46 protein-coding genes and 1 pseudogene are annotated in these 57,671 nt (G+C 56.5%); 23 read left to right on the top strand and 24 right to left on the bottom strand.

The annotated features are described in order from the left end of the window. Nucleotides 1–264 precede the first annotated feature (264 nt). The 3 genes from HB393_RS07675 to HB393_RS07665 all read left to right on the top strand — a co-directional run bounded on the left by HB393_RS07675 (nt 265) and on the right by HB393_RS07665 (nt 3,331). Nucleotides 265–600 carry a hypothetical protein gene (locus tag HB393_RS07675; RefSeq protein WP_213804589.1) on the top strand — a complete coding sequence of 112 codons (336 nt, stop codon included), beginning with the start codon at nt 265–267 and terminating at the stop codon, nt 598–600. 162 nt (nt 601–762) lie between these two features. After that, entirely contained in the window at nt 763–1,857 is a 1,095-nt protein-coding gene (locus HB393_RS07670) for a hypothetical protein (protein WP_213804588.1), read from the top strand. Between the two features lie 94 nt (nt 1,858–1,951). After that, entirely contained in the window at nt 1,952–3,331 is a 1,380-nt protein-coding gene (locus HB393_RS07665) for an MATE family efflux transporter (RefSeq protein WP_255550904.1), read from the top strand. A 135-nt stretch (nt 3,332–3,466) separates the two neighbouring features. Here the strand turns inward: HB393_RS07665 and HB393_RS07660 are convergent, their stop codons facing one another. The 5 genes from HB393_RS07660 to HB393_RS07640 form a co-directional block, all read right to left on the bottom strand. Further along, nucleotides 3,467–4,771, bottom strand: a complete 1,305-nt coding sequence (locus HB393_RS07660; protein ID WP_213804586.1) for a nucleotide disphospho-sugar-binding domain-containing protein — start codon at nt 4,769–4,771, stop codon at nt 3,467–3,469. Nucleotides 4,772–5,644: 873 nt separating this feature from the next. Then, on the bottom strand, nt 5,645–6,985 hold the full coding sequence (locus HB393_RS07655) for a M20/M25/M40 family metallo-hydrolase (protein WP_255550903.1): 1,341 nt from the start codon (nt 6,983–6,985) through the stop codon (nt 5,645–5,647). A 48-nt stretch (nt 6,986–7,033) separates the two neighbouring features. Then, complete coding sequence (locus HB393_RS07650; protein ID WP_213804584.1) at nt 7,034–9,190, bottom strand: FUSC family protein; 2,157 nt, start codon at nt 9,188–9,190, stop codon at nt 7,034–7,036. Nucleotides 9,191–9,255: 65 nt separating this feature from the next. Next, nucleotides 9,256–10,191, bottom strand: coding sequence for an EamA family transporter (locus tag HB393_RS07645; protein ID WP_213804583.1), 936 nt, complete (start codon nt 10,189–10,191; stop codon nt 9,256–9,258). Nucleotides 10,192–10,287: 96 nt separating this feature from the next. Next, nucleotides 10,288–12,396, bottom strand: a complete 2,109-nt coding sequence (locus HB393_RS07640) for a M13 family metallopeptidase (protein ID WP_255550902.1) — start codon at nt 12,394–12,396, stop codon at nt 10,288–10,290. A gap of 255 nt (nt 12,397–12,651) precedes the next feature. On the opposite strand from HB393_RS07640, the gene HB393_RS07635 reads away from it, so the two are divergent. Next, complete coding sequence (locus tag HB393_RS07635) at nt 12,652–14,178, top strand: hypothetical protein (protein ID WP_213804582.1); 1,527 nt, start codon at nt 12,652–12,654, stop codon at nt 14,176–14,178. Nucleotides 14,179–14,328: 150 nt separating this feature from the next. Continuing rightward, the gene (locus tag HB393_RS07630; protein ID WP_213804581.1) at nt 14,329–14,934 is read left to right on the top strand and encodes a PEP-CTERM sorting domain-containing protein; all 606 of its coding nucleotides are present in this window, start codon (nt 14,329–14,331) and stop codon (nt 14,932–14,934) included. A 67-nt stretch (nt 14,935–15,001) separates the two neighbouring features. Here HB393_RS07630 and rpsT read toward each other — a convergent pair whose 3' ends face one another. Beyond that, on the bottom strand, nt 15,002–15,280 hold the full coding sequence (gene rpsT, locus HB393_RS07625; protein WP_213804580.1) for a 30S ribosomal protein S20: 279 nt from the start codon (nt 15,278–15,280) through the stop codon (nt 15,002–15,004). 280 nt (nt 15,281–15,560) lie between these two features. Here rpsT and HB393_RS07620 point away from each other — a divergent pair, with 280 nt between their 5' ends. Then, nucleotides 15,561–16,091, top strand: a complete 531-nt coding sequence (locus tag HB393_RS07620; protein WP_213804579.1) for a DinB family protein — start codon at nt 15,561–15,563, stop codon at nt 16,089–16,091. Between the two features lie 23 nt (nt 16,092–16,114). Here HB393_RS07620 and HB393_RS07615 read toward each other — a convergent pair whose 3' ends face one another. Both HB393_RS07615 and HB393_RS07610 read right to left on the bottom strand, forming a co-directional pair. Next, entirely contained in the window at nt 16,115–16,480 is a 366-nt protein-coding gene (locus HB393_RS07615) for a PIN domain-containing protein (protein ID WP_213804578.1), read from the bottom strand. Continuing rightward, nucleotides 16,477–16,671, bottom strand: a complete 195-nt coding sequence (locus tag HB393_RS07610) for a type II toxin-antitoxin system VapB family antitoxin (RefSeq protein WP_213804577.1) — start codon at nt 16,669–16,671, stop codon at nt 16,477–16,479. Before HB393_RS07610 ends, HB393_RS07615 begins: the two co-directional genes overlap by 4 nt. 308 nt (nt 16,672–16,979) lie before the next feature. On the opposite strand from HB393_RS07610, the gene HB393_RS07605 reads away from it, so the two are divergent. The 5 genes from HB393_RS07605 (at nt 16,980) to HB393_RS07585 (ending at nt 21,547) form a co-directional block, all read left to right on the top strand. Beyond that, the gene (locus HB393_RS07605) at nt 16,980–18,017 is read left to right on the top strand and encodes a PhoH family protein (RefSeq protein WP_213804576.1); all 1,038 of its coding nucleotides are present in this window, start codon (nt 16,980–16,982) and stop codon (nt 18,015–18,017) included. 115 nt (nt 18,018–18,132) lie between these two features. After that, nucleotides 18,133–18,720: a TetR/AcrR family transcriptional regulator gene (locus tag HB393_RS07600; RefSeq protein WP_213804575.1), complete on the top strand. Its 588-nt coding sequence runs from the start codon at nt 18,133–18,135 to the stop codon at nt 18,718–18,720. A gap of 75 nt (nt 18,721–18,795) precedes the next feature. Then, nucleotides 18,796–19,374, top strand: coding sequence for a hypothetical protein (locus tag HB393_RS07595; protein WP_213804574.1), 579 nt, complete (start codon nt 18,796–18,798; stop codon nt 19,372–19,374). 206 nt (nt 19,375–19,580) lie between these two features. Beyond that, complete coding sequence (ybeY, locus tag HB393_RS07590; RefSeq protein ID WP_213804573.1) at nt 19,581–20,081, top strand: rRNA maturation RNase YbeY; 501 nt, start codon at nt 19,581–19,583, stop codon at nt 20,079–20,081. Then, on the top strand, nt 20,078–21,547 hold the full coding sequence (locus HB393_RS07585; protein WP_213804572.1) for a hemolysin family protein: 1,470 nt from the start codon (nt 20,078–20,080) through the stop codon (nt 21,545–21,547). The genes ybeY and HB393_RS07585 overlap by 4 nt, the downstream gene beginning before the upstream one ends. 156 nt (nt 21,548–21,703) lie before the next feature. On the opposite strand, the gene HB393_RS07580 is transcribed toward HB393_RS07585, so the two are convergent. From HB393_RS07580 to HB393_RS07520, 12 genes are all read right to left on the bottom strand, one after another. Next, complete coding sequence (locus HB393_RS07580; protein ID WP_213804571.1) at nt 21,704–22,039, bottom strand: zinc ribbon domain-containing protein; 336 nt, start codon at nt 22,037–22,039, stop codon at nt 21,704–21,706. A gap of 386 nt (nt 22,040–22,425) precedes the next feature. Then, the gene (locus tag HB393_RS07570; protein WP_213804570.1) at nt 22,426–22,689 is read right to left on the bottom strand and encodes a type II toxin-antitoxin system ParD family antitoxin; all 264 of its coding nucleotides are present in this window, start codon (nt 22,687–22,689) and stop codon (nt 22,426–22,428) included. Between the two features lie 76 nt (nt 22,690–22,765). Beyond that, a complete protein-coding gene (gene serA / locus HB393_RS07565) occupies nt 22,766–24,373 on the bottom strand; it encodes a phosphoglycerate dehydrogenase (RefSeq protein WP_213804569.1) in 1,608 nt (535 codons plus the stop codon). A gap of 103 nt (nt 24,374–24,476) precedes the next feature. After that, nucleotides 24,477–25,673: a glutathionylspermidine synthase family protein gene (locus HB393_RS07560; protein ID WP_213804568.1), complete on the bottom strand. Its 1,197-nt coding sequence runs from the start codon at nt 25,671–25,673 to the stop codon at nt 24,477–24,479. After that, nucleotides 25,673–26,059 carry a hypothetical protein gene (locus tag HB393_RS07555; protein ID WP_213804567.1) on the bottom strand — a complete coding sequence of 129 codons (387 nt, stop codon included), beginning with the start codon at nt 26,057–26,059 and terminating at the stop codon, nt 25,673–25,675. Before HB393_RS07555 ends, HB393_RS07560 begins: the two co-directional genes overlap by 1 nt. Before the next feature lie 445 nt (nt 26,060–26,504). Further along, complete coding sequence (locus HB393_RS07550) at nt 26,505–29,801, bottom strand: TonB-dependent receptor (RefSeq protein WP_255550900.1); 3,297 nt, start codon at nt 29,799–29,801, stop codon at nt 26,505–26,507. A gap of 369 nt (nt 29,802–30,170) precedes the next feature. Next, nucleotides 30,171–31,625, bottom strand: a complete 1,455-nt coding sequence (locus HB393_RS07545) for an NCS1 family nucleobase:cation symporter-1 (protein WP_213804565.1) — start codon at nt 31,623–31,625, stop codon at nt 30,171–30,173. Beyond that, on the bottom strand, nt 31,622–33,013 hold the full coding sequence (hydA, locus tag HB393_RS07540) for a dihydropyrimidinase (RefSeq protein WP_213804564.1): 1,392 nt from the start codon (nt 33,011–33,013) through the stop codon (nt 31,622–31,624). Before hydA ends, HB393_RS07545 begins: the two co-directional genes overlap by 4 nt. Continuing rightward, entirely contained in the window at nt 33,013–34,431 is a 1,419-nt protein-coding gene (gene preA / locus HB393_RS07535) for an NAD-dependent dihydropyrimidine dehydrogenase subunit PreA (protein WP_213804563.1), read from the bottom strand. Before preA ends, hydA begins: the two co-directional genes overlap by 1 nt. Then, nucleotides 34,424–35,770 carry an NAD(P)-dependent oxidoreductase gene (locus tag HB393_RS07530; protein WP_255550899.1) on the bottom strand — a complete coding sequence of 449 codons (1,347 nt, stop codon included), beginning with the start codon at nt 35,768–35,770 and terminating at the stop codon, nt 34,424–34,426. The genes preA and HB393_RS07530 overlap by 8 nt, the downstream gene beginning before the upstream one ends. Before the next feature lie 57 nt (nt 35,771–35,827). After that, nucleotides 35,828–36,697, bottom strand: coding sequence for a nitrilase-related carbon-nitrogen hydrolase (locus HB393_RS07525; RefSeq protein WP_213804561.1), 870 nt, complete (start codon nt 36,695–36,697; stop codon nt 35,828–35,830). A 105-nt stretch (nt 36,698–36,802) separates the two neighbouring features. Then, complete coding sequence (locus tag HB393_RS07520) at nt 36,803–37,150, bottom strand: cupin domain-containing protein (RefSeq protein WP_213804560.1); 348 nt, start codon at nt 37,148–37,150, stop codon at nt 36,803–36,805. A gap of 328 nt (nt 37,151–37,478) precedes the next feature. On the opposite strand from HB393_RS07520, the gene HB393_RS07515 reads away from it, so the two are divergent. Beyond that, complete coding sequence (locus HB393_RS07515) at nt 37,479–39,104, top strand: carboxylesterase family protein (protein WP_213804559.1); 1,626 nt, start codon at nt 37,479–37,481, stop codon at nt 39,102–39,104. Between the two features lie 39 nt (nt 39,105–39,143). Here the strand turns inward: HB393_RS07515 and HB393_RS07510 are convergent, their stop codons facing one another. Together HB393_RS07510 and HB393_RS07505 are read right to left on the bottom strand one after the other, a co-directional pair. Further along, nucleotides 39,144–39,350: a TOBE domain-containing protein gene (locus HB393_RS07510; protein WP_213804558.1), complete on the bottom strand. Its 207-nt coding sequence runs from the start codon at nt 39,348–39,350 to the stop codon at nt 39,144–39,146. A gap of 60 nt (nt 39,351–39,410) precedes the next feature. After that, nucleotides 39,411–39,758, bottom strand: a complete 348-nt coding sequence (locus tag HB393_RS07505) for an acyloxyacyl hydrolase (protein WP_213804557.1) — start codon at nt 39,756–39,758, stop codon at nt 39,411–39,413. A 1,124-nt stretch (nt 39,759–40,882) separates the two neighbouring features. Between HB393_RS07505 and HB393_RS07500 the strand changes: the two are divergent. From HB393_RS07500 to HB393_RS07445, 11 genes and pseudogenes are all read left to right on the top strand, one after another. Further along, nucleotides 40,883–41,848 (top strand): annotated as a pseudogene (locus HB393_RS07500) (IS481 family transposase). A 198-nt stretch (nt 41,849–42,046) separates the two neighbouring features. Further along, a complete protein-coding gene (locus HB393_RS07495) occupies nt 42,047–42,877 on the top strand; it encodes a class I SAM-dependent methyltransferase (RefSeq protein ID WP_213804556.1) in 831 nt (276 codons plus the stop codon). A gap of 684 nt (nt 42,878–43,561) precedes the next feature. After that, nucleotides 43,562–44,980, top strand: coding sequence for an oligosaccharide flippase family protein (locus HB393_RS07490; protein WP_213804555.1), 1,419 nt, complete (start codon nt 43,562–43,564; stop codon nt 44,978–44,980). Between the two features lie 19 nt (nt 44,981–44,999). Next, nucleotides 45,000–46,124, top strand: coding sequence for a DegT/DnrJ/EryC1/StrS aminotransferase family protein (locus tag HB393_RS07485; RefSeq protein ID WP_218623918.1), 1,125 nt, complete (start codon nt 45,000–45,002; stop codon nt 46,122–46,124). 4 nt (nt 46,125–46,128) lie between these two features. After that, on the top strand, nt 46,129–47,391 hold the full coding sequence (locus HB393_RS07480) for a glycosyltransferase (RefSeq protein WP_213804554.1): 1,263 nt from the start codon (nt 46,129–46,131) through the stop codon (nt 47,389–47,391). Between the two features lie 978 nt (nt 47,392–48,369). After that, nucleotides 48,370–49,347, top strand: coding sequence for a glycosyltransferase (locus HB393_RS07470; RefSeq protein WP_213804552.1), 978 nt, complete (start codon nt 48,370–48,372; stop codon nt 49,345–49,347). A gap of 275 nt (nt 49,348–49,622) precedes the next feature. Then, nucleotides 49,623–50,324, top strand: coding sequence for an FkbM family methyltransferase (locus HB393_RS07465; RefSeq protein WP_213804551.1), 702 nt, complete (start codon nt 49,623–49,625; stop codon nt 50,322–50,324). A gap of 142 nt (nt 50,325–50,466) precedes the next feature. Next, nucleotides 50,467–51,282: a class I SAM-dependent methyltransferase gene (locus HB393_RS07460; RefSeq protein WP_213804550.1), complete on the top strand. Its 816-nt coding sequence runs from the start codon at nt 50,467–50,469 to the stop codon at nt 51,280–51,282. 140 nt (nt 51,283–51,422) lie between these two features. Then, nucleotides 51,423–52,442 (top strand): glycosyltransferase family 4 protein, encoded by a 1,020-nt coding sequence (locus HB393_RS07455; protein WP_345945077.1) that lies wholly within the window; start codon nt 51,423–51,425, stop codon nt 52,440–52,442. A gap of 79 nt (nt 52,443–52,521) precedes the next feature. After that, nucleotides 52,522–53,784: a hypothetical protein gene (locus HB393_RS07450; RefSeq protein WP_213804548.1), complete on the top strand. Its 1,263-nt coding sequence runs from the start codon at nt 52,522–52,524 to the stop codon at nt 53,782–53,784. 139 nt (nt 53,785–53,923) lie between these two features. After that, nucleotides 53,924–54,841, top strand: coding sequence for a glycosyltransferase (locus HB393_RS07445; protein WP_213804547.1), 918 nt, complete (start codon nt 53,924–53,926; stop codon nt 54,839–54,841). A 51-nt stretch (nt 54,842–54,892) separates the two neighbouring features. On the opposite strand, the gene HB393_RS07440 is transcribed toward HB393_RS07445, so the two are convergent. Beyond that, nucleotides 54,893–55,651 (bottom strand): glycosyltransferase family 2 protein, encoded by a 759-nt coding sequence (locus tag HB393_RS07440; protein ID WP_213804546.1) that lies wholly within the window; start codon nt 55,649–55,651, stop codon nt 54,893–54,895. 157 nt (nt 55,652–55,808) lie between these two features. Then, on the bottom strand, nt 55,809–57,035 hold the full coding sequence (locus tag HB393_RS07435) for a Wzz/FepE/Etk N-terminal domain-containing protein (RefSeq protein ID WP_213804545.1): 1,227 nt from the start codon (nt 57,033–57,035) through the stop codon (nt 55,809–55,811). Nucleotides 57,036–57,671 lie beyond the last annotated feature (636 nt).

Genomic DNA, 57,671 nt, shown 5'->3' with positions numbered 1-57,671 from the left:
TCGAGAGTAGCTGGGTTTCCTATTCGAGCCTCCTGCGGTGCACCTTGCACCGTGCATTGCAGGAAAAATATGTGATCTTCAATCCCGGGCCGCTTCCTATTCAGATGCCGATCCCTCGGCCATGCAGAGATTCCCGCGCCGATTTCACTCCAGAGCCGCTAAAGCGTTCAATTTGGTCATCCTGGACCTCCTCCATGAAGATGGATCTACACTGCAACGGATCGGAAATCTCGGCTTCGGTCGTCAATTCAATCAAGGTGCCTCATGAAAAGTGACACGCTCAAGAACCTCCTCCTGCTCATCATCGCGATAGCGCTGATCGCCATCGCCGTCAGACCATACGCCCAACCTCCTGCCGCGCAGGCCCAATCCGTCGCTCCCTATTCCTTCTTCATCGAACCGGGAGTTCAGATGCTGCGCCAGCCCGACGGTACCGGCCAACTCTATGGGAGAGTCATAGTAGACCTTCGTAACGGAAAAGTCTGGGGCTTCCCGACATATGGCCTCGATACCTACCCCACCAATCCCCTCGAAGGCAAACCCACCACCTCGCACCCCTTCCAGCTCGGCAAGTTCGCCTTCGAGGACACCTCCAAATAACCCCGCAAACATCGCACCTGCCCGGCTCCGATTCGCAGGTAAGAACGCCACCAAGGACGTTCCCGCATTTTCAGCATCCAAGAAGACAAGTCACACGATGCGCCTGCTTCCTTAACAACCCGGGTGGAGCATCCCTCCACCCCAACGCGACCTGAGCCAACCATGCCAATCCGCAGCAAAATCTCGACCCGGCTCCTCCTCGCCCTCGCTGCCGTCCTCCTGGTGGTGGCTCTGCTCTGGCTTCGCTGGCCGGCATTCCACAAGGGAACGCCGCCCTCGCTCGACCAATCCGCCCCCCTTGGCTCCCCTCCCGCGGCCACCGCGGAAGACCCCACCGCCGTCTACGCGCACAATCTCCTCCTCCGCAAAGGCTCCACCTTCCGCGTCTACATCCGTTGGATCCGCGGTCAGATGCTCCCCACGCACCCCGGCGTCAACCCGTCCCTGGACGACCCCAAGTCCTTCATCTTCGTCATCCAGAAGGGCGTCGTCCACGCCAACCTCGGCGATATCGGCAACTACCTCAACTCCGCCGTCCCGGCCAAATTCCCCCTGCAGAAGATCAACATCACCGGCGAGGGGGATCAGCTCAAGATCTCCGGCATTCTTCACAAGCTCATGCTGCCGCTCCCCGTCGAGATGGCCAGTACCGTCTCCTCGACGTCCGACGGACGCATCCACCTTCACGTCACCAAAATCAACGTCCTCAAAGTCCCCGTCAAAGCTCTCCTCGGCGGCCTGCATGTTCAGATCGATGACGTCATGGGCTCCACTCCACTTGCGGGCGTCCAGGTCTCCGGCAACGACCTCTTCTTCGACACCCCCAAGCTCCTTCCGCCGCCCTACATCCGCGGCCAGCTCACCGGCGTCAGCGTGGACCGCCCCGACCTCGTCCTCATCTACGGCAACTCCCGCAACGACGAAGCCCGCCTCGCACAGTGGCACAACTTCCTAAAGCTCACCGGCGGCACCCTGGACTTCGGCAAACTCACCATGCACAACGCCGACCTCACCCTCGTCGACGCCTCCGACGATGCCTGGTTCGACCTCGATCTCGTCAACTATCAAGCCCAGCTCGTCGACGGCATCAGCCGCATGACGCCCCAGGCCGGGCTCGAGATGTTCATGCCCGACGTCGATCAACAACGCCAGAACAAATCCGGCAAGAGCATCACCCTCGAGTGGCTCAGGAATCGCAATCAGTCCCTTCCGCCTGACATTCCCGTGAAGAAGCCCGACACGCCAGTAAAAAAATAGAGAATCCATACGTTCTGCAAATCCCGGCCACGCAGTGAGATATCTTGGATATCTCCTTCCATCTGCCATGTCGATCCGTCGTGAAATCCCGCCTATGCTTCATCTCGCCCTTCCGCTCGTCCTCGCCGAAATCGGCTGGATGGTCATGGGCATCGTCGACACCATCATGGTCGGGCACCTGCCCAACTCCGCCGTAGCGCTCGGCGCGGCAGCCCTCGGTCAGGTCATGTACCATACCCTCGCCTTCGGAATCGGTGGCGTCCTCCTCGGCCTCGATACCGTCCTCTCTCAGGCCTTCGGCGCAAAGCGCATCGACGACGCCAACCGCTCGCTGCAACACGGCCTTGTGCTCGGAGCCGTCCTCACCGTCATCCTCATGGGCATCGTCGCGCTCATGCCCATCGGCTTCTCGCGCCTCCATACCGATCCTCAGATCCTCGCCGGCAGCGTTCCCTTCCTCAACGCCCTCAACTGGGGCACACCCGCGCTCATTCTCTGGCTCGTCCTGCGCCGCTACCTGCAGGCCTTCAACCACGTTCGCGCCATCGCCTTCACCCTCATCTCGGCCAACATCATCAACGTCGCCTTCAACTGGTTCCTGATCTACGGCCACCAGTGGGGTCCCATCCACATCCCCGCCTACGGAGTCGTCGGCTCCGGCTGGTCCACCATGCTCTCCCGCTGCTATCAGGCCATCGTCATGCTCGCCGCGATCTTCTACTACGACCGCCGCCACAGCTACGGCCTCTTCAAGACCAAATGGCGCTGGGAGCCCGCCCGCCTCCGCGAGCTCCTCTCCCTCGGCGGTCCCATCGGCGCGCAGATCTTCGTAGAGATCGCCATCTTCGGCGCCGTCACCGCCATCATCTCCACCTTCGGCGCACTCCCCCTCGCCGGACACCAGATCGCGCTCGACTGCGCCAGCTTCACCTTCATGGTCCCCATGGGCATCAGCACCGCCACCAGCGTCCGCGTAGGACAGGCCATCGGCCGTGGCGACGCCGCAGGCGCAAAAGCCGCTGGCTGGACCGGCATTCTCCTCTCCAGCATCTTCATGCTCACCGCCTCGTGCGTCTTCATCGCCATCCCCTCCACCATCGCCCGCGGCTTCACGCCATCCCCGCAGGTCATCGCGGCAGCCGTCCCGCTCATGTTCATCGTCGCCATCTTCCAGCTCTTCGACGGCCTCCAGATGACCGCCACCGGAGCCCTGCGCGGCGCAGGCAACACCAGCATCGGCTTCTACGTCCACCTCTGCGCCTACTGGGTCGTCGGCCTTCCCGTCGGCCTCTACTTCGGCATGCGGCATCACCTCGGGGCGGCCGGCCTCTGGTCAGGACTCTGCCTCGGCCTCATCCTCGCCGGAATCGCCCTCACCTCTATCTGGCATCGCACCACCGCCCAGCTCGAGACCATCATCGCCAGCCACAAGGCCCGCCCATCCCTGGCAAACCCCGCCCCCATCCCTAACTAAAATGCTGACTGGTGCACAAGCAGAATCGACAAGAATGCAAACGACGGCTGGAAGCAATCCCAGCCGTCGTTGCCGTGCATCAACAGATTCTGACCGCTAAGCTGGAGAAGGTCTTCGTCTAAGGAAGAGCGCCTCTTACGCACGCGAGAGCTCAATAGTACGGTTCTCGATGGCTTGTTCAAAGGCGCGTTCAATCGCTTCCGCTGCGACGTCCAGCCCGCGGCGCTTCGCGATCACGTTTCTGAAGTACCGCGCCTTCTCGCGATAAGCGGGAGTGTACAGAACCTTCTCAATCAACTCGTGAAGGCCCTCGACAGTCAGGTCGTCGATCTCAAGGACCTCCCCAACTCCGTGGTAGGCGATGCGGAGAGCGACGCCGAACTGGTCATAGCCGATCGGAATAGCCACCATCGGCACGCCCTGCGCCAGCGACTCAAGCGCCGTATTGAGTCCGGCGTGAGTAATGCACAAAACGGAAGCCTTGAGCAGTTCGAGCTGAGGAGCCTTGTCGACGACGATCACGTTGGGCGGGATGGGGCCAAGCTCGGCGAGCCCGATATGGTCCCCCTTGGCGAGGACCACCTGGACCTCAGGAACCTCTGCCACTGCGGGCAGTATCGTCTTGTAGATGCTAGCGAGGCCGTTGACCAGGGTTCCCAGGGAGGCATAGACCAGCGGCCTGTCATCCAGCTTCTCCCACGGAAACGGTATGTGCTCGCGTGCTGCCTCGTCAAAGAACGGCCCGGCATAGTGGAACTCCGGAGGCCAGGGAATCCCGGGAAGATCGAACTCCTTGGGCGTCTGCGACACGACCGCCGCGGCCTGTCTGGAGATGGTTGCAGCAGGATCGCTCCAGTCCAACTGCAGACCGGTCCGCTCCGCATAAGCTTCGGCGAGATCCTGCGCGATTCCGTAAAATGCGTTGTCGTTCTTCTTGAGCGCCTCGAGATTGCGTGCGCGCCCCTCGGAGGTATCCTCGTACCTCCCCGGCACGACAGAAGGAGGCGTGGTGCCGGAAAAGTCGATATTCAAAATGGCCCACACATGCGCATACGGAATGCCCATGCTGATGGGAACGAGTTCGAGGTACATATGGACGGTGTCGATCACCAGCGCCTCAACGCCTGCGCTGGCGAGTACGCGCGGCAGGTGCTGCGCCGCCAACTGGAACAGGGCTCTGCCCGCCCCCTGAATCGTCCAGTGGGTTACCTCCGGGCCATGAAGTTTGGCAGCAGGAGCGAGAATGCCCGCGGAAGATCCTGCAGGCAGCTCCTCGTCGCAGTAGGAGACGAAGTTTAGTCCGGCGGCGCGGGCGTAGGGGCCGACATCGGGAATCCCGATGAAGACGATATCGTGTCCCCGGGACTGCAATTTGCGGGCCAGCGCGATCATCGGATTAAGATGACCGGTGAGCGGCATACTAACAAAACCAATCTTCATTTTAAGGTGCTCTCCATTTCGTGGTGTCCCGCATCCGGCAGAAGTACTGCGGCCAAACCCCAGAGGCGCCGGCGAACGCGTTCCATGTACTGAGAGAGACAAACATCAAACGAAAATATTCCGACTGGTCGGAAATTTACAACCAGTCGGTCGAAAAACATCTATTATTGGTTGTATCAATCCGGGGGGCGAAGCCCAAGCCGTCGGAAGCACGGTAAGCTTGGGGCAATCAAGTTTATTGTCATCCTGCACCATACGATGAGCAAGATCCCAATCAAGGCTTAAGCTCAAAGGAGACCCACATAAGGTCTCCTTTGAGAACATCTAATTGGGGCCTCTTTGAATCCCTGCACTCGGGCGGGGGCCGGTTTTCCGGCGGGGTCAACGCATGGCACTTTAGCCATCCCATTCGGACACTGACTTGTTTAGTATGCTCCTTTATTGAGCGTCAATAATAAACTCGTTGTGCGTCTTCTAAGGCTGATGCCTATTTTTGCATTTGACGTCTGTTGTTTTGAGACCTGACCATCTGCGCTGGCGATCCCGATCCCAACCTCGGCCCTCACTTAGAAAATTTCCCGTCAAAAACACCAGCAAAACGCAATGTCAAGCCCCAAAACCACTTAACCCATTCCAGATCAGTCAGATCGAAGTGGCACTGGAGTTATGCTCCAACCAATAAAATAGAAGTAGAAGTAATAAACATCCGCTCAGTGCGGACGCACTCAGGTTCTTTATCAACTCAAAGACTTCGCGCTCACCAGCAACGAGCCGCCGCCTTAAAAAGTCCAAAAGCAACCCGTCTGAATCGAAGAATTTGCGCAAAAGGACGGGGGGAGGGGGTGTCAGACCGGAGCCCACCCGCCGGGGGGCCTAGCTCTTCCCCAGCCGGTACATCAGCAGCGCCATCCGCTTCGACTGCCGTGGCAGAGAGTCCAGCGCCACCGTCTCGCCCTCAGCATGGGCCCCGTCGCCGATCGCTCCCGTTCCCACCAGCCCCGGAACATACGGCGCCACAAAGGCAATATCGCCCGCGCCGCCCAGCATCGGATCCATCACCTCTTGCGGATCCAGCGCCAGCGTAGCGTTCACCTCGTTCAACTGCTTCACCAGCGCGCGGCTGCCGTCCGTCTCCGCCATCGCCGGATAGCCCTCCTGAAACTCGATCGTCGCGCCCGCCTTCGCCAGATGGTCCGCAACGATCGCCTTCATCTTGGCCTCGACCCGCTCCGTCTGCTCATTGCTCAACGTCCGCAGATCCCCCAGCGCCAACGCCGTAGGCGGAATCACATTGCTCTTACCCGTAGCCGTGCCACCGGTACCAGTCTCATTCAACTTCGCCGTCGCGCCGCCCAGCACCAGCCCGACGTTGAACGTCAGACCCTTCTCCGGTAACTGCGTCCGAAACTGGTCCAGAATCCGCGTAAGCTCATAGATCGCCCCGTACCCCATCGTGTCGCGGAAGATCTGCGACGAGTGACCAGTCCGCCCCGTCGTCTCCAGCTTCCAGCTCAGAGAACTCCGCCGCGAGATCCGGATCATGTCCTTCCCATCGATCCGCGAGTCGTTCTCGAACTCCAGAGCCACATCGCTATGCTTCGCCGCATCGATCATGTCCTTCCGGCTGATGCTCACCGGCTCGCCATGACGCTCCTCGTCGCCGCTCAGCACAATCGTGATCTCCGCCTTGTCCAGCGCGCCCGCGGTCTTCATCGCCTTCAGCGCCGAGAGCATCACCACCAGCCCGCCCTTCATATCGTTCACGCCCGGTCCGGTCGCGACCTTGCCATCCGTCCCAGGAACGATCGTGTACTTCTGAAAGCTACTGCTCGGCTCGAACACCGTATCCATATGCCCGATCAACAGCAGCCGCTTGCCGCACTTGCCCGCTCCCGCCGCGCAAGGATGCTCCGCGACCAGATCTCCGGCCCGCTTGTCGAACGCCTCCATCGGCACCCAGCGCACCTTGAACCCCAGCGCCTCGATCTGCGGCATCACCACGTCCTTCACCGCGATCACGCCCGGCAGATTCATCGTGCCGCTGTTGATGTTAACCAGTCTCTCCAGCAAAGCCACCGCAGCCGGACTCTCCGCATCGATGGCCTTCACCATCGCCGTCTCCACCGTAGAAGGAGCAGCACTCTGAGCCTGAGCAAGGAATCCAGAAGACAAGCCAGCCACAGCCAGCAGGGAAGCACTAAAGATACTGTTCATATGGGCGGAGAATATCACGCACCGCATCGCCGGCAAACTCGCCTGCTCTCAGGCAGTCTCCTGCAGCATCTCCGCCGCGGCTCTCTCCATCACACCTGTCTGCCGCTCCATCCGCAGGATCTGCTGCTCCGCGACTCCGCCTCGCGCCGCCTCAACAGCCTCCTTTGGAGCAACAACGATCGCCGCAGAGCCATGACCAACAAGGACTCCGCTCACCGCCTCCAGACGCGCCGCAACCGCCTCGAGACGTCGAACCGCCGCTGCATCGCGCATCCCCACGCCCTGCAACGTAGTCACACTCCGCGTCAGCCTCCGCAGATAGGTCACAAAGGTCAGCGCCGTCATCTTCACATCCTTGCCGTTGGCACTCTTCCGCCCGAACGAAGGCTCCAGCATCAGCCTGTCCAGCGCCTCCTCCGCATCGTTGATCGCCAATCCGCACAGCCTCCGCGCTGGAGCCATCACCTCGCGGTCCGCGACCGTCCGCTGTCCATCCGCCACCGTCCAGAACCGCAGCATCGCCCGCACGTACGCTGCATCCGCCGCTGCTCCGCGCCCCAGCAGCAGACCCAACTGCGTCTGCTCCCGCTCCGGCCAAAGCAGCCACATCGCCGCCAGCGACACCATCGCGCCCAACACCGTCGTCGCCATCCGCACTTCGGCAAAGTGCCAGTCCTGCAGATGCGGCAGACTCATCAGCACAAACGTCGGAGTCAGGAAGAAGCTGTACCATCCATAGTCCACCGCGTACGTCGCCAGCGTCAGCACCGATGTCACCGTAATCACCGCGATAATCCCCGTCTGGCTATGGATCGAAGCCGCCAGCAGCGCCGCGAGCACGCCTCCTGCGATCGTCCCTCCAACCCGCTGCAGACTCTTCCGCAGCGTCCCCGATCCATACGGCTGCAGCACGATGATCGAAGTCATACCCAGCCACGAGCCATGGCTCACATGCGCCATCCGCATCAGCAGAACGTCCGCTCCGCCGACCACCGCGATGCGCAGCGCATGACGCATCATCAGCGACTCGCCCGTCCAGTTCGCCCGAATCGCATCCATCCAGCCCGATCCCGCCTCCACGCCCGCGTTGCGCCTCGCCAATCCCTCCCATCGCGCCGCCGCTCCTCCAGCCCGCACCTCGGCTCCGCTCCACACTGCTCGAACGGCCTCGAACGCAATCTCGATATTCTGCAGCGCATCCCGCTCTTCGACCAGCAGATGTCCCAGCATCGCAGCCTCTTTCGCGCCATGTGGTTCAATCGCCTCCGCTCGCCGCCGCACATGCTGGATCGAGTGCGAACCCTCCGGAGCAAACGACGTTCCGCCATCCTCCGGACGATGCTCCAATCCACGGCTCACCGCATGCTCCGCGGCACTCAGCCAGCGGAAGGCATCCATCAGCACCGCCTCTGCACCGTCGTCTTCGATGCCCTCCAGCAGCTCCGTCCAGCGGATCGTCTCGGAGAACAGGATGTCCGCGGTCTCCAGCAGCACCGTCAGATTGCGCGCCCGAACTGTCCTCGCCGTGGTCCGCGCCGCGGTCGTCTCCAGCGCTCCGCGTGCCGTCTCCATCGCGATCCGCATGTTCCTCTGGAACTCATGCGTCCGCACCCTCGCGGCCTCTCGCTCCGGGCTGTGCGAAGCCGTCCTCCTCACCGTCGCGGCAAAGTTCGCTAGCACCTGATAGCAATCTGCCACGCCGCGCCGCGCAGGGCGGAACGGATCCACTGGCCAAAGCCCGAGGCTCAACACCGCAGCCCAAGCTCCTCCCAGCACAAACGCCAGCGCATTCCCCAGCGCCTCGCTCAGGACGTGGGTTCCACCGCCATACCCCGCAAAGTACAGCACCAGAATGATCACACTCGTCGAAGCCACCGGCTGCGCAATCACACGCGCAAACGTCGCCACAAAGCAGAACGCCGCTGTCACCACGCACGCCAGCGCCAGAGGGGTGTTGGAGATCGCCCCAACGACGCACGCCACGGACCCACCTGCCAACAGCGTCGCAATCGTCCGCAGACGGCTCCTGTAAGGACCGCCATTGTCCACCAGAATTGCCTCGAACCCACCCAGCGCCGCCCAACCCATCGGCTTGTGCAGCATGCTGCACACGGTCATTGCCGCCGCCACCGCGACACCCGCGCGCAGCCCCCGTGTCCACTGCAGCCTCCGCACCACCCCGCCGAAGCTCGTCCACACTCCCATTCCCCTAAGTCTATCCGTAGCGCTGTTCGCCGCCGATCAACTCAAGGACAATGGATACAAATCGTCTAAACCAGCATCTCCGGCAGTGCCGCGCTCTCGCCGCCTACATGCGTCTTCGAGTGCGTCGTCAGCGTAATCGCCGCTGTCAGGATCAACCCGCCTCCGACCCAGGCGCTCGGCCCCAGATGTTCATGCAGCACCAGCACTCCCAGCAGGCTTCCGATCAGTGGTTCCATGTTCAGCAGCACGCCCGCCTGCGAGGCCGGAACCTGCGTCATTCCCCAGTTCCATAAGAGCGTCGTCGAGGCCGTACACAGCACGCCGCTGGCCGCCAACGCCATCCACGCCTTGCCCGAGACCCCCGTCACCGGTGGCAATCCATATCGCAGTGGAACCCACACCGACAGCATCAGCAGACCCAGGACCAGCCCATACACCGTCACCACCACATGGCTGTGCCGGGTCATCAACCGCTTGTTCAACAAGACCCAGAACAGCGAGATCCCCACCGATGCGACCACTAACAGATCTCCCGCCAGCGAAGCCTCTCCTTTGCCCACACGATGCGCTCCCCCCAACGCAATCAACGCCGCTCCGCACGTCGAGCCCGCCAGCGCGATCCATCCCACACGGTCCATCCGTTCGTGCGCGAAGACCATCGCTCCCAACGCCAGGATCACCGGCATCGTCCCTACCATCAGGGCGGCATGGCTCACCGTCGTCATCGACAGCCCATAGAACTGCAACAGAAACTGCAGCGGCACTCCTAGAAACGAAGCCACCGCCAGCAAACCCCACTCCCGCCCCTTCAACTGCGGACGATGCGTCACCAGCAGAGGCAAAAACGCTACGAAGCCAAACAGAAAGCGGTACAACACCATATGGGCGAAGCTCATCTCCGCCAGCGCAATCTTTCCAAAGAAAAATCCGCAGCCCCACAACGAACTCGCCAGCGCACACGCCCCAAACCCCAGCGCCCGATGCCTTTGCAACTCAGCCATACTTCCACTTTCGCACAACCATCACAAGCACGAGCGCGGATCAAGAACGAAGCAATGTTCTTAATCCGCGCTTACCCGGGAAGATCCGCGCTCGCCTTACCAGACCCTACAGCTATTGGCCGGAACCATCGGTGTGCCCTTCTTGCATCCAAACGCGTCCGCAAACCCTGGTTGGTTCACAATCGCGCCATTCGCACGGAAGTGGTCCGGAGAGTGAGGATCGGTCAGCACCTGGTTCCGCACCTGCTCCGGCCGCGCGTTTTCGCACCAGTTCTGTGCATAGCCGATGTACAGCCGCTGTGGCGCGGTGTATCCGTTCACCTTGGCATTCAGGTCGACGCCATTCACCTTCGCCCGCTCCAGGTATGCCATGTACGCGAGCAGCAGGCCACCGTTGTCCGCGGTATTCTCGCCCAACGTCAGCTTGCCGTTCACCTTCACATCGTCGACTGCTGTGAAGCCGCCATACTCATTCACCAGGCAGTCCGTCCGCGCTTCGAACTTCTTCGTATCCTCCGGCGTCCACCAGTCGGACATGTTGCCCTTGGCGTCGAACTTCTTGCCCTCATCGTCGAAGCCATGGGTCAGTTCATGCCCGATCACCGCGCCGATGTGACCATAGTTGGTCGCGTCGTCTGCGCTCTTGTCATAGAAAGAAGGTTGCAGAATCCCCGCCGGGAAGTTGATGTCGTTCATGCTCGGATCGTAGTAAGCGTTCACCGTCGGCGGAGTCATCCCCCACTCGCTGTGATCCACCGGCTTGCCGATCTTGCCCAACTGGCGGTCGTTCTCGAACGCGGTCGCCCGCAGCGTATTGCCCAGCGCGTCGTCCGGCTTTACCTCCAGTTTGGTATAGTCGCGCCACTTGTCCGGATAGCCGATCTTGTTGGCTACCGCATGCAGCTTCTCCTTCGCCCGCAGCTTCGTCGGGGCGGACATCCAGTCCACCTGGTCGATATCGCGGCCCATTGCCGCCTCGATGTCATGCACCATCTCCAGCATCTTGGCCTTGCTGTCTCCGGCAAAATACTGCTCTACGTACACCTTGCCCAGCGCCTCGCCGAGCGCGCCGTTTACTGCATTCGAGCAGCGCTTCCAACGAGCTGCCTGCTCCGGCTGGCCGGTCAACTTGCGCCCATAGAAGTCGAAGTTCTCTTCATCGAAGACCTTCGGCAGCCGCCCCGCCGCTGTCGTCAACAGGTGATAGCGCATGTAAGCCTTCAGCGTATCCAGGTCGGTCACTCGGATGGTCGTCAGCAGGGCAGGGAAGAACTGCGGAGTCGCGTTGTTGATCTCGCTCACCTTCGGCGACGCGACCCCCTCTTCGAACGCATTAAAGTTCACCCCCGGCAGGCTCTTCTCGAAGGTCGCAATCGGCTGCAGGTGGTAGACCTTCTCCGGGTCGCGCAGATCGACCACGCCCATGGAGGCCTTTGCCAGAGAGGTCTCCATCGCCACAATCGCGGTCGCATCCTTCAGCGCCTGCTGAGGCGAGCTTCCCGCCAGCGTCAGCATCTTCGTCACATGCTCGAGATACTGCTTGCGAATCTGTTCGTCCTTCGCCCCCGCGCGCAGGTAGTAGTCCTTCTCCGGCAGCCCCAGTCCACCCTGCTGGATGGAGGCGATCTGCTTGGAGGCATCCTTGAAGTCCTGCTGCTCCCCATAGCTGAAGAACACATCCACGCCCATCCGCTGCATCCTGCCGATCAGTCCGGCCAGTTGCAGCTTGTTCTTCAAGCCGTCGATCTCGTCCAGCATCGGCTGCAGAGGCGCCAATCCCTTCTGGTTGATGGCGTCGGTATCCATGCACGCCTTGTAGTAGTCGCCGATCTTCTGCGCATCGGGCGAACGCCCCGCCCCGCCCACGGCCGCTTTATCCAGAATTCCGCGGAGGGACTGTGTGTTGACGTTATATAACTCATAGAACTGATCCACCCCGGACTGATCCGCCGGAATCGGATGATTCGCTGCGAACTTGCCGCAGGCGAACTTGTAGAAGTCATTGCACGGATCGGCCGCCGTATCCATCGACGTCGCATCGAAGCCCGGGACCGGTAGGTACACCTGCGTCGGCTTGTCCGATGTACCTGTAGCCGCTGTGCCACTCTGTGCGACCGCCGTCGCCGCCCCAGCCGCCATCGCGGCCGCCAGACCTATCGCGTGCAGGTCTTTCGACCACCTCGACATCTTCCGCCCCTTCGCCATGCAATCCTCCTCGAAACGATATTCACTGCAATAGCCCTTTGTATCACTGCACACGATGTCTCCGCGAGGCTCATCCACCGCCCACGCCGAAGACCCTCCGTTGTGGCATCCATTGTCTCCTCTCTTCCGTCTGTGAAAGAGTAGGACTACGCACGTTCAGTAAGGGACCAGTACGCACACAACGCCATGCCAGTTCCCATCTCATCCACCGTGCATCCTGGGTGTCCTCCTCGTAGGACTCTCCCGACTTTTCTTTTGTCACTCCTGACGCTGCTCGCTCCAGCCCCGATCCTCGCCAAAAATCCCCAGCCCGCGAACCGGATCCCGCTCGAAACTCTGGGCTTTCAGCCGATCTCCTCCCGCTATCTCCTCGCCGGCAGCTCCATGCTCACGGTCCACTATGTGGATGACACCCACCTCCTCGTCACCTTCGCGGCCCGCCGCCTCATTCGCCGCATCCCCGGCGACCCGCCGACCGACCAGGACCACAACACCGACGCCCTCCTCCTCGAGCTCCCCAGCGGACGCATCCTCGCCCGCACCGAGTGGCTCTTCCACGACCACGGCCAGTACCTCTGGAACCTCGGTCACGGACAGTTCCTCCTTCGCAACCGCGACACCTTCACCACCTTGTCGCCCCTGGTCAACCTCGCCCGCGGCCACGCCTTCGATCAGCGCGCCTTCATCAACAGCAGCCGCCACATCGTCGCCGTCATCCTCTCCCACGACAACAGCCTCCTCACCATCGAGAGCACGGACCCGCTCCCCGTCGTCGATCCCACACCCACCTCGATCTCCACCGCGCCTCCGCCCTTCGTGGAAGATCCTCCCCCTCCCTCGAAGGTTCAACTCAACTTCTACCGCATCCTGCCGCCGGCCAGCCCCGACGGACAGGTCATCGCCACCTCCGCCGGTGGTGTCATCTCCCGCAACATCGTCGAACTACCCGTTAACTCCTCCGGAATGCTCAACGTTCTCGATCAGGGACACCAGCGCTGGGCCTTCGACTTCCACGACCACACCGGCAAGCTCACGGAGCTCAGCCTCTACGACTCCACCTGCCGCCCGCTGCCCGTCTTCGTCAGCGCCAGCGAGTTCGTCAGCTTCGGCTGCCACGGCGGCACCGCCCGCCAGCAGATCGCCGGATTCAACCTCCGCGGCGAAGAGATGTGGGAGCAGACCCTCTACGGTAGCTACGTCGCCCCCCACCTCGAGTACGCTCCCGCCGCCGGCCGCTTTGCCCTCAGCCGCGTCCTCATGAACGCCGCCGCCATCCCGACCGACTTCCTCGTCCCGTCCATGCTCAACGGCCAAACCATCGACGTCTATCAAAATGACAGCGGAAAACCTCTGCTCCATCTCGACTGCAACCCCATCGTCCGCGCCAACCAGAACTTCGCCTTCTCCCCCGACGGTATGGAGCTGGCCATCGTCCGCGAGGGCGCCATCGAGATCTACCGCCTTCCTCCACTCGGTGCGGCGGACAAAAAAGCCCTCAAGCTCGCCGAGGCATCCGCCCCTCCGCCCAATAACGCCATGATCGATCTCTCGTTCCTCTCCCGCTCCCGCGACTCGGACAAGGCGGCCGTCCAGCAGGTCTCCCAGGACACCGTCGAGAACGCCGGCCAGGCCATCACTCCCCCCTCCGACCCAACGCCACCCACATCTCCCGCGGACTCCCCGGTGACGGCCACAGAGACCTCCGACGAACCCCAAAAGCCCCGCAAGCCCCCCACCCTCTACAACCCACCCGCCCCCAGCGCCGACGAACCACCCCATTAGCCCAAAACAAGGGTCCGGGAAAACGGACGATTACTTTGCTCATATCATGTGGTTTAACTTGTGATGAACGTACCCGTGCGCCTAATGTCTGATCCACATGGGCCCAGCAGAGAAATCGTTCGATGGATCTTCAAAGGAAGAGTAAATTCCATGAAAAAATTTAAACTGTCGTCAGCCGCTGTCATCTTTGCAGTAGTGGCTACGTTATTCACCTTTTCCGGTTCAGCCGCTGCCGATACCTATCAGATATTCGATTTGAGTGGACCGGATAATCTATTTGGCTCTCTCCTCGGCATTACCGCAGCAGGCGACGTCGTTGTTTACCGGAGTAGTTTCAGTGACTATCTCACCTTCAGTAACGGCGCGCTTGTAAGCACGACGAATACATCTCCATTTGACGTCTTCGACAATGGCACTCCCTGCTCTGTTCCCGCTGGGTTCCTAATTGCTGGTGCTTCCGTCTGCAATAACGGGCGTACCTTCTTCGGAAGCATCGGCAATCCCAACGGAGAGCCGACGGGAGCCTATGCAGGGCCTCCTTCTGGCCTCACTTTTATAACTGCCAACTTCGATATCGCTACCCCACTCTTGAACTCTTCCGGGGATATTGTTTGGTTGGATTTCCAACGTGAACGCATGTATCAAGCGATCAACGTCACCAGTCAGGTGCCCGAACCAGCCAGCCTCCTGCTTGTAGGCACAGGCTGCGCTTCGTTCCTCTACGGAATACGAAGTAAATTCAGCCAGCCAGCATGACAAAAAAGCCCAGATCGGCATCCGCCAATCTGGGCTCTTCTACTCTTACGAATTCAACCTCTAAATCTTAAGCAGCCTTCGCAGTCGCAACAGCCTTCACACGAGCATTCAGACGGCTCTTATAGCGGCTGGCAGTGTTCTTATGCAGAACACCCTTCTGCACGCTCTTATCGAGCACGGAGACCGTCTCGCGATAGACCTCGCCCAGCTTCTTCGCGTCGCCACCGGCGATCGCCTCGCGCAGTGTACGCAGCGTGCCGCGCAGCTTGCTCTTGTTGGCGCGGTTCACCGCGGTCTTGGTGATGGTCTGACGCGTGCGCTTCAACGACGAAACATGATTTGCCATAAACTCTCTTCTCTAAGCCCGGATCGATAGCTCGATGTCTGGGGAATTTGGGTTGCAGGCCAGAAAGCTGGTTACGGTCACAGCCTTGGTCCAATTCAGTCTTTAGTTCTGAATTCAGTCCGCCGCACACCCTGCAATCACTAAGTCTACGGAAAGGCTGTCCGCAGGTCAACCGCGAAACATAGCCGAAACTCCTCATTGACACTCACACCGCCGAATCCTATGGTTAGGCGAAGGCTGGGGCAATCCAACCTATTCCAAACATAGAGAAAGAACCTACATGAAGATCCTGATTCATCTGACCCTGATCGGTCTGTCCCTCTCCCCGGTTTTGCATGCTCAATCCGTAGCAAATCCCGTCGTCTCCAGCGCCCGCGAGATCTACGATCGCCAGTCCAAATTCATCACCGCCGCCGCCGAGCAGATGCCTGCCGACAAATACGGCTACCACCCCACCCCCGGCCAGTGGACCTACGGCAAGATCGTCGCCCACGTCCTCCAGGCAAACAACGCCGTCTGCGCCATGCTCGCCGACACCCCCGCCCCCACCGGCCCCAAGGTCTCCGAGACCGACTCGAAGGAGGTCCTCGTCACGGCCCTCAAGTCCTCCTTCACCTTCTGCGACAAAGCCCTCACCAACCTCCAGGACGCCAAGCTCGGCGACACCATCACCTACTTTCGCAACACGCACCCACCCCGCGCCCGCGCCCTCTTCGAGCTCACCGACGACCTCGAAGACCACTACTCCCAGATGGCCAGCTACCTCCGCCTCAACGACATGGTTCCCCCGTCCGCGGCGCCCAAGAAGTAGCCCCACCACAATAACGCGACCCCTCAGGGCGTCTGTCCGGAAGCAAGCCTCGCAGCTACCTCGGCCAGACGCCTATCGCGCGTCCAGAGCAGCGCATCCGGTGTCAGTTGAACCGCGGTCATCAGATGGGCGTCGATATATCCAATCCCCACCCCAAACAACGAACGGTCGCGGATAAACCCCAAAACCTCGTCCTCGCTCGCCACCGCTGCCTTTGGCAGATCCTGCAACGCCCCTAGGACCACCTCGCGCTGCTTCAGACTGCCCATCGCCAACTCCCCAATCACAAAGGGATGGGAGAGAACCTGCCCCGTCTCCAGTAGTCTCTTCACAGCGTCGTCCCCAGCGCGAAGATGATCCACCCACACCGAAGTATCGATAAGGATCACTTGACCTCGCGCCGCCGGACGACCGGCATCAACGCTGGTTCGCTCCCCCCAAGCCGGGCCAGCCGCCGTGCGCTCTCTCGCTCAATCAACGCCTTCAGCGCCTCCCGGATCAGCGCCGACTTTTCGTTCAATCCTGTGAAAGCAGTAGCCTTCGCTACCAATACATCATCGAGCGCAACAGTGGTCCGCATAGATCGTCCTCGGTTCAGGCACATAAAATAGCATCAAACGATGTCTAAAATGATGCCCAAGCTCTGGCCTGAAACTATGCCACGCAACCCCAACCCTCCGCCCCACTTCATCATTTCACTTGACGCCCTCATCTTCACGTTCTAATCTGTGCCCATCTTCGACACACGCTTGGCACGACTCGCCAATCCGTCGCAGTCCAGTAAGCGCACCCTCCGCGCTGCCTCCTCCCGTCCGCTTCGTCTCCAAATCAATTGCATCCAATCAGTAGCCCTAACCCAGCTCGTCCTGACGGAGGTCAGACCCCAGATTGAATAAAAAAGTCATCGAAATCACCCCCGGTATTGAGCCCCTGTACGGGACCCGCGACGAAAACCTCCGCCTCATGGAAGATGGCCTGCACGTCGCCATCGATCTTCGCTCCGACGCTATCCACGTTACCGGCGAGCAAGCTGCCACCGAACGCGTCGCCGGTATCTTCACCGACTTCGATGCCCTCCGGAAATCCGGAGTCAATCTCCACAACGGCGAACTCAACGGCATGCTCAAGCTCGTCATCGCCGACCCCGCCGTCACCCTCCGTTCCCTCGTCGAAACCGGCAAGCAGCGCTCCGCCGGCGTCAAACGCATGGTTCAGCCCCGTTCTCCCAATCAGCGCAAGTACGTCGAGGCCATCGAGCAGTCCGACATGACCTTCGGCCTCGGTCCCGCCGGCACCGGCAAGACCTACCTCGCCGTTGCCATGGCCGTCTCTGCTCTGGTTGCTAAAAAAGTCAGCCGCATCATCCTCGTCCGTCCCGCCGTCGAAGCGGGCGAGCGCCTCGGCTTCCTCCCCGGCTCCCTGCAGGAGAAGGTCGATCCCTACCTCCGTCCCCTCTACGACGCTCTCTACGATCTCCTCGACCCCATGAAGGTCGATAAGCTCCTGGAGTCCAACGTCATCGAGGTCGCACCCCTCGCCTTCATGCGCGGCCGTACCCTCTCCGACGCCTTCATCATCATGGACGAGGCCCAGAACACCACCAACGAGCAGATGAAGATGTTCGTCACCCGCCTCGGAAACAACTCCAAGGCCGTCATCACAGGCGACCTCACCCAGATCGACCTGCCCAACCCCAAGAAGTCCGGCCTGCTGGAAGCCCTCCACGTCCTCGATGGCGTCGAAGGCATTCGCTTCTGTCACTTCGAGGACGTCGACGTCGTCCGCCACCACCTCGTACAGCGCATCGTCCGCGCCTACGACAGCTACGGCAAGGCCCAGCAGCAGCTTCCGCTTCCCATCGGGGAGGCCGCCCTCGCCGGCGCACCGCTGGTCGCAGGGTCCAAACCCCTCCCCAAACCGCAGTAAATAAAGCGTGTCGCACCTTCGTCAGGTTATCTGACCTGGCGAAGGTGCGCCCAGGGATCTTCATACCAGTTGCGTCCGGCTTGCATGTCTACCAACTAGTCGGTAATATAGGTGCATGGCCGGTTCAACAGCAGAACGGATTCTCGACGTCGCGCACAAACTCATCGCGGATCGCGGGTACGCCGCATTCAGCTACGCCGACATCGCTAGCGAGGTAAAGGTAAGCAAGGCGACGATCCATCATCACTTTCCCTTGAAAGAGGATTTGGTCGTAGCTGTACTAAGAAGACACCGGCAGCGCCTAGGGGAGGGGCTTGCCCAGATGGATGGTGCGGCATCCGACCCCTTCGATCGCCTGACCTACTACATGAAATATTGGGAGGCCTGCATCCAGAAAAAGACAGAACCAATCTGCATTGCAGCCCTGCTTGGCGCGGAGCTGCCGTCCTTGCCGGCGGACGTTGCAACGGAGGTTCGGTTTCATTTTGCTGATCTCCATCGCTGGCTTCAACAAACACTAGAGCTTGGGGAAAAACAGAAGAGTATTCGCCTGACACAGGCTACCTCCAGGGAAGCAGATCTGCTGATGGCAACGGTGCATGGAGCCATGATCTCTGCTCGTGCGTACCAATCCTCCGCTGTATTTTCACAAATCGTAGATGCAACGCTCCAACGTCTTTCTCCGGCAGCTGTCTCCGCCTAGGAGAGCTTTTTTTTGAACGTATATGTTGACCAACTAGTAGGTCAACATAGAAACCGCAGATCAAAGGAGTTCCTAATGGTTTTAGATCAGACGTCTCACAGCACCCGATCCTCAGAACATTTTCTTCGCAACCTGTACTTCACCCGGACGGTAGTCCAAATCGCGTGGGCCGGCACTGTGCTGGCAACCGCCCCTGCTTCGCCTCGTTTGGGCGTGCTTCTCGTACTGCTCTACCCCGTTTGGGATGTCGTCTGCACAGTACGGGATCTGCGTTTAAATCCCCAGCCGGCATCGAGGGGGCTTCAACTGGCGAACGCGTTCCTCGGCTCCGCAGCCGCAATTGCCGTTGGAGTATTTGGCGCCATGCAACTGCGGTACGCTGTCGCTGCATTCGGACTGTGGGCTCTACTGGCGGGTCTGTTACAGCTCGGAGTAGGCTTGGCCCGTCGCCGGTCGCTGAAGGGCCAGTGGGCGATGATTCTCAGCGGCGCACAATCGGCGCTCGCAGGCGCGGTATTTCTTGTAAATGGACTCCAGGAGAAGATGCATATCAAAGACTTGGGTGGATACGCCATCTTTGGCGGCGTCTACTTCTTGATCGCAGGTCTTTTGCTTAACCGCAAAGGACAGAATGAAAAGGCAGTGGCAAACTGAAGCTTCAGAACCACCAGACAGTACAAGAGGGGTGCGATGCGGCGGGAACACCCCTCTTGTACCTTTCAGGAAGGAATGTGCGTGCCTCTGCCGTCCACCGCAGTCGGTCCACGGCGGCAGGTTGATCTCTTCCCACATCACTCCCGCCAATGAGATACCATCGTCCTTAGAGGGCGGATACGCTCTCGGCTCGTTCCTTGCTGCCGATGATCACCATCGAACCCCCAAGTACTCCTCCCATCCCCGCGCTGTCGAAGCCCAGCCTCACACGCTTCCTCAACCGCGCCCGCACTGCGGTCGGCCTCTCCGGCGAGGTCGATGTCCTGCTTACCTCCGACGTCCAGCTCAAGAGCCTCAACCGCTCCTTCCGTGGCAAGAACAAAGCCACCGACGTCCTCAGCTTCCCCACACCGCCTGAAATCGCGGCTCAGCACGCCGGCGACCTCGCCATCTCCCTCGACACCGCCACCCGCCAGGCCGCCACCTACGGCCACCCCCTCGACGTCGAGGTAAAGATCCTTCTCCTTCACGGTCTGCTCCACCTCGCCGGGGAAGACCACGAGACTGACACCGGCCAGATGGCCGCTCGCGAGTCCTCCCTCCGCGCCAAGCTCAAGCTTCCCGGCAGCCTTATCGACCGCGTCACCAATCCCCTGAAGCCCCAGCTCAAGCCCCGAACCAGGCCCATCCGGAAGGCCAGCCGATGACGCCTATCTACGGCATCTCCCTCATCCTGCTTCTGGCCATCCTCGCTCTGGTCGCCTACGTCGACCGTATCTACTTCGAGATGGGCAAGTTCCTCTCCCGCGAGTACCAGGACAACATCGACTCTTGGGAGGAGGTTGTCGAACCCCGCCTCCGCCTCGGCCGCGAATCCGTCGCCCTCTCCGTCTCCGTCCTTCGCCAGCTCACCATCGCGACCCTAGCCCTGCTCTCCGGGCTCCGACTTTACACCCACACCACCCTGCTTCCGACGCTCGTCCACACCCCGGAAAAATGGGACATCGTTCGCACCGTCTTCGAGCTCGTCCTGCTGATCCTCGTCTTTGACCGGCTGGTGCCGCAGCTTCTCTTCACCCGCACCCGCGGCCTCTGGATCGCCCGCATCCGCGTCGTTCTGGAAGTCCTCTTCTACATCATCCTTCCCATTACCATGCTCCTCCAGCTCCTCCTCTCCATCGCCGCCCTCGCGGAGCCCGAGGACGCCACGGAAGAAGAGCACCCCTCAGAGGCCATGGACGCTCTGCTCGAAGCCGGCGAAGAAGAGGGCATCCTCGAAGAGTCCGACCGCGAGCTCGTCCGCTCCGTCATCGAGTTCGGCGACAAGGTCGTCCGCGAGGTCATGACACCTCGTCCCGAGATCATCGCCGTCCCCGGAACCCTTACCCTGCAGCACTTTACCGAGGTCATCCATCAGTACGCCTTCTCCCGCGTCCCGGTTTACTCCACCTCCCTCGACAACATCACCGGCATCGCCTTCGCCCACGACCTCCTGCACATCGCCGACACCGAGGCCCGCCACCGCACCGTCGCCCAGATTCAGCGCCCAGTCGCCTTCGTGCCCGAGACCAAGAACGTAGCCGAACTCCTCCGCGAGATGCAGCGCGAGAAGCAGCACATGCGTGTCGTCATCGACGAGTACGGCGGAGTCGCCGGCCTCGTCACCATCGAAGACCTCCTCGAAGCCATCGTAGGCAACATCGCCGACGAGCACGACGACACCGAGGCCGACGACGCCCCCATCCGCGAGCCTAACGGAGCCTACACCGTCTCCGGCTCCTTCGAGCTCTCCCGTCTCCGCGACCTCTTCGCCGACCAGTTCGAGCCCGCCCACAAGCCCCACCTCACTCGCCCCGCCGAAGACGGAGAGCCCCACGATCCCGAAGACGAAGCAGGCGACGAAGACAACGAAGCCGCCGACATCGAGGCCGACATCCGCCGCATCGAGAACCGCGAACCCCGCGACACCCGCGACGACCCCACCGCCCTCCGCCTGCCCGAGCACTACGAGTCCACCACCATCGGCGGCCTCGTCTCCGAGATCGCCGGCCACATCCCCCTCCCCGGCGAGGTCATCGAAGAAGACGGCCTCCGCCTCGAAGTCCTGGCCTCCACCGACCGCCGCGTAGACCGCGTCCGCATCAGCCTCCTCCAGCCCTCCACCGAGTCCTAGGCAAACCCATCTGCACAAATAGAGCCAGAAGCAAAAAGCCCCGCCGAAAAGGCAGGGCTTTGCATTTAAGAGCGGGTAGGAGTCATGGCCCCAGCATCTCTTGATTCGAAGCCACTTTAAGCCAGGTACGCCCGGAGACAACCAGGAGCAAGACCGCTACTTCTTGTCCGAGGATGAGGAGGAAGACGAAGAAGCAGCCGCAGCGGCAGGAGCCGCAGCCGGAGCAGCCGCTGGAGCAGCAGAAGCACCGCTCGAAGCCGCCCCCGAGTCCGACTTCGCAGTAGGGGTCGAATCCCCGGAAGTCTTAGGCTTGGCATTCCCATAACCGTCTGCATACCACCCTCCACCCTTGAAGGAGATAGCAGGAGCGGAAAGAACGCGCTCCAGCTTCCCGCCACAATGGGGGCAGACGGTAATCTCGGGGTCGGAGAACTTCTGGATCTTTTCAGTGTGCTTGTGGCAGGTAGTACATTCGTATTCGTAGAGAGGCATGGTTTGGTGGCTCAGTCTTTCGGATTGCGTCGATCTAATTCAGTTTATCGTCTCTTTCGAGTCCCAATAAGGGATGACCGTGAGCGGCTTCGCCTATTCAAAATGTTGCCGTTCCGGCAACATGCTTTTATGCAGAATGCGGGAGACGAAGATACCATCCGGGTGTTCGCGATAGAAGATAACGTGGCTTCCTTGCTCGATCCTGCGAAGATTGGGAAAGGCTGTGTTATAAGAACGTCCCTGAAGCGGATGGAAGGCCATTCGCTGGCAGCATTCTCTTATCTGAAGGATGTAATGCCGGGCCTGAACCTTTCCCCATGTCTGTAGGGTATATCGGCCGATGTCCCTGAGATCAGCCTTAGCGCGCTGGGATAGGCGATATGTGCTCAGGAGGCGATTCTTTCCGAATTAAGACCCAACTCCTGAAGGATGTCCTCAAAGACATCCCCTTCCGCAATCCCGCTGGCGTCGCCCTCTTCAATCGCCCGAGTCAAAGCGGCCATCTTGGCGTCGTACTCCTTCTCCTCGCGTTCCAACCCGCGCAGGCCTGCTCGGACGACTTCGCTGGCATTCTCATAGCGTCCGCTTTCGATCTTCGCGGTGATAAAACTATCGAGCTCGGGGGTCAGATTCACATTCCGTGTGGGCATAGTGGCTCCTAACAGAAGATTACGCCGGTTGGCAAAGATTGCCAACCGGCGTAAGTTCTTGCAGCAATCGAACGAGTTAGAGCTTACCCAACTCCATAAGCCGAACGCTGGCGATCGCCTCGACCTTCCGCAGCGCTTCTACCGCGGAGTTAGCCGCAGCAGCATTGGGAACGTCGATCTGGACCACCGCCAGCGCCTGCCCCTGAGGAACCCGCTGCGACCGGATCGACCGCCCCAGCGCGAAGTTGGCGATGTTGACCGCATGATCGCCCAAAATCGTGCCGATCCGCCCAATGACGCCCGGAACGTCGTGATTGCGGATCGCCACCAGCGTTCCAGTCAGAGGAGCCTCAATATCGATGCCATCGTAAGAGAGCAGCCGAGGCGAAGTGCCATGTAGAACCGTGGCAGACGCGCTCGTATCGCCCTCCGAGGAGTGAAGCACCAGCTTGAGCACCGAGCCGCTTCCGCCCGTCGTGAACTCCTTCTTATCCTCCTGGATCCGCACCCCGCGCTCCGCCGCAATCGCCGCGGCGTTGATGCGGTTGACCTGCTCCGAGTCCGCGAAGATCCCCGCAATCGCCGCGTTCCGGATCAGGTCGGTCTTACCCGTAGCAATGCGTCCGCTATACGTAATCTGGATATTCTCCAAATTCCCCGGAGTAGAGTGGCTCAGGAAGTGGCCCAGCCGCGCCGCCATCTCGATGTAAGGAGCCACCTCTATGTACTCCTCATGCGAGAGCGAGGGAAGATTCACGGCGTTCTGCACCACGCCAAGCTTCAGGTAGTCGCGCACCTGCATGGCCAGCTGGATACCGATAGCCTCCTGCGCCTCGTCGGTAGCACCGGCGATATGAGGCGAAAGGATGACGTTATCAAGCTCGAAGAACGGTGAGTTCTTCAGCGGCTCCTGGTGAAACACGTCCAGAGCAGCGCCAGCCACATGCCCGGACTTGAGAGCATCGGCCAACGCCTCCTCGACGATCAGTTCGCCGCGGGCACAGTTCACAATGCGAATACCCTTCTTCATGATGGCAAGCGAAGTGGCGTTGATGAGCCCTTCGGTCTGCGCAGTCAGCCCGACGTGCAGAGTCAGGTAGTCGGACTCCTTGAAGATCTCATCGATGGGAACGAGCGTAACCTCGTTCTCCCTGGCGATCACCGGGGCAATAAAGGGATCGTAGCCGATTAGAGTCATCCCAAAGGCGCGGGCGCGGCGTGCAACCTCCAGCCCAATGCGTCCCAGGCCGACGATGCCGAGCGTCTTGCCGCGAAGCTCCTGCCCCTGGAGAGACTTCTTCTCCCACTTGGCGCCGTGCATGGTGGTGTTGGCGCGGGGAATCGAGCGAGCCATGGAGATCATCAGGCCCAGCGTCAGTTCAGCGACGGCGACGGCGTTGGCGCCGGGGGTGTTCATCACGACGATGCCGCGGTGCGTGGCGGCGTCCGTGTCGATATTGTCCACGCCGACACCGGCACGGCCGATGACGCGGAGTTTGGGGGCGGAGGCGAGTAGCGCAGCATCCGCTTGGACGGCGGAACGGACCACCAACGCATCTGCGTCGGCGAGTTCAGCGGCTAATCCGTTCTTGATCTGGTCAGGGGTAACGATCTGCCAGCCGGGCTCCTGCTGGAAGACGGCTAGGGTGGCGGGCGAGACTTTTTCGGCGAGAACGATCTTCAATGGAACCTCTTTTTGCTGGACATTAGCAAAGTTGGCCGCGACAGTGCGGTTTGGAGACGGGGAGACGACGAGGAATCTACCAGCTTCTAGTGTAACGGGTGGCTTAGGGAAGGAAAAAGTGCGGAACGAACGAGCTGAAGTTGTCGGTGATTAGACCGGACGACTCCCGAATGCCCAGGCCACAACACTCCTGGTCGATCATCCAAAGCCCAAGCACAGGGTGACGTTGTTCGAAGATCGCCTCCGGTGCAAGCGCCTGGTAGATCTGGCGGCCGTGGTAGCTGCCCTCCGTGGCGGCTACGGTGGCGTTGTCCCGCACCACCGTGATGTTGGCGCCCTCACGCGAGAGCAGCGGCTTGCGAACGTAGTTGCGCATGCTCTGCGGCCCCTCGAAGTGAGCCTCCAACAGAAGCTCGTGGTTCGGGTAGAGCTGCCACAGAATCGGAAGAATGCCTTTATTGGAGAGCAGTGTCTTCCAGATCGGCTCGATCCAGTTCACCGCCGAGGTCACGCTCTGGTAGCTGGTCAGCGCATGCGGGCCGAACTCCTCCGCCAGCATGGCCTCCCAGGGATAGAGCTTGAAGATCGACCGCATCGGCTCTTCATCAGGATCCATGAAGGCCTGCTGTTCGTCGTTCCAGCCGATCTCCTCCATAAACATCTGCAGGGTCTCGAGCCCGGCCTGTTGCGCGGTGTCGCGAAGATAGGTCAGGGTCAACTGGTCTTCAGGATTGTCGAGCGCGGCGAAGTACACCGGCTGAACCAGGTACGATCCGATGTCCCGCCACTTGGCGATCAGCTTCTCGTGGAGCGAGTTGAACTGGTCCGGCTTGGCGGCGGTGAAGGGAAGGAAGCTATGCGTCGTGAGCTTCGGTCCCACCTCCTCGAGCCAGCTCCACTGGATAACCGCGGCCTCCATCAGGGACGTCGGAGTATCGGCGTTGTACTCCAGCAGCTTGGGCGCTTGGCCACTGGCCGCTCCGCCCCAACTGATGTCGAATCGCCCATACAGCGCAGGAGGTTCGGAGTTCCAGGCCCACTCGATGGCCGGAATCGCCTCGGCGGGAATGTCGAGCTCCGCATAACGCTTGTTGTCGATGACGTGCTGCGCGGCGGCCAGGCACATCTCCTGCAGGGTGTTCCCACCGGCTTCAAGGGTATCGATCTCGGCGGCGGTGAACTGGTAGGCAGCGGACTCGTCCCAGTACGGCGTACCGTCTTCGAGTGTGTGGAAGAGCAGGCCGGCGGTCTCTACCTTCTGCTGCCAGTCGGTGCGGGGAGTGATCTGGATGCGTTGCATTATTCTCCTCCGCTGCTGCTTCCGTGGGCTCCGCCTGAAGAGAAGGAGCTCCCGAAGCCGCCGCGGGTCGTGCGTCCCGAACTGGTGGCGTAGCTGCGGCCCTGCATCGGGGTAAAGGTGCCGCCGCCTACGGTACTGCCAAGGCCGTATCCGCCCCAGCCTCCGTAGTAGTAGTGGTAAGGGATGAACAAGAAAGGGATGAAGCCGCCGTGGCCGTCAGGACGCTGCTGTGTCTGTTGGGTCTGCTGGGTAGCGCAGAGCTTGTCGTCCACAACATGGTTCTGCTCGTCGACACAGCGCTGCATCTCAGGCTTGCGGCATCCGGTCGCCATGGCGAGGGCAGCCGCGGCTAAAAGGGGTGCGGCGACTTGGGAGGAGCGTTTCATGGGGGCTGCACTAGAGTATCAAGTTGCTTCGCGACCACGGACAAACGAGGATCGTAGGAACATCGATGCCTCTGTCCGCCTCTCACGGATCTCCTTCACAACTCAAGTCCAAACAACCACTTACAAAACTCTCCTTCAAATACCTCAGGAAAACACCGTGTCAAGCCCCAAACTCACCTAACCCCTTCCAAATCAACGATCTCCAAGTGGCACTTTAGTTATGCTTCGCTTACTAAAATAGAAGTAGAAGTCAAAACACCGCTCAGTGCGGACAGCATCATTTGTTCTTTACCAATTTGCAGGAGCCACCGAGCATCCCGCGGCGCATAACCCCTTCCCTGTCACGTATTTGGGCATAACCCCTTTCGATGCACCGGTTTGCCGGGGGCCTGGTTCGCTAAGCGCATTGGAATGAGCGAGTTGCGCCCCCCCCTGGGGGTACCCCCTAGAAGCTCACCTTCAGCCCAAACTGAATCTGCCGCGAACTGGTGGCCGTAGCCGTAATTACTCCAGCCGTGGACGACGCGGTCGTATTCAGCGCCGAAAACACAATCGGATTCGGAGTGGTGAAGTTGCTATGGTTCAGCACATTGAAGAACTCCGCCCGGAACTGCGTATTGATCCGCTCCCGGAACCGCGTGTTCTTCAGCAGCGACATATCCAGCTCCGTCAGCCCCGGACCCACCAGCGTATCGCGTCCCAGATTTCCCACCGCGCCGCCCGTAATCGTCCCGGACGAGTTGGTCGTAGAGAGCGGAGCCGAGAACGCAGCCGGATCGAACCACTTCGTCACCGTATGCGGATACAGATTTCCGTGAAAGTTCGGATTCACATTCGGCCGCACCGGATTACGCGTATCTCCCGAACCCGTCGGGTTATACCCAAGCTGTGGCGAGAACGGGAAGCCCGACTGGAAGTTCCCAATCGCGCTCAGGCTCCAGCCGCCAACAGCACGCTCCGCCAGCGGCCTCAGGTTCGAGCCCCACATCTTGTTCCGCCCAAACGGAAGCTCGTACGTCCCGTTGACCGCTCCAATGTGTCGTAGATCCGTCGCCGCCCGGCCATAGTCCAGTCCCGGCATCGTAGGGACGCTCACAAACGCCGGAGTATTCGCCGACACGCTGGTATTCCACGCCGACCCGTTGTCCAGGTTCTTGGCAAACGTGTAGTTTCCCCGAAACTGCAGCCCATGCGCGAAGTTCCTCCGCAGATCCACCTCCAGCGCGTTGTAGTTGCTGATTCCCGCGCTGAACCACGAGGTCGTATTGGCCACCAACGGATTCGCCTTGGTCGTATTCGGATAGAACACCGTCCCCACGCTCAACGAAGCAGGGCAAGCCGGATTCGGGCACGTCACCGTCGCTGGCTCGTTCTGGTCGCCCGACAGGATCTGGTTATATCCATGCGACCCGATGTAAGCCACGGTCAGCGACGTGTTCGGAGCCACCTGTTGCTCCACCTTGAACGTCCAGCTCACCACCGCTGGCGTAGCGAGATCCGGCTGCACATTCGAAGGCGAAACCAAAGCTCCAGCTCCCGCCGTAGTCGAAGGCGTAATGTTCAAACTCGACACCGCCACGTTCTTCAGGGAAAGCGTCGTATTGAACGGAGCCGACTGGTCAAAACGATAGTCCAGGTTATCCAGCAGGGAGTGATGCAGCCCCACACTTCCGCGTATCGCCGTCTTACCATTTCCGAAGACATCCCAGGCGATGCCCGCTCGAGGCTCCGGCAAAAACTTTGCCTTGTTCGTCGTCAGTCCCGAGGAACCAACCGTAGGATTCGTGTCGATCACGCCGTTCGTAAAGCCATACCGCGAAGCTCGGCCCTGCACCTCGTTGAAGCCGTTTGTGGACTCGAACCGAATCCCAGCCCGCACCTCCAACCGAGGCGTCAACTTCACCGTATCCTCCAGGTATCCGGCTCCCATCCACGACCGCCAGCCAAGGCCCGTAGGCGCCGGCACCTCCGAGAACGTAGCAACCGTTCCCGCCAAAAACGTCTGCAGCGTGGTAAACGACGCCTGCCCAAACTGATTCTGTGCAAGGTTGTCGTTCGACTGCAGTCTTTGCAGCCATCCACCTGCTTCAATCTGGTGTTTGCCTCGCGTGTAGAAGATGTGGTCGTCGAAGGTGAACAGGTTCCGCGCCGTCGCATTGTTCGCGCCGACATTCGCGCCCGCGCCCGTAATCTGCGAGCTGCCGTTCGAGGCCGTCGATCCCGCGATTACGATCGCTCCAATCGGCTTGCCTTGCACCCATCCCGGAACATTCGCTCCACCCAAAGGAGTCGACGTTCCCATGAAATAAAACGAAGCCCGCGAGAATCCGATACGCGCCGTATTCAGCAGCCGCGGACTGAACACATGCTGTTCTTGCACGCTCAGCACCTGCTCTCGCAGGCTCTCGTCGATCTGCGCCAGAGGATTCTGCGTAGGAGTATTCGCGGTCGAGTCATCGATCGTATACACCGCAAACAGCAGATCGTTCCCGCTCAGGTTGGCGTCGAAGCGCGTCGTCCCAAAGTCCTCGCGAATCTTCTGCTTCGGACTGGAGAACGCCAGCGCGATTCCCGTCGGATGCCCGTTGCTGTCCAGCAACTCCGGGCCATTCTGCGTCGGCCACAGGTTGAACAGCGGAGCAACGCCTGCACCCAGGGTCGTAGGCTTGTAAACCCCATTCGCATCCGGGAAGAACCCCTGACGCACCTGAGCATCCGGAACGAACGTCACGTCCGAGAGCCCCAGATTTTGTCTGTAACCCTCGTAGTTACCAAACAGAAATAGCTTGTTGCTTCGGATCGGTCCGCCCAGCGAGCCTCCAAAGTTATTCCTCTGGAACTCCGGAAGCCGTCGCCCGTTCGTCTGCGCCTGGTCGAAGTAGTTCCGAGCATCGAGCGCCGAGTTCCGAATGAACTCATACGCCGAACCATGCAGATTGTTTGTTCCGCCCGCGGTCACAATCGAGATCTGCGATCCTTGTCGCTTGCCGAAGCTAGCCGAATAGCTATCCGACACCACGTTGAACTCGCGAACAGCATCGACTCCCAGCAACTGTCCACTCGTTCCGCCCGGAGTGACGTTGATCAGCGAAGCTCCCGTGTACTCGATCCCATTCAGCAGGAACAGATTGTCCTGCGGTCGTCGTCCTGAGATAGAGAACATGTTTCCGACGGAAGAGTTGGAGGTTCCAATTCCACCCGAACGCTGTCCCGTATAGTTCACCGTCGCGGGATTGAGCGTAATCAACTGGTCGTAACTCCGCCCATTCAGAGGCAGCTCCTTCACCTGCCGCTCATTCACCAGACCCGAGGTCTGCTGTGTGGAAACATCGACCGTCGCTCCAGAGGCCTGCACCTGCACCTCCTGCGCGACCTCGCCTAACGACAGCACCACATCCACCTGCGTGCTTTGGCCCACCGTGATACTGATGCCCTTTCGCTCCTGCGTCCCGAATCCAGCGCCACTCGCGACGACCTTATACGTTCCAACGCTGATGGAAGGCGCGGAATAACGTCCATCATGGTCCGTGACCAGCTTTCGCTCAGTGCCAGTCTCCGAGTTGACAACTCGCACTGAAGCCCCGCTGATTCGCCCGCCCGACGAGTCCGACACCGTCCCGCTGATCGAGCCACCAACCACCTGCGCCCTGATCGCTAAAGGAGCAGCTAATAGCAGCGACAGCGAGGCGATACGAGAAGGACGGGCCACAAAACGCGATAAAGATAGAAAAAGGGGTAGCAAGATATCTCTCCAGAGATGCCATACAACGAAACGCATGGCAGACCAGTTACAAAAATGAAAGAAAGGAACGAAAACGCTCAGGCTATCGACAACAACAACACCGGAACGCGCCGCATCCGTCCGCGCGTCCAGCAGTCCAGTCGAGTTCCATCCTGAATCGATTCGTCATACAAACCTGCGGTCAATAGAAAACCCACGCAGCCAATCGGCTTTGCGTGGGTCTCGAAAGATTCTGAACTTAGAAGGCTTAGCCTGTTAGCAGAAAGTCACACCCACGCAGCGACGGCATAACGACAACAGTCGCAACACGCAGCGCGGAGAGTGAGATTCAACTTCATATTCAAAAAGTACCCTGAAATGCTAGTTGAGTCAAGAAACACGCGCCTTTTCAACGCTATCGTCGATGGTGTCATCTTGGGCCATCACCCTTGGCGCTATCCCACGCATCAGCCCCAGATACACGAGCGCAGCCCACCCGAAGCCTACGAACCAGGCATAGTCATAAAGCCACCGCAGCGAAGGCACAAACAGCCCGATCAACGCCACGAACACTCCGCAGACCAGCGCCACAACCGCCCGCGGATTGATCCCGTTGCTGTACTCATACGGTCCTCCCCGCCGATACAGCGACTCAACATCCAACCGCGTCCCACGAATAAAAAAGTAATCCACCACCATGATCCCGGCAACCGGCCCCAGCAGACCCGAGTAGCCTACTAACCACCCGAAGATATAGCTGCCAAAGCTCTCCATCAGCTTCCACGGCATCATCGCCAACCCAAGAAATCCCGTAATCAACCCACCCGTCCGAAAGCTGATCAACTTCGGTGCAAGGTTTGAAAAGTCATTCGAAGGCGAGACGACATTCGCTCCGATATTCACGTTCAATGTTGCGATCAAGATACTGATCAGAGCCAGAAATGCGACCAGAGGCTGATGAAACCTTCCCAGCAAAGTGATCGGACTCCAGATTGGCTCGCCAAACACTACCGTCGAAGCCGAAGTGCAAGCGATTCCGATGAAGCTGTACAGAGCCATCGCTACTGGCAGTCCGAACGCCTGCCCGACGATCTGCGACTCCTGCGACTTCGCATATCGCGTAAAGTCTGGAATATTAAGCGACAGCGTCGCCCAGTATCCCACCATTGCCGTCAGCATGGGAAAGAAGAAGTGCAGAAATGACCCAGTCGTTTGGAACTTGCTCGGCGCGGACAACATCGGTCCGAAGCCGCCCGCCTGATGTACCATCCAGCCCAACAGAACCAGCGACATCGTGAGCAGAAACGGAGCGGAAAAACTCTGCAAAAAGCGGATAGATTCCACCCCTCGCCAAACCACCACCATATTCAACAGCCAAAAGCCCAGAAAGCAAGTCCAAAGAACCCACGGCATCTTCTCGGTCGCCGGCCACAGTACATTCACCATTGCGGAGATCGACTGTCCACCAATCCAGGACTGGATTCCGAACCATCCACAAGCCACAACCGCTCGCAACAACGCCGGAATATTCGCTCCGCGCAATCCAAAACTCGCCCTCACAAAGACAGGAAATGGAATGCCGTACTTCGCGCCTGCATGTGCGTTCAGCAGCATCGGCACCAGCACAATAAGGTTTCCAAGCAGGATCGTTCCCACTGCCTGCTTCCAGTTCATCCCACCAGCGATCAGTGAAGACGCCAGCATATAGGTCGTTACTTCCATCGACATTGAGAACCAAAGCGCAACGTAGTTATACGTTCCCCAGGTCCGCTGCTCGGGCGTCGTAGGAGCAAGGTCGTCGTTGTACAGCCCCGTTGCAGCGCGATGTCCAGCGAGGTCACTCATACACTGGCTCCTAACTCACGCTTCAGATACTCTCCGCGTCCAACCTTACCCAGAAACCGCCCATTCTCCACCACCAATTCGGCGCGCGAAAATACCTGCCGCACATTTCCTTTCACCTTGAAGCCCTCAAAGATCGAGTAGTCGGTATGCATGCTCTGCGTCACCGCTTCTATCGTGTACTCTGCCTGCGGATCCCAGATCAATAGATCTGCATCGCTTCCCGCCGCGATCACGCCCTTCCTGGGATACATCCCGAAGATCTTTGCCGGAGCTTCAGCTGTCACCTCCACGAATCGCTCCAATGTCATGCGCCCTTCATTCACGCCGTGGTGGTATATCAACTGCATTCGGTTCTCCACTCCCGGGCCGCCGTTCGGTATCTTGGTAAAGTTGCCTAGCCCCAGCGTCTTTTGGTCTGCAAAGCGAAAAGGACAGTGGTCGGTTGAGACCACCTGCAACACATCTTGCCGCAGTGCCTCCCACAGCGGAGCATGGTTCTTTCTCTCTCGAAGCGGAGGTGTGAACACGTACTTCGCATCCTCAAATCCCGGCTTCCCCATGTCGTCCTCGATCGATAACACCAGGTACTGCGTACAGGTCTCGCCCATCACCGGCAGCCCTCGTTTGCGTGCCGCCTCCACCTCGCGCATCGCATCCTCGCTCGATACATGCACGATATATACCTTCGCTCCGGCTAGCTCACTCAGCGCTACCACCCGATGTACGGCCTCTGCCTCTGCCACGGTGGGTCGTGTCAACGCATGGTGCAGTGGACCGGTCTTTCCTGCCGCCAGCGCCTGGTGCACTATCGCATCGATCACTGTGCCGTTCTCCGCGTGGACGCATACCAGCGCTCCCAGTTGTGCCGTTCGTTGCATCAGTTCGAAGATCGTCGCGTCATCCACCATCAGCACGCCCGGATACGCCATAAAGATCTTGAAGCTCGTAATTCCTTCGCGCACCATCGCATCGACGTCGTCGATCCATGCGCCATCCTTGCCCAGATCGGTCACCGCCATATGCAGTGCGTAGTCGATGCAGGCCTTTCCCTCAGCCTTCTTCCTCCACGTCGCGTATGCTTCCTGCATTCGCTTGCCTATCGTCTGTAGAGCAAAGTCGATCACAGTCGTCGTGCCGCCAATCGCGGCCGCCCGCGTGCCCCACTCGTAATCGTCGGCGCTCGTCGTCCCTCCAAACGGCATATCTAAATGTGTATGCACATCGATCCCGCCAGGCAGCACCAGCATCCCTGCAGCATCCACTATCGTGTGCCCCGCTGGATCGATGCCCGCTCTCACCTCCGCAATCGCTCTGCCCTCGACCAGCACATCGGCGATAAAGGTCTCTCTTGCCGTGACTACTTTGCCGTTGGTGATCAGTGTGCCCATCAGATGCTCTCCTCGACCGCGCCGGAGGCTACTAGCCCGGTCTTGACCCTCTCGTCCCAACTCTGTGGTGCCAATCCGGTTGGCCTCTCCTCCATCGTGATGCATCCTTCCACCGGGCATACGAGCGAGCACAGGTTGCACCCCACGCACTCCGTCTCGTCTACCCGCGGAATCCTCTCCAACGGTGCGGTAAAAGGGCCATGCCCATTCGTCGGCGGATCCAGCTTCGGGATGGGCGTGACCGCGATCCTTGCCCTGCTTCTAGCTTCGAAGACAGATGGAGGATCATGTACCTCTACATGTCCGTCTCGAACTCCGTCGACCCGATCGAGATGGATGCACTGATGAGCTCCGTCCCAACAAGCGATATGGCAAAGATCACACCCGATGCAGAGCGACTCATTGATATGAGCGACGATCTTGTAGTTCAGGTTGAGATGCTTCCAGTCCGTCACCTTCGACAGGCTGAGACCGCGAAAATCTTCAATTGTCGCGAAACCTTTCTCATCCATCCAATTGCTGAGCCCATCGATCATGTCCTCAACGATTCGATAGCCGTAATGCATCGCTGCGGTGCATACCTGCACGGTTCCAGCACCGAGGAGAAAGAACTCCGCGGCGTCGCGCCAATTGCCGATACCTCCAATTCCAGACATCGGCAGAGCGGACATCTCATCCGCCATCACCTGCTGAACCATGTTCAGTGCGATTGGTTTCACCGCGGGCCCGCAGTATCCTCCATGTGAGCTCTTGCCATCAACCATGGGCCTTGGCTCGAACGTATCCAGATCGATGCCGGTGATGGAGTTGATCGTATTGATCGCCGAGAGCCCATCTGCTCCCGCTCTCTTCGCCGCTCGGGCTGCCACTCGAATATCGGTGATGTTCGGGGTCAGTTTTACCAGCACTGGAGTTCGTGCTCGCTCCTTTACCCATTCCGTGATCATCTGGGCATATACGGGATCTTGTCCCACCGCGGACCCCATTCCGCGCTCGCTCATTCCATGTGGACAACCGAAGTTCAACTCCAGCCCATCTGCTCCGGCATCTTCTGTTCGCGCCACAATATCGTGCCAAGCCTCACGCTTCGTCTCCACCATCAACGATGCGACCACTGCGTGTTTAGGATATCGTTTCTTGACCTCTGTGATCTCGCGCAGATTTACCTCAATCGGCCTGTCGCTGATCAGTTCGATATTGTTCAAACCCATCATCCGCTGTCCCGCCCAGTCGATGGACGAGTACCTGGAACTCACATTCGTAATCGGCTCTCCGATCGTCTTCCAAACTGCTCCGCCCCAACCCGCATCGAAGGCGCGCATAATCTGTTCGCCGCAGTTCGTCGGTGGTGCGCTGGCCAGCCAGAATGGATTCGGGCACCGAATTCCCCCCGCAAAGTTGGTCGTCAAATCAGCCACGGAGCACCGCCGTTCTTGAAGCTAGGGAAGTTACAATTCCCAGCGCTGCCCTCTTCCCATCCGCGACCGCATCTACTACCTCGCGTCCGCCGTTTACGCAATCCCCACCTGCGAAGTATCTGGCGTTAGAGGTTGCACCCGTAGCTCGCTCTATTACGATGCGGCCTCGCTCGACGGCCAGTCCCCGGAGCTTCGCAAGAAACTCGATCAGTGGAGACTGGCCGATGGCTGGAATCACCATATCGCATCGAACGGTAAACTCCGCATCTTCTGTTCCCATCAACTCACCCACTTCATTCAACTCCGTATGTACGCACAGAAGGGAATGAAGCTTCCCATCTGGGCCAATTGATACAGCTTTAGGCTGCGTGCGCCAAATAAACTCAACTCCTTCCTGCTTCGCATGTTCGAACTCGAAGCCGAACGCCGAGATATTCCGTGCATCTCGCCGATACAGGATCTTTACCTCTTCGGCTCCCAACCGTTTTGCTGCCACGGCGGCATCGATCGCTGTGTTTCCGGCTCCGATCACCACGACGCTGTTTACACCTGGCAGAGGCTCGCCCAGCTTGTAGCTCGCAATAAACTCCAGCGCATCGACCACTCCGGCGTGATCGCCTCCAGGAAGATCCAGCTTGTGCATCGCTCCCAAGCCTACTCCCAGGAAGATGAGATCGAACTCGCGCTCCAACTTCACCAGTGCGGCCTCGTCCGCAACCTCCGCTGCGCGAAACTCCACTCCCAGTTCGCGGATCATCTCGATCTCGCGCAGGCTGTCGGCTGTCCGTAGCTTGTACTCGGCTACTCCGTATGTGTTCAATCCACCTGGCAACGCCCGCCGCTCGAAGACTGTGACTTGGAAGCCTTGTTGCTTCAGCTCTGCGGCACAGGCCAAGGATGCGGGTCCAGCACCAATGCATGCAATCTTCTCGGACCGCTCCGGGACATTGCGCTTGGGAATCGCCGCGCCACTCGCATAGAAGCTCTCCATTGCAAACCGCTGCAATCTTCCGATCTCGATTGGCTTCCGGTTGTAGTGATGCATGACGCATGCGCCTTCGCATAGCACCTCTACGGGGCACACTCGGGAACAGCTTGCTGCCAATACGTTCGCTTCCAGGATTCGTGTGGCTGAGCCGCGCAGGTTTCCCGAAGCGATCTTCTTAATGAATCCGGGGACATCGATATGTGTCGGGCAAGCTGCGGTGCAGGGAGCGTCGAAGCAGTTCAGGCAGCGGTTCGACTCCACGACCGCCTGCTGTGGCCCGAGCGCCGGATGCAGATCCGGAAAGCGTCGCGCTATATCGGCATTCTCCTCAAATCGATCCGGCAGCGCCAAGAGCAAACCTCCCTGTTTCTTCTCTTCGATGAAAGTATCGAAAGCCGCGTCGCCTTCTTACGGCTTCACCAGATCGCCATACATGTCCGGGCGACGGTCACGATAGAACTGCCAAGTCTTTCGGACCTCTGCGATCTGCTCAAGATCGAGATCTGATGTTAGGACCTCGTCCTTGTCTCGCGAGGCCTGAGCGAAGATCTGTCCTCGAGGATCGCAGAAGTAGCTCTGTCCATAGAACTCTCCGATGTTCCAAGGCGCCTCTGTTCCCACGCGATTAATCGCCGCTATGAAATAACCATTTGCCGCTGCATGGGCTGGTTGCTCCAGCTTCCACAGATACTCGCTCAATCCTGCGACCGTGGCTGAAGGGTTGAAGACGATCTCCGCTCCATTGAGCCCAAGCGCGCGCGCTCCTTCTGGAAAGTGCCGGTCGTAGCAGATATAAACACCGATCTTTGCAAAGCCCAGGTCGAAGACCGGATAACCCAAGTTGCCGGGGCGAAAGTAGTACTTCTCCCAGAATCCCGGCTGCACATGAGGGATGTGGGTCTTGCGATATTTGCCCAGGAACTTGCCGGTGTTATCGATCACTGCGGCCGTGTTGTAGTAAACGCCTTCTTCTTCGACCTCGTAGACCGGAACGACCATGGCGATGCGAAGCTCGCGGCAGAGATCCATCATGAGCTTCACGGTTGGGCCGTCGGGGACCTTTTCCGTCGTGTCGTACCAGCGCGTTGTTTGCTCCGCGCAGAAGTACGGGCCTGCGAAGATCTCCTGCAGGCAGACCAGTTGCGAGCCATCTTTGGCTGCGCCGCGAATCATCTCCACATGCTTGTCGATCATGGCCTTCTTGATGGTAGCCAGAGGACTTTCTACTGGTTCGACGTTTCTGGCCTGGATCAGCGAACAACGAACGATGCGTGACATCCAATACACCTCATGCGGGATTCTGGGATCGCGAATCTGGAACCGTGATTCTACATCTTTGCAACTTCGCTATTCCTTGCAGATTCTGGGGCGAAACAGGCGACGTTAGGTTTTCAGAAGCTCCATGTAATCCTCACGAACCGGGGTGAAGACGTCGAGAACCTCTGATTCTTCGAGGGCCCAAGCCTGATGGGGAACGTCGCCTTCGACTACAAAGCTCTCGCCTGCGCCTACATCGAATGATCTTCCGGCGATCTCTACGTGAATTTTTCCGTGCACTACATATACCAGTTGCTCGTGAGGGTGGCTGTGCTTTGCTCCGATCCATCCCTTTTCGAAGAGGTGCCGGATCAGCATCAGTTTGCTGTTATGAGCTAGGACTTGCCGTACCATTCCTGGCTCAGGAGTAAAGCTGCGTATCTCTTCGGCTTGCACAAAACTCGTGTCACTCATTTGGAACTCCTTCTAGCGCCTTCTGATTGTGCCATCCGAAGTGGCCCAGATTGGAACCCATTTGGGTGAAGTTGTGCTGGGCAGGATTAACGCCGTTGCGGGACTTTTATTCCTTGAGGGCGGGAGAGAGCGTGGCACCACCCTCCCCCCTCTATTGTCTAAAGTCTTCTAATGATGAGACATGAGGCGGGACTTCTCACGCTGCAGCTGAACTCATTCTCTGCTGTTTTTGAGAGATCAGGCCGTTTTGGGGCGGGAGTTTGTCAAGTGCACCGTGTATTTGCGAAGGGCGGATAGAATTCTCGGCGAGGGTAGAGGAGCGGTAAGAATGGTTTGGAGCAGGCGGAGGGTGTTGCAGGGGGTGGGAGCGGTCGCGGTCTTGAAGACGTTTGGAGGACCGGTTTGGTTGCTGGGGGAAGGGCCAATGCCGACTGAGGCGGTGGCAACGACGACCTCCGGCAAGGTGAGGGGTGCCGTAGAGCAGGGTGTGAATGTCTTCAAGGGGATTTCCTATGGGACGGATACCTCCGGGCGGCGGTTTATGGCTCCGGTGAGACCGGCGGCGTGGGTTGGAGAGCGTCCGGCTTTGGGATTTGGACCGCAGGCTCCGCAGCCGATCCACCGGAGGGATGGGCGGTCGGCGTTTTCGGCTTTAGACGAGCCGGAGCCGGTAAATAGTGAGGATTGTCTGCAGTTGAACGTGTGGACAGCTGGGCTGCGGGATGGCCGGAAGCGGCCGGTGTTGGTGTATATCCACGGCGGGGCTTATTCGAGTTCAAGCAGTAACGGGCCGGTGTATGACGGGATTCGGCTGGTGAAGCGCGGGGATGTGGTGGTGGTTACGCTGAACCATCGGCTGAATCTATTTGGGTATCTGTACCTGGCCGGGCTGGGGGATGGGTTTGAGGACAGCGGGAATGTTGGGCAGCTGGATCTGATTCTGGCGCTGGAGTGGGTGAGGGACAATATCGCGGAGTTTGGCGGGGACCCGGGGAGGGTGCTGATCTTCGGGCAAAGTGGCGGCGGAGCGAAGTGCGCGACGTTGATGGCGATGCCCCGGGCGAAGGGGCTGTTCCACCGGGTGATGACGATGAGCGGGCAACAGCTTACGGGTACGGTTCCGGAGCACGCTACGGCTACGGCGGAGGCGGTCCTTAAAGCTCTGGAGTTGTCCAAGGAACGGCTCGGGGATCTTCGGGACCCGGCGAAGGTTCCGATGGAGCGGCTGGTGGGGGCGTTGAAGCTGGGCAGGTACTTTGGGCCGGTGCATGATGGGCGTGAGCTGCCGAGGGATCCGTTTTCGCCGGATGCTCCGGCTATCTCGGCGGCGGTGCCGATGATTCTGGGGAATACACATGATGAGACGCGGCTGCTGATCGGGGCTTCGGATGCTTCGCTGTTCTCTTTGGGGTGGGAGGAGCTGCCTGCGCGGTTGGAGAGGTATCGGCAGTTTCTTGGAGACTTGAAGACGACGGATATTGTGACGGACTATCGCAAGTGGTATCCGGCGTATTCGGCGGGGGATGTGTTCTTTGCGGTGACGACGGCGTTTCGGAGCTGGCATGGGATGGTGATTGAGAGTGACCGGCGGGCGGCGCAGCGAGGGCCTACCTGGGTGTATGAGTTCGACTACAAGAGCCCGGTGGATGGGGGCAAGTGGGGTGCTCCGCATACGATGGATATTCCGTTTGCATTCGACAATGTGGAGATTGCGGCGGGGATGACTGGCGGCGGGGCGGATGCGCAGAGGGTCGCCGACCAGATGAGCGAGACGCTGATTGCGTTTGCGCAGACGGGCGATCCGAACAACAAGGCGATCCCGAAGTGGCCTCGGTTCGATACGGAGCGGCGGGCTACGATGTGCTGGGATGTGGTGTCGAAGGTGAAGGATGACCCGAGAGGCGAGGAGAGGAAGCTGGCTGCGAAGGCAGTCTATGTGCAGCCGGGGACTTAGGTACGACGGCTCTCCTCGGTGTGCCTGTTTCTGCGAGTGTTAGTCGGTCATCAACATGACTTCGGTGGATTTGATGATGGCTGTCACTTCGCTTCCTTCTTTGATCTGCATCTCTTCGACACTTTTGCGGGTGATGACGCTCTCGATCAGGTTGTCGCCGACTCGAACGCCAACCCTTGCGGTGACGACTCCGAGGTCAAGCGTCTCTACTGTGCCTCGTAATTGATTGCGCGCCGATATCTTCATGCGCCTAGTTATATAACTTCGTTCCTCGGTTTTCAAAGTGCAGGGTGGGGAATCGCGACTTTAGCGGCCGAAGGAGTGGGTGAGTGTGATGAGCTGGCTGTTGATGCCAGGATTCGTTCGCCCGAGATAGGCGTTGGAGAGGTGATGAATGCGGTAGTCGATGGACCAGGCGTGGCGGTGGTCGCGGAAAGGTTCCAGTCCGCCGCCGAACTCGAAGGTGAAGTTGAATCGGGAGGAGTTGTTTACGGGAAGATCGCGGGGAGAGGCGAGGAAGCCGCCGTTTGCTATGAAAAAAGGTTGGAAGCGATGGCGGGAGCAAGATTGATGCGCTGGCTGAGCGGACTGACACCGCCCGCGTAGGTCCAGAGAGTGTTGCAGGCAGGTTGGACATGCCCGCTGGTATTTCATCTGGAGCGAGAGATATCGCTTTCGTTCGATGTTTCGGACTGGAGGTCAGCGTTGTCAACATAGCGGTTGTCTCTTAGGCTCTGTCCGAGCCTAATGTCGATGTTAATTATGTGGTCGCCCATCTTCTCCTCTTACAAGACTCTTATTCGTCCCGGCCCGGGTGAGACGCGGCACTCGGTTCGGAATGGGGAAAGGGAATAGACGGATGTGGCAATTTCGCGTCGCCGTATTCGATCGCTGGATCCGATTAGAAGTAACATCTGCAGCGAAGTGTCCGTTAAGAGAAGGACGAACTTTCTGTGAAACAGGCACGATGTTGAGTCAATTGGGCATGTGTATTCCGAATCCCGCAAGATGGCCAGATAATGATCTGCCGTTGTCGGGAGATCAACGGAGAGGGAAGGTGGTGACCACGTCGAGGTGCTCCTTCATCGCACCGGATCGCGCTCAATGAGCAGGATGCTCTCACGCCGTTCCCAGGGTACCTGTTCCTGATTCCTTCCCAAGTGACTGGAGGACAGAAGGCATGAGCTGATGGAACCGCTGGCTGCTACCGTGTCAAAACCTCGGCGAACTCTAACCTATTGACTCTGAAAGGCCCTCGTCGCCCACAAAGGCCCCAAAAGTACCCCTAGAATCGCCTATTGTTCCCAGATTGTTCCCGGAAGCGGCTTTATTGTTCCCAGGCTCCCGATCCGAACCTTTTGATTTCGGGTCATCCATTCCGATTCGAATATCGTTTTTGGACCCACCCAAATCTTAAATTACTTCAGCAAGCACTAACCCGTTGATTCTGAAAGAGCCTCGTTGCCCACGAAGGCCCAAGAGCACGCATGAAATTACCTTTTTGTTCCCAGATTGTTCCCGCGATCCGCAGACAGAAACCTCTCGGTTTCGGATGATTCGTCACGGTATGACCGTTTCCGAACACACAGGCCAGGTCCAGGCAGTAATGACATGTATGCTGTGCGCGGCGGGTCGACGAGGTTACGACAGCCAGACAATCCTTAATCGCATCGAGACCATGGGCGTGGTCGCCGTCATGCCCTTCAAACCCAACCGCAAAAATGTTTAGTCCCGGTATTTGATGGTGCATACTTTTCTGAACGGGAGAAGGAGGCATTATGGGACAGGTTTTACACCGGAGCGTTACAACGACGGAGGCGGTCCGTCGAGCGATACAACATAGTCAAGAGAGCATGAGAGCCTTGGCGCGGCGTCATGGGATCAACCCAAAGACCGTTGCCAAGTGGAAGAAGCGCGAGTCCACTGCCGATCGCCGGACTGGCCCAACCGTTCCCAGGTCCACGGTTCTGTCGATCGGATAGGAAGCCATCATCGTGGCGTTTAGCAAGCACACGCTGTTGCCGCTGGATGACTGCCTTTACGCACTCCAGCCCACGATTCCGCAGCTCACCCGCTCCTCACTTCATCGCTGTCTGGAGCGCCATGGCATCAGCCGGCTGCCTGATGTCGAAGGCGACAAGCCCAGGAGGAAGAAGTTCGACACCTATCCGATCGGCTTCTTTCACCTCGACCTGGCCGAAGTGAGAACCGCGGAAGGCAAGCTCTACCTGTTCGTCGCCATCGATCGGACTTCGAAGTTCGCCATCGTCGAACTCGTCGAAAAGGCCGACACGCGGGCTGCCGTCGCCTTCCTCGAAGCGCTCGTCGAAGCCGTTCCGTACCGCATCCACACCGTGCTCACCGACAACGGAATCCAATTCGCCGATCTGGCGAAGAACCGGCAAGGAGCAACTGCGCGCTTCCGTGGCCATCCCTTCGACACGCTCTGTCTTCTGCATGGGATCCAACACAGTCTCACCAGGCCCAACCATCCCTGGACCAACGGGCAGGTCGAACGCATGAACAGAACCATCAATGAGGCTATGGTGAAGCGATACTTTTATGACACCCACAACCAACTCAAAGCGCACTTGAACGACTTCCTCAGAGCCTACAACTTCGCCCGAAGACTCAAGACCCTCAAAGGCCTCACGCCCTATGAATACCTTTGCAAACTCTGGACTCAAACACCAGACAGATTTACCCTCAATCCTATCCATCAAATGCCGGGACTAAACTCCTAGATCTACGTGTCCACAGGAAACAGTGGATCAGAAAGTGATATTTGATTTGGTGTTGGTAGGAGCATTGAGACGGCGAATTTCAAGTTTGATGATTCTAGTCCAGCCCTTTTGGATCCTCAAAGGCGAAAACATGCGATACTTCAAGTTTGCTCAACAAATTGATCTGTTGGACTACAGTGACGCATCGGGAGGAAGAGAGTGGGGCATGAGTTTAAAGAGGACCTTCACCTGACATCGGAGCAGGAGTTTTTTTCCAAATTTACACACTCTTGGCAGGGGGGCTACTTTGAGGGGAATCCACTTGATCCGATGGCAACATCAGGGTATGGTATATATGGCTATAACAGCTGCTTATACACTGTATATTTGACTTGCATTCGAAACCACGTCCACTCAGATTCAACTGTCCTAGAAATAGGGCCTGGTCGGGGTGCTTGGACCAAAGCGTTTCTGGAACGCGAGTGCAGCCATGTCTATGTAGTAGACGCTGCGGCTGCGGAACAAACTGGTTTCTGGGACTATATAGGTACTACGTCTCATGTCACTTATATTCAATCTGCCGATTTGATGCTTTCGGATGTTCCCGATGCATCAATAGATCATTTCTTTTCATTTGGAGTATTTTGTCATTTAAAGCCTCAAATGTGTGAGAAGTATTTGAACTCGCTTGTAAGAAAAATGCGCTCTGGCTCGCATGGCTTTCTCATGATTGCGGACTACGATAAGTATAACTATTGCATAGCTCACGCAGATCAGTTGTCGATCAAAAGAGCTTTCGGCTCGAGGAAAGTGTGGCTACTGGCTAGGTTGGCTTACATTCTAAATTGGAAAATTTTCCGATCCAAGACCGACTTACAAGGTGTCTCTAAGAATGATGATTTGGATGTCAGTCGAGATGCAACCACCCGTTGGTATCATTGGGGCATCGATAGGGCGTGCGAAGCCCTTACTCGTGAGGGTTTCAAGATTGTTGAACGGGACATGGAAATCGTATCGCGAGATCCTGTGATACATTTCGTGAAACCTTAGATCAATCAAAGTGTTCTGAAGCTAGACAGAGAAGTTATCAACACACAGCCGCACACCTCAAAAGGCCATTATCATTTGGTAATGAGAGTTTTAAACGAGTTGAAAGACGTTCTCGCGCTTCTTTAATGAAGCCAGCCGGATGCGAACCCATATCTCTGTCATAGACGTGTTCAAAGTAGAGACTGCCAACTCAGATGGTTAGGATCCGGTCGTCGTGTGTCCTGTAAACACGGTCTTCTATCAAGTAAACTACGGTTTTGAGAGTATGTAGAGGGAGATTTCCGATTGAAGAACGCCCCGATTGCTGGAGTTACCGGACAAGATGATTCGTATCCGCATCGGGAATGTCCTTATGCCTATGACAGGGCGATTGTTGGCGTGTATCTGAAAAATTCGTGTGAGGAGGTGTATGGAACTATTGCGCCTCCTGGAGTCATAGATTCCATATCCAATATGGGATTCAGAGAGGGAACCCGACAGCTTTTTCGCCAAAATGTGAGGGTCGGTGACCGTTAATAGTCGATCAACCTCTTCTGAAAAGTTACCAAGAAGCCTTTTGGATGTTTTTAGGACAAAAGAACTCCGTTTGAATAGGGCGATCCTTCGGCGTGCGAAATTGGCAATTACTTATTGGAAGCATAAGGCGACGCGTAGGGAGCGAGGCGATTTCGCACATCGGAATGCATGATCAGACTAGCCATATTTAGAATTAAGCAACTGCGGCGTCATAGTGATCCGGCAGACCTGGACGACCATGAACGAGGAGTTGAGAGGAATCGCCGTGCATTGCTTACTGGCAGTGTTGCGACAATGGCACGAGTCGTGCAAATAGGCACTTCCCTCATCACGGTTCCGCTTACGTTGAAGTACTTGGGAAACGAGCGTTTCGGGTTGTGGATGACGATTAGTTCGGTGTTGGCTATGGCAGCATTTGCCGACTTTGGTGTGGGCAATGGAGTACTGAATACCGTTGCAAAGGCGTCAGGAAAAGACGATTTGGAGGGAGTTCGCAGGGCTGTCTCAAGTGGTTTTGCGGTCCTCAGCTCAATCGCAGTTCTCCTATTACTCTGCTTTTTTGCTGTTTTTCGGTTCATCAGCTGGGGAGATTTTTTTCGAGTAACTTCGCCGCAGGCTAGATTGGAAGCGGGGCCCGCGCTTGCAGTATTCACAATCTGCTTCGCACTCAATATTTCCATGGATGTAGTGCAGCGCGTCCAACTTGGCTTACAACAGGGATATCGCTACAGCTTATGGCAATTATGTGGTAGCACACTGGGTTTTATCGGGGTGCTGGGCGGTATCAGGTTACATGTAAGTTTACCTATATTGGTAATGGCCATAGCTGGCGGTCCTATTTTATCTACAATTATTAACGCCATCCATTTCTTTGGCTTTGTCCGACCTGATTTGCGGCCACGCCGAAAGCTTATTTCCGGTGATGCGATCTCGCAGATTGCCAAGCTGGGTGGCCTATTCTTCGTCCTTCAGGTGGTGGTCGGAGTTTCCTTTTCCTCTGATAACTTCATTATTGCTCGGACGCTCGGCGCAGTAAGTGTTCCCGAGTATTCCATCCCGCAACGAATATTCGCGCTGATCACCATGACGTCCGGAATGCTAGTTAGTCCACTTTGGCCTGCTTATGGCGAAGCCATCTCGCGTGGTGACTTGACGTGGGTTCGGCGCACTCTTCGGATCTCGTTGCTAGCTGTACTTTGTGCCACCTCAACTGCCTCATGTCTCGTGCTGTTTCTCTCGCATAGGTTAATTCAATGGTGGGTCGGCCCGAGTGTTCATCCACAGCCTATGCTGTTGCTCGGATTCGCCCTCTGGACTGTGATTGCTTCCTGTGGCGATGCCCTTGCGATGTTTATGAATGGTGGAGAAGTTATAAGATTCCAAGTAATTGTTGCTTCGATCTTCGGAATCGGATGCGTCACCACAAAGGTGTTCTTTGTTCATCACTTCGGGATCGTGGGCGTTCCTTGGGCGACCATTGCTGCGTATACGGTGCTGAGCGCATTGCCTAGTGCCTTTTACATCCCTCTTTTTATCCGTAGGATGGGCTCGCGAATGACATCATCACCAGCGACCTCAACAATCTAAATCTCCAGGACCTATTGCCATGATCAAATATCCCGTCTATCAACCGTCGCTGACTGGAAACGAAAAAAGGTATGTAAATCAATGCCTGGATTCGACTTGGATATCTTCAAAAGGAAAGTTTCTTGCCGAGTTCGAGGACGGTTTCAAGTTTTATGTGGGTGCAAGGCATGCCGCGGCTGTCGCAAATGGTACGGTAGCTATCCACCTAGCACTACTCGCCCTCGGCATCGGTCCAGGGGCTGAAGTGATAGTACCGACTCTCACGTATATTGCATCGGTGAACGCAATTGCCTACACCGGGGCTACTCCAGTGTTTTGTGATTCGCTCAAGAACACTTGGCAGATGGACCCCGATGACATCCGCAGGAAAATAACGCCCCAGACACGGGCCATTTTAGCTGTTCATCTATATGGTCAGCCATGTGAGATGGACGAACTACTTAAAATTGCCCGCGAGCATGATCTATTCCTGGTTGAGGATTGCGCAGAAGCCTTTGGCTCTTTCTACAAGGGCCGTCATGTCGGCACCTTTGGTGACATCGGCACATTCAGCTTCTTTGGGAATAAGACCATTACAACTGGGGAGGGGGGAATGGTAGTTACCAACGACGATACCTTACATGATCGCATGACGCATTTCAAAGGGCAGGGGTTGGCCAAATATCGTGAATATTGGCATGATGTAATTGGCTACAACTATCGCATGACAAATATTTGTGCTGCTATCGGACTCGCCCAGTTGGAGCAGGCCGACACTTTCATCGCCAAAAAGCGCCAGATCGCAGAGTGGTACAAGCGAGAATTGACGAGATCGCCAGTAACTTTCCATGACGAGGTTGGCGATGTACGACATTCTTACTGGATGGTGTCAATACTAGTTCCGGAGACCGCAGATAGAGATCCTCTACGAGATTTTCTGCGAAAACGAGGAATTGAGACTCGACCACTTTTCTATCCCGTACATAGTATGCCAATGTACTCTTCCGCGTATCAGCGCCATCCCGTCGCAGAAAATCTTGGATGGAGAGGAATCAACCTTCCAAGCTATCCTAGCCTGGAAGAAGAATCAGTAAAAGAGATATGTGCAGTAGTAAATGCCTATTTTCATGCAGACACCGACCGATCCGGCGAGGCGAACGAGTAAACTCATGACGCAGTCCAAGCGGTCGAATGCGACTCCGCGCATAGCATTTATGGGAGACCCACTGGCGGGTTGGGGTGGGGGAATCGATTTTCTACGGTTGTGCATCAGTGCGCTCAATTCCGTGTTGCCAGGAACAATATGGCAAGTATTACTACCTGGACAGAAGACTTTATGGCAAAGTATGCGTGCCCGGGCCGCACCGATGAAGCGACTATTTAAGATCCTCCTTGGGAGGAACACACACCATGGGCGGACTGTTTCCAGAGAAGACTTGATGCGTGCAATGAGAAGCTCCGGTGCAAGTATTGACATCGTCAACTATCGGAATAATACTTCGGGCCTAGCGAGAGCCATGCGTCAATGCAATGCGGAAGTATTATTCTTCTGTGACAAGTCATTGGGAACATATTTTCCCTTACCTTGGGTTGGATATATCGCAGACTTGCAGCATAAACGATTGCCTCATTGGTTCACGGAGAAAGAACGGCGGTGGCGTGACAAAAGATTTACCAGAATTCTCACGGATGCAACAGTGGTCGTAGTAAATGCCAAGGCTGTTATTCAAGACATAAAGGAATTCTATCCGGGATACAAAGCAAGACTTATCGCATTGCCATTTTGCCCGCCCGCAAAGCTTGAATTTTTCTCCGATACTAAAGACCCCGATATCCGCGTAGCTTATAAATTGCCGCACCAGTACTTTCTCATTTCCAATCAGTTCACCGTCCACAAGGACCATGGTACGGCCTTCGTGGCGCTTCGATTAGTGCGAGATGCGGGATACGACGTTCACATCGTGTGTACAGGCGATATGTACGACTACAGGTGGCCGAAGCATTCCGACAACCTACAGGCCCTCATTGATAAAAATGAAATGACCCCATATATAGGTTTTCTGGGGTTTCTCGCCAAGGATGATCAGTTGGCAATCATGCGAGGTTCGGTGGCAGTACTGCAGCCCACCCTATTTGAAGGTGGTCCCGGTGGTGGCGCGGTGTATGATGCCGTGTCGACGGGGACGCCAAGCATTGTTTCGGACATACCAGTGAATCGTGAGATCGATATTGGAACGGTGCGATTTTTCGAGGCCGGATCAGCGGAAGATTTAGCAGAGAAAATGATCGATATACTGGCAAATCCACCGAAGTTGCCTAGTATGAAAGATACTTTTGTGAAATTGATTGAGCGTCAGCAGGAATTGGGCAATCTCTTACTCGATATCTCGAATATGTCTTCGAAAAATCGCAGGTCAGGAAAGGACGTGTGAATCAAGAAGAGTTCACTAAATCATCTATTGGGCAGCTTCCGCGCTGGCGTACCAGCCACGATGGATCCCGATGGAACATCTCCAACAACAGCCGAACCCGCCCCGACGATTGAATCCGGTCCAATGGAAACGCCCGGTCGCACCGCACTGCCTACGCCTACTAACGACCTTTCTCCTACTCGGACCCTTCCTGCCAAGGCTGTCCCCGGAGCGATGTGGGCAGCTTCTCCAATATGGTTGTCATGTTCGACAATTGCCCCCGTATTGATGATGGCCAACTCTTCAACCTGCGCTAGCGTTCCCACAACAGCTCTAGCCATCACAACGGTTCCGGATTTGATGGTAGCGCTAGGAGAAATGATGGCCGATGGGTGTAACACTACCGGAAGCGCAAAGCCCATTGCGAGGAGCCTTCTGCCTATTTGTTGCCGCTCGGAGTTCGACCCAATTGCGACAACTGCGGAGGTCACTTTCTGTCCCAAAAGTCGGGGTAACAGTTCGTCCCCGCCTAAAACAGGCAACCCCAGTAACTGTGAGCTGGCAGGAACGGGATCTAAAAACCCGACGACTTCAAATATCTCCATAGCCCACAACGCTTCGACGATAACTTTGGCATGGTCCCCTGCGCCAATGACAACAATTCTTTGCCTCTCAAATGCCAAGGTAACCTTCTTGCCTGGTCCGTGGGAAAAAGCTGCCACGCCATATGTATATATACTAGATTGTAGTGAGATCCACATTTCCACTTAACTGGAACCATAGACTGAAGATGAGGGATGAGGATAGAGTTGTGTGGGAACCATCCTCGCATTTGGATCGTGTTCGCCGAATCAGACATGGCGACCATCACAAAGAACAGGCGACGACGTCTCATCAATCCCATTGAAACAGAAGCGTAATATTCGAAAGATACAGGTGGTGGGTAGGAGGCAGCCCGAATAAGGCGTTCCGGCACACTAACCGAGGATCCCACAATCCATGGCCGAGCCATTTTTCAACTACGTTATAACGATCCACAACAAAGAAGAGTTGATCCACGATGTGCTGGTGTCAGTCCTGCTTTGCTGCGGACCTCAGAGTAAAATATTCGCCGTCCTCGACGGTTGTACTGACGACACAGAGGCAATTCTGGACGAGTTCATCCAAAAATATCAGGGAGTGCCTCTCGTCAAGTTGTATGCCCCAGATGTACACGAAATATTGTCGATCAACACAGGATTACGAGCGGCTTCGCAAGAGGGCGATGGCTATAACATCATTCTTCAGGATGATGTCATCTTGGCGGATTTGAACCTCGAGGCAAAAATTAAACAGCTCTATGAGTGGGGCAAGGGGACTCTCGGTTTCGTTTCATTTCGAATGGGAGCAAACTTTGCGCCCGATGCACGGAGTTCGGCAGTCTCTACGCCGATAATTAAACTAATCGAGAATGCATACGGGCACGGGCTTCCAGACGCAGAAATTTTACTCCCCGGCAGATTTGCATATCGCACGGTACCAGTCAAGAGTCCTGTCTGCGTGCCTACGAAAATAGTTAGAGAAGTGGGATTTATGAATGAGAATTTGGCTCCATATATGCATGACGATACGGATCTCGCTATCAGAACCACAATCGCAGGTTATGCAAACGGCGTTTTCGCACTTCGCTATTACTCCGAAGTGAAGTGGGGAGGAACTCGTACCAACCCTCATTCTGAATTGCCTAAAATGGCGATTCGAAACATGAACAGAATTAGAGAGCAATATGGTCCCGATTTGCAAAGAATTGCCCAGAGTGTTCAACGCGACGACGTGGTCGCCTTTCCAGACATGTGTAGTGACGACCTTGACCATCAAGCCATTTTGCAATACGAGAAAACAAGGGGACTTTCATCTCAGCGCTATGCTTCTGTGAGCAATAAGATACGGACTGGCCTGCGACGAATTCTCCCCGAGTTATCTAAAGCAAAACAATAGTAGCGCATGTAAAAGAGAGAAAATTGTAGGAATTTTCTCTCTCAAACAGTAAAGCGAATCGGTAGTTCTGAAACAAAATGGATAACATGAATATGCGGACGAGAGGGATAGGGATTGTATTTTCAACGGTTCGCAATTTCGGAAACCGTTACCCCACAATACGGACTGCCTTCCGACCCATCTGGCAGCAGGTCACTGGACTTCTGTGGACCTTACGAAGCGGACCACTAAGCCGGTGGCCAATTTCTTTTAAAGAAGGAGGTCACACCATTTCAATGGTGACGAAGGGGCAGATAGCTAAGTGCGTTTGGCAAGGGCCATTTGAGGAACGTGAGCGAGAACTCGTCACTCGGGAGATCCAGCCAGGGATGCGGGTATTGAACATTGGGGCGAACACTGGCCTTTATACGATTATTGCCTCCAGGCTAGTTGGACTAGATGGTATTGTTCACGCATTTGAGCCCTCTTCTCGAAATTTCGCTTTATTAGAGGAAAATGTCAAGCTCAACGGTTGCAGAAATGTAGTAGCGAACAATATAGCTCTCGCGGACTTTCAAGGGCAGCTGTCGCTCAACGGTGACAGCCTTCATCCCGAATTCGATGGTCACTTCTACGTGCGACCCTTAACGGAGACCCCAACGCCGGCCGCGATCGAAGTAGTTTCGTGCACTACCTTGGATAAGTATTGGAGTGACGCTTGCGGCGGAGAGATAACGCCAGTGGATTTCATTATCATTGATGTGGAAGGGGCCGAACTATCCGTTTTTCTGGGAGCTCAACAAACGGTAGTCGCTTCGACCAACCTTACCATGATTATGGAATGTAGTTCGGATCTCCCTGAGATTACGTTATTTCTCAAGGAGTTCGGATTTTTATGTTTCCGATTTGATTCAGATGGGTCTCAATTAATTCCCTCGGAAGTTAAGCAAGGTACGGTTATAGCTCTGCGAAAAAAAGCTCCCGATGCCATACAGTAACCAGCTTTCGCTGGTGCTGAAGGCTCTCGCATCCTCGCGTCTTTTGAGTGGATGCGATCGGCTGTGGTGCTTCAAACTGATCTCACCGCCGTCCGTTTGCGCTTCCATCTACATCGCAACTCTCTGATAATATGGTAAAGGAATGAACATCGCTGGGTTTCTCAAAAGCCGTCGTGGCAACTGGAAAGTGCGGCGGGCAGAAAGTCGGCTATTGCGCCGGTTTACTGGAATTGCGGATGAAATCTCGGAATCGCAGTGGGAAGAAAGTCTAGCGAACCCGACGGAGTTTTATCAACATTGTTTTCACTATTTTCACACCCGGCTGCCGAAGTCATTGCGCGAACACCGCGCTTACTTTGAAAGTAATGGTCGAGGTTTTGGCGAGAGATCATTTCATGTAATGTGGTTCTTGTTATTTCGGAAATTCGCTCCAGAAAATTTCCTTGAAATTGGCGTGTTCCGTGGACAAACCCTCAGCCTTGCAGCCATGCTAGCGCGTCATTTTAAATTTGACGCTTCTATGCAGGGTATTTCACCATTTTCCCCGGCGGGCGATGCTGTTTCCAAGTATCGGCACGATTTGAATTATTACGAAGATACCCTCGAGAATTTTGCACATTTTTCGCTGCCCGCTCCGGGACTATTACAGGCTTATTCAACGGACCGAATGGCTGCCGAATTAATCGCATCACAGGAATGGTCGTGCATTTATATTGATGGCAATCACGACTACGAGATTGCTCGGCGCGACTGGGATCTGTGCGCTTCTAACCTGCGAACTGGCGGATTAATCGTGTTGGATGACTCGGGCCTGACAACGAGCTATGCCCCCTCCCCGATCCTATCAACGGCGGGACATCCTGGGCCTTCACGTCTTGCGAAGGAAGTCGACCGCACTCATTTTCGCGAGATTTTACAGGTTGGTCACAACCGGGTCTTTCAGAAGACTGCCCTGTAAAAAGCGATTAAAATCGGCGTGACAGCTCAGATTGTAAGTAGCTCTTGTACGAATATTAAGATGGAGGCGGCTTCCGTCGCATTCCTTCTCGTTGCACTCAAGAATGACTCTATTTCAGATGGCGGCAAGGAGTGAGATTAATGCTTTCGGGGCCAGTTGTAAGAGTTGTCCCATTTCAACCTCATTGCTTCGCATTCGGTGGATTCGAAGTACAGATGATAGCGGCGATGGAGGCGGCGCGTGTGGCAGGCGCGAACATCGCGCCCCTCGACTTTTGGAGGAAGGAGGCGGATTTTGAGGTATTGCATTGTTGGGGACTGGAGTTACAGCACACAAATACAGTGAAGTGGGCGCGGACCGGAGGGAAAAGAACTGTGTTGAGTGCTCTTGTAAATTATCCGGGTTGGAAATCTTGGCTGCGACATCTAGCTTCCTTGGCGATAGGCCCCGCGCGGTTGCGCAGACCGATGCTAGCGGCGCTCGATTGCATTACGGTAGTGAATGAAGCTCAAGCTCGCTATCTAATTGGAACCGTGAAATTTCCCGCAGAGAAAGTGACCATAATACCTAATGTCATTGAAGATATATTTTTCGAATTGGCGCATAGCACTCATAATGCCTTATTCGAGATAGAAAATTATGTTTTGTGCGTGGGCAATATCTGTCGCCGGAAAAACCAGCTTGCGTTAGTCAGGGCTTGCCGCAAGCTAGGCGTCCCTTTGTTACTGGTGGGAAACGTACTGACAGGCGAAGAGAACTACGGACTGGCGGTGGCGCAAGCTATGCCTGTTGGAGGCCGTCAACGCTGGATTCACGGATTAGAACCGGGGTCGGTCGAATTAGCTGCCGCTTATCGGGAGGGGACTGTTTTCGCACTTCCCAGTTATCTAGAGCAGCAGCCGATCTCTGCGTTGGAAGCGGCGGCGGCGGGAAAGCCGTTAGTCCTAGCTGACTTGCCCTACGCTAGGCAGGAGCTTTATGAGGGTGCGGTTCTTGCGGACCCTCGATCTGAGGATTCCATTATTAGGGCAATTCGCAAGGCCCTCGACAACCCGGAAGCACACTGTCCTCCAACCTCCGTAATGGACCAGTGCCGTAGATTAAAGGTCGGGGCAGCTTATTTGGCGATCTACCAGCGACTAATTCAGACACCGTCATGAGGGCGCTTTGACCGTTCCAAATGCTAGTTCGACAAATGGTTCGAATTTAAAGTTTCGCCCGCATGGAGAGCCTACAAGCATGATAAGCATGCTGCAGTTATGGTTTGTTGCCAACACTGTATTATGGCCATTCATTGTCAAGGTAGGTGGGTTCAGCCTCGGCTTAAATGTTGTTGTGTTTCTCGTTTCCGGAACGGTCTGGATCGGGAAGGATTGGAGAATTGCACTAGCGTCGGCCAAAGTGCTCCTTGCCTTTGTGGTGTATGTATTTCTGTCCTTCCTTGTTGCGTCAGCTGGCCCCTGCAACGACCATCTGCAAAAATTTGTCCTTACAATGCCTATCTTATTATTTTTAGTCCTGATCGGATTGGAAGTTGGGAACAGGGCGACTGATCGTGATTGGTTCAACCTGCAAAGAACTGCCTCGTGGGTACTCGTCGTAGCGTTTGGGGCATTTTTCGTCGAAATGATACTTCCTAACATGTTCCCCGATCAAGCGGGTTATCGTGCCGAAGGAAAGCTATCTGGCCTATTCTCGGAGCCGAGCCACGTTGCCTTCTCCCTGTTTCCTTGCATCGCTATTCTGCTAGTGGCCAAAGAGAAGAGTACTCGGCAAAAAGGAATGATGGCGCTTGCCGGGCTTTTAGCACTCTCTCGTTCTTCGACGCTAATTGTTTTTATTGCGGTTTGGATCATATACCGCCTCTATGTTCAGAGGAAGGTGCGTCAAGCCGTAATAGCCAGTTTGGGGATAGGACTCCTGATTGCGTTGGGCGCGACGATTAATTATGACAGGTTTATTATGCCCACTTTGACACGGATTATGGGGGTAGCCGCCCCGGGCGACGATAATAATGTCTCCAGCTTGGTCTATTTACAAGGGTGGCAGGACGCTTTGTTCAATTTGCAGCGTACACATGGAATCGGACTTGGTCTGAACATGATGGGATGTGTTCCTCTTCCCGACGTCCCTGCCCGTTACGCTCTTGGCCAACAGTTCGGACTCGACGGTTTGAATGCTGAAGATGGCTCATTCATGTTTTCAAAGATTGTTTCAGAGGCTGGGGTAGGCGGAATTGTACTTTACGTCTGGATCATCTGGTGGTGGATTCAGCTTGAAAAGAGACTTCGGCATTATGGGAAACATGGGCCTAACTTGGTGGCAACGACCCAAACCGCATTAATATTTTGTTTTGTGGCATCGAGCTTCATACGAAGCGCGAACTATTTTAATGGAGGTTTTTTGCTTTGGATAGCTACCATTGCGGGTGCCTCAAAATGGAAACAAAATCCTCTTCTGCAACCTCGACTAAGCAAAATATCTTCTACCCCGCGTAAGTGAGAGTTCGAATGCACTCTCCCAAATACTCATGAAACGCGTAATGCCGAATAACAGGCAGATAGGTGAGCGAAACTGTTTAGCCTAACAACTGTGATTTGATCGACCCAGACGGCCTAAAATTTCTACCTATAAGGACTTTATGGACATCACGGTCATCGTTCCGACATACAACCGTAGCGCGTTGCTCAGACGGACCCTCCAAGGATTCTGTGAGCTGGCTGCTGGAAAGCTGCTGTGGGAGCTAATCATCGTGAGCGACGATTCGACGGACTCGACTCATCAGACTGTGATAGATTTTGAAGGTCGTCTGCCAGTGAAATATCTGTGCCAACCGAAGCGAGGAGTCGCGAGCGCACGCAACCTCGGCCTTCGCGAGACGAACTCCCCTGTCGTTCTTTTTGTTGATGACGATGTGATCCCAAGCCCACAGTTGCTCGAAGAGCACGCACGATTTCATCGAGAACGGGCCGAATTGGAATCGGTTCTTCTTGGGTATGTTACTTGGTCTCCGGAATTAGTTGTCACGCCATTTATGCGTTGGTATGGTGAGTTTGGAGGCCTGTTTGGATTCTCATTGCTCAAGGAAAATAAAGTGGGGGATCCCCGGTACTTTTACTCCTGCAATATTAGTTTCAAGACCGAATTTCTGCGTAAAAATAATGGGTTCAATGAATCTCTTTCAGTATTGGAGGATCACGAATTGGGCTATCGACTCCACACCTGTGGGATGAAGATGTATTTTCGGCGAGCCGCTATCGGTTATCACAATCAGAGTTTTACCTTTGACCAGGCGTGCCAACGTCTTGAACGATATAGCGAGGGACTTCCAGCGTTTTATTTGACCGAAGCCGGCAAAGCAATGGGCGATAAAAGAGCTAAACTAAGATTTAGGATTGCTGACGCAATTGTCAGATTAATGGGGCCGGCGCTTTCTCCATTTCGCCCTCTACTCAACTCCAAAATCAGGTTCCCCAATGCAGTTTACAGACTTTTCTATTGGTATTATGGAAGTCAGCAGGCCTTTTGGTCACGGTCCGCATGGCGCGAACCGAGGTAAAGAAATACTAGGTGATCAGTTGCGATATGGTATTGTTCGATGTGCGTGCCTTCAAACAAAAAACGATCGAGCTTTTAGATACGTTCGGCGAATATGAAATCTCGCGATGCCGAGACGGAGTTGCAACAACGCCATAGGGAGGGAACGCACGCCAGCTGCGACCTTTACTCGCATTGCCTCACGAAGCGCTGCGGTTGAGTCACTTAGCCCACCAGCGCGCATCACAACTGTGGTCGCAGGGGTAAATGCGGATTGTAAATTTTCTCGTGCCCGTAGTAGAAATTCGTAGTCCGCCGCGATGCGATACGAAGTATCGAAATTTCCATAACGCTCAAAAAGACTTCGCCGGTGCATCACCCCCACGTGAATCGTAGACATCGCCGTCGAAAACCGTGGCCATTGCCACGGCCCCCCAAAGATTGGCGAATAGCCGGTGGGGTGGTCGAGACGGGCTCGCGAGGTTAGAAATTCGGCTGTGGGATGCTCATTTGCGAGTTGCATGTAGGTGCTTATCGCGCCTGCCAGATAAAAGTCGTCAGCGCCAAGAAATGCGATCCATTCACCACGCGCCAGTTTCAGCCCCTTATTCCATGCGTCGTAGACCCCGCTATCCGGTTCGCTGATCCATAAAGATACCCGATCTCCATAGCTGTGAAGAATTTCAACCGTGCCATCGGTCGAACCCCCGTCGAGAATTATATGTTCTATTCTGGGATAGTCCTGATTCAAAACGCTCTCAATACAGTTGGTTATGGAATCACTTCCGTTGAATACCGCAGTGATGATCGATACGAGCGGTTCAGCTATCACATTAGAGTCGCTATTCTCCGGTAGCACTGATCCATCAGAACGCGAGCTATAACCATTTAACATGTCATTACCACTTTGTATTATAGATACTGGCGACAAGCCGGGCAAAGGCGACGTTCGCGGGAATTCGGAGTTCCGATCGCAGCTTGAGGAAGCCTCATTGAGGATTATCGATGGCACTTAAAGACCTAGAATAGTTCTTAAAAGCATCCCGTAGGATGACCCAAAGCACCCCTGCAATCAACCCGAGGGAGCTACCACCCAACACCAATAATGCTCTATGTGGACCCGATTTTCTATCCGGAACGATAGCTTTGTCGACAACCTGCAAAAGAGGGGCTTCGCGCGATTCATCGAGTCGCGCAGACTCATACTGCCGCGCTAGTAATTCAAACAACGTCTCGTGGTATTTGACTTCACGTTGCTTGCGGACATATTCTAAGGCCAACTCTGGGACCTTCGCGGTTGGAGCGTCAACACTACCCGGAGTTCTCTGAGAAGAATTGTTCTCTAGCTTGCGCAACTGTTCCTGTAATCTTTCAATTTCAATCTGACTGCGAACCACCTCAGGATTGCGATCTGTGGCACTCTGTTGCAAAACGCCAAGTCCGACCTGTCGACTCGTAATTTGGGCTCTTAGTTGCTGCATTGCCTCGATCGCGACTTGAGCCTGCCCAGCGGGAATAATCATTCCTGTTTGCTCTTGTGTCTTTTTCAATTCTACTTCCGCGTCAGCAAGAACATCTTTTTCTCGGACAAGTTGTTGTTCGAAAAAGACTCGCCGCTGTCCCGATTCTGTGAGTGCTAATCTTCCATTTTGTTCGTATAAAGCATCCAGATATCCGTTTGCTAGACTAGCGGCGCGTTGGGGGTCGTCGTCCACGACGCTAATAGTGATCAACGAATCTTTGCCGGCGACGAATTTACTGTTGTTCTTCAGCATGGTTTCCGTATCGCTAAGTCTTTTCGTCTTGTAAACACTCTGCAGATCGAATCGTTTGACTAACATGTCTGCTATTGTGCGACTCCCGAGAATGCCGATATAAACATCCCCTGAGCTTTTAAGCCCACCGAGAGCGCCGACCGCTCCGAGGGAGCCAATTTGTCCCATCAGCTGGTTCATCGCGCTTCCAGGCGCAGATTGTGGCGGCAGAAAAACAGCGTTTGCGGTAAATGTGGGTTTCAAAACGAAGAACGCGACTAATGTGGTGAGCACTCCAGTCAACAAGACAAACCGTGAAATCGTCTTCTTATTTCGCCAGAGCAGAGCAACAACTTGAATCAAGTCGATTCCATCTTTGGCCGAAATAGCGTCAAGCCGTTGTAACTTTTCCTCTGTTTCAGAGGATCGCTCGCCGACGTTTAGTGGAGTTTCGAGCTGCATGGTACATCTCCCTTATTACACAATATAGCGGCTGTTATTACTCGTTCGAATGGCCCTAATCTCAGCAGTCGAGGTTGTGGAGCATCGTTTCGATTCCGGATCATTTCGCAGTGCTATCGAGGATTTACGCGGTATTTTTGTGAGATATGCCGAGATATCGGCGAAGACCTCTCCGCCGCGACATGTCATGTCTGATAGGAGGCCTTTTCACATGAACTTAGCTCCATAGAAGCATCTCCTAAAGCGAACACAACCTGCAAAGAACAATTTCGGAACCAAACGTGGGCCATACTTAAGCGAGCCTCAACGCTTTTAAATCTACCGCGTTCTTCCAGAATACATGCCGACTTATTTCGTTGCCTCCGAGGGTTTTCGTCTTTGTCTATTAGTATGTCTGCGAAGGGAAGAGGAAATGGTCCGGCCACCTGGACGGTGCTTTTCTACTTTTATGATCGCCGTACAGAAATTTCACGCTGGCTCGGCAGCGGTGACACGTTCGACGAGCGTGTCTGCTTCTGAAGGGCAAGAACCGATTGCGCCGTTTCTCAAACACAGGTTCATCGGTGTTACTTCGATCTTCATCAGGATGTCGACGTTCCGTCTATTTCTTTGCCAAGGCCTGACCGCGTTATCTAG

This window comes from Granulicella sp. dw_53 (assembly GCF_018449545.1).
GTDB lineage: Bacteria > Acidobacteriota > Terriglobia > Terriglobales > Acidobacteriaceae > Edaphobacter.
Note: the sequence above shows the minus strand (reverse complement) of the source record. Positions and strands in the feature narration are given on the sequence as shown.

Bases quoted from the DNA above. Each gene is read 5' to 3' on its own strand.
- HB393_RS07455 (WP_345945077.1), top strand. From the start codon at position 51,423: ATGCTTTCGGGGCCAGTTGTAAGAGTTGTCCCATTTCAACCTCATTGC.
- HB393_RS07580 (WP_213804571.1), bottom strand. From the start codon at position 22,039: ATGCCTCTCTACGAATACGAATGTACTACCTGCCACAAGCACACTGAA.
- HB393_RS07450 (WP_213804548.1), top strand. From the start codon at position 52,522: ATGATAAGCATGCTGCAGTTATGGTTTGTTGCCAACACTGTATTATGG.
- HB393_RS07460 (WP_213804550.1), top strand. From the start codon at position 50,467: ATGAACATCGCTGGGTTTCTCAAAAGCCGTCGTGGCAACTGGAAAGTG.
- HB393_RS07555 (WP_213804567.1), bottom strand. From the start codon at position 26,059: ATGAAACGCTCCTCCCAAGTCGCCGCACCCCTTTTAGCCGCGGCTGCC.
- HB393_RS07445 (WP_213804547.1), top strand. From the start codon at position 53,924: ATGGACATCACGGTCATCGTTCCGACATACAACCGTAGCGCGTTGCTC.
- HB393_RS07595 (WP_213804574.1), top strand. From the start codon at position 18,796: ATGGTTTTAGATCAGACGTCTCACAGCACCCGATCCTCAGAACATTTT.
- hydA (WP_213804564.1), bottom strand. From the start codon at position 33,013: ATGGGCACACTGATCACCAACGGCAAAGTAGTCACGGCAAGAGAGACC.
- HB393_RS07560 (WP_213804568.1), bottom strand. From the start codon at position 25,673: ATGCAACGCATCCAGATCACTCCCCGCACCGACTGGCAGCAGAAGGTA.
- HB393_RS07610 (WP_213804577.1), bottom strand. From the start codon at position 16,671: ATGCGGACCACTGTTGCGCTCGATGATGTATTGGTAGCGAAGGCTACT.
- HB393_RS07505 (WP_213804557.1), bottom strand. From the start codon at position 39,758: ATGAAATACCAGCGGGCATGTCCAACCTGCCTGCAACACTCTCTGGAC.
- HB393_RS07660 (WP_213804586.1), bottom strand. From the start codon at position 4,771: ATGAAGATTGGTTTTGTTAGTATGCCGCTCACCGGTCATCTTAATCCG.
- HB393_RS07620 (WP_213804579.1), top strand. From the start codon at position 15,561: ATGAAGATCCTGATTCATCTGACCCTGATCGGTCTGTCCCTCTCCCCG.
- HB393_RS07465 (WP_213804551.1), top strand. From the start codon at position 49,623: ATGGTGACGAAGGGGCAGATAGCTAAGTGCGTTTGGCAAGGGCCATTT.
- HB393_RS07470 (WP_213804552.1), top strand. From the start codon at position 48,370: ATGGCCGAGCCATTTTTCAACTACGTTATAACGATCCACAACAAAGAA.
- HB393_RS07585 (WP_213804572.1), top strand. From the start codon at position 20,078: ATGACGCCTATCTACGGCATCTCCCTCATCCTGCTTCTGGCCATCCTC.
- HB393_RS07630 (WP_213804581.1), top strand. From the start codon at position 14,329: ATGAAAAAATTTAAACTGTCGTCAGCCGCTGTCATCTTTGCAGTAGTG.
- HB393_RS07520 (WP_213804560.1), bottom strand. From the start codon at position 37,150: ATGAGTGACACGAGTTTTGTGCAAGCCGAAGAGATACGCAGCTTTACT.
- HB393_RS07435 (WP_213804545.1), bottom strand. From the start codon at position 57,035: ATGCAGCTCGAAACTCCACTAAACGTCGGCGAGCGATCCTCTGAAACA.
- HB393_RS07490 (WP_213804555.1), top strand. From the start codon at position 43,562: ATGATCAGACTAGCCATATTTAGAATTAAGCAACTGCGGCGTCATAGT.
- HB393_RS07480 (WP_213804554.1), top strand. From the start codon at position 46,129: ATGACGCAGTCCAAGCGGTCGAATGCGACTCCGCGCATAGCATTTATG.
- HB393_RS07650 (WP_213804584.1), bottom strand. From the start codon at position 9,190: ATGGGAGTGTGGACGAGCTTCGGCGGGGTGGTGCGGAGGCTGCAGTGG.
- rpsT (WP_213804580.1), bottom strand. From the start codon at position 15,280: ATGGCAAATCATGTTTCGTCGTTGAAGCGCACGCGTCAGACCATCACC.
- HB393_RS07545 (WP_213804565.1), bottom strand. From the start codon at position 31,625: ATGAGTGACCTCGCTGGACATCGCGCTGCAACGGGGCTGTACAACGAC.
- HB393_RS07670 (WP_213804588.1), top strand. From the start codon at position 763: ATGCCAATCCGCAGCAAAATCTCGACCCGGCTCCTCCTCGCCCTCGCT.
- HB393_RS07570 (WP_213804570.1), bottom strand. From the start codon at position 22,689: ATGCCCACACGGAATGTGAATCTGACCCCCGAGCTCGATAGTTTTATC.
- HB393_RS07485 (WP_218623918.1), top strand. From the start codon at position 45,000: ATGATCAAATATCCCGTCTATCAACCGTCGCTGACTGGAAACGAAAAA.
- HB393_RS07640 (WP_255550902.1), bottom strand. From the start codon at position 12,396: ATGGCGAAGGGGCGGAAGATGTCGAGGTGGTCGAAAGACCTGCACGCG.
- HB393_RS07525 (WP_213804561.1), bottom strand. From the start codon at position 36,697: ATGTCACGCATCGTTCGTTGTTCGCTGATCCAGGCCAGAAACGTCGAA.
- HB393_RS07645 (WP_213804583.1), bottom strand. From the start codon at position 10,191: ATGGCTGAGTTGCAAAGGCATCGGGCGCTGGGGTTTGGGGCGTGTGCG.
- HB393_RS07515 (WP_213804559.1), top strand. From the start codon at position 37,479: ATGGTTTGGAGCAGGCGGAGGGTGTTGCAGGGGGTGGGAGCGGTCGCG.
- HB393_RS07510 (WP_213804558.1), bottom strand. From the start codon at position 39,350: ATGAAGATATCGGCGCGCAATCAATTACGAGGCACAGTAGAGACGCTT.
- HB393_RS07675 (WP_213804589.1), top strand. From the start codon at position 265: ATGAAAAGTGACACGCTCAAGAACCTCCTCCTGCTCATCATCGCGATA.
- HB393_RS07600 (WP_213804575.1), top strand. From the start codon at position 18,133: ATGGCCGGTTCAACAGCAGAACGGATTCTCGACGTCGCGCACAAACTC.
- HB393_RS07655 (WP_255550903.1), bottom strand. From the start codon at position 6,985: ATGAACAGTATCTTTAGTGCTTCCCTGCTGGCTGTGGCTGGCTTGTCT.
- HB393_RS07665 (WP_255550904.1), top strand. From the start codon at position 1,952: ATGCTTCATCTCGCCCTTCCGCTCGTCCTCGCCGAAATCGGCTGGATG.
- ybeY (WP_213804573.1), top strand. From the start codon at position 19,581: ATGATCACCATCGAACCCCCAAGTACTCCTCCCATCCCCGCGCTGTCG.